The 54,116-nt window shown below is 63.3% G+C and carries 58 protein-coding genes and 1 pseudogene (1 of these 59 running past the window's edge); 33 read left to right on the top strand and 26 right to left on the bottom strand.

The annotated features are described in order from the left end of the window. Window positions 1–161, top strand: partial view of a LysR substrate-binding domain-containing protein gene (locus NKI21_RS06230; protein WP_352865120.1) — the 3' portion only. Its footprint begins 709 nt before the window's first position; only the last 161 of its 870 coding nucleotides appear in the window; its start codon lies beyond the left edge, outside the window; the stop codon is at window positions 159–161. A gap of 71 nt (window positions 162–232) precedes the next feature. Here NKI21_RS06230 and NKI21_RS06225 read toward each other — a convergent pair whose 3' ends face one another. The 3 genes from NKI21_RS06225 to NKI21_RS06215 all read right to left on the bottom strand — a co-directional run bounded on the left by NKI21_RS06225 (window position 233) and on the right by NKI21_RS06215 (window position 3,286). After that, window positions 233–883, bottom strand: a complete 651-nt coding sequence (locus tag NKI21_RS06225) for a dihydrofolate reductase family protein (RefSeq protein ID WP_352775848.1) — start codon at window positions 881–883, stop codon at window positions 233–235. 108 nt (window positions 884–991) lie between these two features. Next, window positions 992–1,834: a protein-L-isoaspartate O-methyltransferase family protein gene (locus tag NKI21_RS06220; RefSeq protein WP_352864957.1), complete on the bottom strand. Its 843-nt coding sequence runs from the start codon at window positions 1,832–1,834 to the stop codon at window positions 992–994. A gap of 87 nt (window positions 1,835–1,921) precedes the next feature. Then, window positions 1,922–3,286, bottom strand: coding sequence for an Nramp family divalent metal transporter (locus tag NKI21_RS06215; protein ID WP_352864954.1), 1,365 nt, complete (start codon window positions 3,284–3,286; stop codon window positions 1,922–1,924). Between the two features lie 234 nt (window positions 3,287–3,520). Between NKI21_RS06215 and mntR the strand changes: the two genes are divergently transcribed. Continuing rightward, window positions 3,521–3,973, top strand: a complete 453-nt coding sequence (gene mntR / locus NKI21_RS06210; RefSeq protein ID WP_023809693.1) for a manganese-binding transcriptional regulator MntR — start codon at window positions 3,521–3,523, stop codon at window positions 3,971–3,973. A gap of 97 nt (window positions 3,974–4,070) precedes the next feature. Further along, the gene (locus NKI21_RS06205; RefSeq protein ID WP_023809692.1) at window positions 4,071–4,259 is read left to right on the top strand and encodes a hypothetical protein; all 189 of its coding nucleotides are present in this window, start codon (window positions 4,071–4,073) and stop codon (window positions 4,257–4,259) included. Window positions 4,260–4,342: 83 nt separating this feature from the next. Here NKI21_RS06205 and NKI21_RS06200 read toward each other — a convergent pair whose 3' ends face one another. After that, window positions 4,343–6,442 (bottom strand): hypothetical protein, encoded by a 2,100-nt coding sequence (locus NKI21_RS06200; protein ID WP_031212682.1) that lies wholly within the window; start codon window positions 6,440–6,442, stop codon window positions 4,343–4,345. Between the two features lie 188 nt (window positions 6,443–6,630). Here NKI21_RS06200 and ypfJ point away from each other — a divergent pair, with 188 nt between their 5' ends. From ypfJ to NKI21_RS06185, 3 genes are all read left to right on the top strand, one after another. Beyond that, window positions 6,631–7,551 (top strand): KPN_02809 family neutral zinc metallopeptidase, encoded by a 921-nt coding sequence (gene ypfJ / locus NKI21_RS06195; RefSeq protein WP_023809690.1) that lies wholly within the window; start codon window positions 6,631–6,633, stop codon window positions 7,549–7,551. A 154-nt stretch (window positions 7,552–7,705) separates the two neighbouring features. Continuing rightward, complete coding sequence (locus NKI21_RS06190) at window positions 7,706–8,971, top strand: TCR/Tet family MFS transporter (protein ID WP_352793001.1); 1,266 nt, start codon at window positions 7,706–7,708, stop codon at window positions 8,969–8,971. After that, window positions 8,968–9,885 carry an aldo/keto reductase gene (locus NKI21_RS06185; protein WP_023809688.1) on the top strand — a complete coding sequence of 306 codons (918 nt, stop codon included), beginning with the start codon at window positions 8,968–8,970 and terminating at the stop codon, window positions 9,883–9,885. The genes NKI21_RS06190 and NKI21_RS06185 overlap by 4 nt, the downstream gene beginning before the upstream one ends. Window positions 9,886–9,958: 73 nt before the next feature. On the opposite strand, the gene NKI21_RS06180 is transcribed toward NKI21_RS06185, so the two are convergent. Beyond that, window positions 9,959–10,339, bottom strand: a complete 381-nt coding sequence (locus NKI21_RS06180; RefSeq protein WP_023809687.1) for a helix-turn-helix domain-containing protein — start codon at window positions 10,337–10,339, stop codon at window positions 9,959–9,961. Between NKI21_RS06180 and NKI21_RS06175 the strand changes: the two genes are divergently transcribed. After that, the gene (locus NKI21_RS06175) at window positions 10,338–10,586 is read left to right on the top strand and encodes a hypothetical protein (RefSeq protein ID WP_352793003.1); all 249 of its coding nucleotides are present in this window, start codon (window positions 10,338–10,340) and stop codon (window positions 10,584–10,586) included. The genes NKI21_RS06180 and NKI21_RS06175 overlap by 2 nt on opposite strands. Window positions 10,587–10,674: 88 nt before the next feature. Here NKI21_RS06175 and carA read toward each other — a convergent pair whose 3' ends face one another. Continuing rightward, window positions 10,675–11,892, bottom strand: coding sequence for a glutamine-hydrolyzing carbamoyl-phosphate synthase small subunit (gene carA, locus NKI21_RS06170; RefSeq protein WP_031212679.1), 1,218 nt, complete (start codon window positions 11,890–11,892; stop codon window positions 10,675–10,677). A gap of 278 nt (window positions 11,893–12,170) precedes the next feature. Between carA and NKI21_RS06165 the strand changes: the two genes are divergently transcribed. Next, window positions 12,171–12,620, top strand: a complete 450-nt coding sequence (locus NKI21_RS06165) for a GatB/YqeY domain-containing protein (RefSeq protein WP_013530126.1) — start codon at window positions 12,171–12,173, stop codon at window positions 12,618–12,620. Between the two features lie 132 nt (window positions 12,621–12,752). After that, window positions 12,753–13,067 (top strand): hypothetical protein, encoded by a 315-nt coding sequence (locus NKI21_RS06160; protein WP_352555724.1) that lies wholly within the window; start codon window positions 12,753–12,755, stop codon window positions 13,065–13,067. A 75-nt stretch (window positions 13,068–13,142) separates the two neighbouring features. Here NKI21_RS06160 and NKI21_RS06155 read toward each other — a convergent pair whose 3' ends face one another. Further along, window positions 13,143–14,048, bottom strand: a complete 906-nt coding sequence (locus NKI21_RS06155) for a LysR family transcriptional regulator (protein ID WP_352793004.1) — start codon at window positions 14,046–14,048, stop codon at window positions 13,143–13,145. A 103-nt stretch (window positions 14,049–14,151) separates the two neighbouring features. On the opposite strand from NKI21_RS06155, the gene pcaD reads away from it, so the two are divergent. The 3 genes from pcaD (at window position 14,152) to NKI21_RS06140 (ending at window position 15,712) form a co-directional block, all read left to right on the top strand. Next, a complete protein-coding gene (gene pcaD / locus NKI21_RS06150) occupies window positions 14,152–14,943 on the top strand; it encodes a 3-oxoadipate enol-lactonase (protein ID WP_128305498.1) in 792 nt (263 codons plus the stop codon). Between the two features lie 262 nt (window positions 14,944–15,205). Beyond that, window positions 15,206–15,451 (top strand): hypothetical protein, encoded by a 246-nt coding sequence (locus tag NKI21_RS06145; RefSeq protein ID WP_023809680.1) that lies wholly within the window; start codon window positions 15,206–15,208, stop codon window positions 15,449–15,451. Between the two features lie 45 nt (window positions 15,452–15,496). Further along, entirely contained in the window at window positions 15,497–15,712 is a 216-nt protein-coding gene (locus tag NKI21_RS06140; RefSeq protein WP_013530133.1) for a hypothetical protein, read from the top strand. A 60-nt stretch (window positions 15,713–15,772) separates the two neighbouring features. Here the strand turns inward: NKI21_RS06140 and NKI21_RS06135 are convergent, their stop codons facing one another. Further along, the gene (locus NKI21_RS06135) at window positions 15,773–16,213 is read right to left on the bottom strand and encodes a DUF2267 domain-containing protein (protein WP_128305497.1); all 441 of its coding nucleotides are present in this window, start codon (window positions 16,211–16,213) and stop codon (window positions 15,773–15,775) included. Window positions 16,214–16,402: 189 nt separating this feature from the next. On the opposite strand from NKI21_RS06135, the gene NKI21_RS06130 reads away from it, so the two are divergent. Continuing rightward, complete coding sequence (locus NKI21_RS06130) at window positions 16,403–17,080, top strand: hypothetical protein (RefSeq protein ID WP_352799403.1); 678 nt, start codon at window positions 16,403–16,405, stop codon at window positions 17,078–17,080. Here the strand turns inward: NKI21_RS06130 and NKI21_RS06125 are convergent. Together NKI21_RS06125 and NKI21_RS06120 are read right to left on the bottom strand one after the other, a co-directional pair. Continuing rightward, entirely contained in the window at window positions 17,006–18,085 is a 1,080-nt protein-coding gene (locus tag NKI21_RS06125) for an NADP-dependent oxidoreductase (protein ID WP_352864944.1), read from the bottom strand. The genes NKI21_RS06130 and NKI21_RS06125 overlap by 75 nt on opposite strands. Window positions 18,086–18,567: 482 nt before the next feature. Beyond that, window positions 18,568–19,551 (bottom strand): hypothetical protein, encoded by a 984-nt coding sequence (locus NKI21_RS06120; RefSeq protein WP_128305494.1) that lies wholly within the window; start codon window positions 19,549–19,551, stop codon window positions 18,568–18,570. A gap of 403 nt (window positions 19,552–19,954) precedes the next feature. On the opposite strand from NKI21_RS06120, the gene NKI21_RS06115 reads away from it, so the two are divergent. Continuing rightward, window positions 19,955–20,668, top strand: a complete 714-nt coding sequence (locus NKI21_RS06115; RefSeq protein ID WP_352864941.1) for a DNA helicase — start codon at window positions 19,955–19,957, stop codon at window positions 20,666–20,668. A 19-nt stretch (window positions 20,669–20,687) separates the two neighbouring features. Here NKI21_RS06115 and NKI21_RS06110 read toward each other — a convergent pair whose 3' ends face one another. Beyond that, window positions 20,688–21,641: a LysR substrate-binding domain-containing protein gene (locus NKI21_RS06110; protein WP_352440448.1), complete on the bottom strand. Its 954-nt coding sequence runs from the start codon at window positions 21,639–21,641 to the stop codon at window positions 20,688–20,690. A 263-nt stretch (window positions 21,642–21,904) separates the two neighbouring features. Here NKI21_RS06110 and katG point away from each other — a divergent pair, with 263 nt between their 5' ends. Both katG and NKI21_RS06100 read left to right on the top strand, forming a co-directional pair. After that, entirely contained in the window at window positions 21,905–24,112 is a 2,208-nt protein-coding gene (gene katG, locus NKI21_RS06105) for a catalase/peroxidase HPI (RefSeq protein ID WP_352440449.1), read from the top strand. Between the two features lie 181 nt (window positions 24,113–24,293). Then, entirely contained in the window at window positions 24,294–24,851 is a 558-nt protein-coding gene (locus NKI21_RS06100) for a GNAT family N-acetyltransferase (RefSeq protein WP_352440450.1), read from the top strand. 8 nt (window positions 24,852–24,859) lie between these two features. Here NKI21_RS06100 and NKI21_RS06095 read toward each other — a convergent pair whose 3' ends face one another. Next, window positions 24,860–25,276 (bottom strand): MerR family transcriptional regulator, encoded by a 417-nt coding sequence (locus NKI21_RS06095; protein ID WP_023809674.1) that lies wholly within the window; start codon window positions 25,274–25,276, stop codon window positions 24,860–24,862. 106 nt (window positions 25,277–25,382) lie between these two features. Between NKI21_RS06095 and NKI21_RS06090 the strand changes: the two genes are divergently transcribed. Continuing rightward, window positions 25,383–27,557: a heavy metal translocating P-type ATPase gene (locus NKI21_RS06090; RefSeq protein ID WP_352440451.1), complete on the top strand. Its 2,175-nt coding sequence runs from the start codon at window positions 25,383–25,385 to the stop codon at window positions 27,555–27,557. A gap of 61 nt (window positions 27,558–27,618) precedes the next feature. Here the strand turns inward: NKI21_RS06090 and NKI21_RS06085 are convergent, their stop codons facing one another. Both NKI21_RS06085 and NKI21_RS06080 read right to left on the bottom strand, forming a co-directional pair. Then, complete coding sequence (locus tag NKI21_RS06085) at window positions 27,619–28,803, bottom strand: MFS transporter (protein WP_352440452.1); 1,185 nt, start codon at window positions 28,801–28,803, stop codon at window positions 27,619–27,621. 144 nt (window positions 28,804–28,947) lie between these two features. Beyond that, complete coding sequence (locus tag NKI21_RS06080) at window positions 28,948–30,612, bottom strand: Na/Pi cotransporter family protein (RefSeq protein WP_352440453.1); 1,665 nt, start codon at window positions 30,610–30,612, stop codon at window positions 28,948–28,950. A 388-nt stretch (window positions 30,613–31,000) separates the two neighbouring features. On the opposite strand from NKI21_RS06080, the gene NKI21_RS06075 reads away from it, so the two are divergent. The 7 genes from NKI21_RS06075 to NKI21_RS06045 all read left to right on the top strand — a co-directional run bounded on the left by NKI21_RS06075 (window position 31,001) and on the right by NKI21_RS06045 (window position 38,204). Then, the gene (locus NKI21_RS06075; protein ID WP_127270906.1) at window positions 31,001–31,381 is read left to right on the top strand and encodes an RcnB family protein; all 381 of its coding nucleotides are present in this window, start codon (window positions 31,001–31,003) and stop codon (window positions 31,379–31,381) included. A 136-nt stretch (window positions 31,382–31,517) separates the two neighbouring features. Further along, window positions 31,518–33,452, top strand: coding sequence for a DNA primase (gene dnaG / locus NKI21_RS06070; RefSeq protein ID WP_352440454.1), 1,935 nt, complete (start codon window positions 31,518–31,520; stop codon window positions 33,450–33,452). Between the two features lie 419 nt (window positions 33,453–33,871). Beyond that, the gene (gene rpoD, locus NKI21_RS06065; RefSeq protein ID WP_023809668.1) at window positions 33,872–35,893 is read left to right on the top strand and encodes an RNA polymerase sigma factor RpoD; all 2,022 of its coding nucleotides are present in this window, start codon (window positions 33,872–33,874) and stop codon (window positions 35,891–35,893) included. Between the two features lie 181 nt (window positions 35,894–36,074). Next, window positions 36,075–36,368: a GYD domain-containing protein gene (locus NKI21_RS06060; protein ID WP_023809667.1), complete on the top strand. Its 294-nt coding sequence runs from the start codon at window positions 36,075–36,077 to the stop codon at window positions 36,366–36,368. Between the two features lie 106 nt (window positions 36,369–36,474). Beyond that, window positions 36,475–36,744: a putative hemolysin gene (locus NKI21_RS06055; RefSeq protein WP_352440455.1), complete on the top strand. Its 270-nt coding sequence runs from the start codon at window positions 36,475–36,477 to the stop codon at window positions 36,742–36,744. A 26-nt stretch (window positions 36,745–36,770) separates the two neighbouring features. Continuing rightward, complete coding sequence (locus tag NKI21_RS06050; RefSeq protein ID WP_352864931.1) at window positions 36,771–37,835, top strand: DMT family transporter; 1,065 nt, start codon at window positions 36,771–36,773, stop codon at window positions 37,833–37,835. Continuing rightward, a complete protein-coding gene (locus NKI21_RS06045) occupies window positions 37,836–38,204 on the top strand; it encodes a thiol-disulfide oxidoreductase DCC family protein (protein WP_352440457.1) in 369 nt (122 codons plus the stop codon). It abuts the gene before it with no gap. Window positions 38,205–38,271: 67 nt separating this feature from the next. Here NKI21_RS06045 and NKI21_RS06040 read toward each other — a convergent pair. Continuing rightward, window positions 38,272–38,528, bottom strand: a pseudogene (locus NKI21_RS06040) (DUF2798 domain-containing protein). A 271-nt stretch (window positions 38,529–38,799) separates the two neighbouring features. Between NKI21_RS06040 and NKI21_RS06035 the strand changes: the two are divergent. Further along, window positions 38,800–39,501 (top strand): PadR family transcriptional regulator, encoded by a 702-nt coding sequence (locus NKI21_RS06035; RefSeq protein WP_352440458.1) that lies wholly within the window; start codon window positions 38,800–38,802, stop codon window positions 39,499–39,501. Between the two features lie 112 nt (window positions 39,502–39,613). Continuing rightward, on the top strand, window positions 39,614–39,913 hold the full coding sequence (locus NKI21_RS06030) for an HlyU family transcriptional regulator (RefSeq protein WP_352440459.1): 300 nt from the start codon (window positions 39,614–39,616) through the stop codon (window positions 39,911–39,913). Between the two features lie 89 nt (window positions 39,914–40,002). On the opposite strand, the gene NKI21_RS06025 is transcribed toward NKI21_RS06030, so the two are convergent. The 6 genes from NKI21_RS06025 to NKI21_RS06000 all read right to left on the bottom strand — a co-directional run bounded on the left by NKI21_RS06025 (window position 40,003) and on the right by NKI21_RS06000 (window position 43,856). Further along, the gene (locus NKI21_RS06025; protein WP_127297412.1) at window positions 40,003–40,212 is read right to left on the bottom strand and encodes a hypothetical protein; all 210 of its coding nucleotides are present in this window, start codon (window positions 40,210–40,212) and stop codon (window positions 40,003–40,005) included. 93 nt (window positions 40,213–40,305) lie between these two features. Continuing rightward, window positions 40,306–40,929: an outer-membrane lipoprotein carrier protein LolA gene (locus tag NKI21_RS06020; protein WP_352440460.1), complete on the bottom strand. Its 624-nt coding sequence runs from the start codon at window positions 40,927–40,929 to the stop codon at window positions 40,306–40,308. Window positions 40,930–40,980: 51 nt separating this feature from the next. Next, window positions 40,981–41,244, bottom strand: a complete 264-nt coding sequence (locus tag NKI21_RS06015; RefSeq protein ID WP_127297410.1) for a YMGG-like glycine zipper-containing protein — start codon at window positions 41,242–41,244, stop codon at window positions 40,981–40,983. Between the two features lie 116 nt (window positions 41,245–41,360). Continuing rightward, window positions 41,361–42,047 carry a hypothetical protein gene (locus NKI21_RS06010; protein WP_352440461.1) on the bottom strand — a complete coding sequence of 229 codons (687 nt, stop codon included), beginning with the start codon at window positions 42,045–42,047 and terminating at the stop codon, window positions 41,361–41,363. Between the two features lie 21 nt (window positions 42,048–42,068). Continuing rightward, the gene (locus tag NKI21_RS06005; protein ID WP_352440462.1) at window positions 42,069–43,271 is read right to left on the bottom strand and encodes an MFS transporter; all 1,203 of its coding nucleotides are present in this window, start codon (window positions 43,269–43,271) and stop codon (window positions 42,069–42,071) included. A gap of 126 nt (window positions 43,272–43,397) precedes the next feature. Beyond that, a complete protein-coding gene (locus tag NKI21_RS06000; protein ID WP_013530158.1) occupies window positions 43,398–43,856 on the bottom strand; it encodes an Lrp/AsnC family transcriptional regulator in 459 nt (152 codons plus the stop codon). Window positions 43,857–44,029: 173 nt separating this feature from the next. Between NKI21_RS06000 and NKI21_RS05995 the strand changes: the two genes are divergently transcribed. Both NKI21_RS05995 and NKI21_RS05990 read left to right on the top strand, forming a co-directional pair. Next, window positions 44,030–44,764, top strand: coding sequence for an AzlC family ABC transporter permease (locus NKI21_RS05995; protein WP_352440463.1), 735 nt, complete (start codon window positions 44,030–44,032; stop codon window positions 44,762–44,764). Continuing rightward, the gene (locus tag NKI21_RS05990; protein WP_023809655.1) at window positions 44,761–45,060 is read left to right on the top strand and encodes an AzlD family protein; all 300 of its coding nucleotides are present in this window, start codon (window positions 44,761–44,763) and stop codon (window positions 45,058–45,060) included. Before NKI21_RS05995 ends, NKI21_RS05990 begins: the two co-directional genes overlap by 4 nt. Before the next feature lie 55 nt (window positions 45,061–45,115). On the opposite strand, the gene NKI21_RS05985 is transcribed toward NKI21_RS05990, so the two are convergent. After that, on the bottom strand, window positions 45,116–45,751 hold the full coding sequence (locus NKI21_RS05985) for an FMN-dependent NADH-azoreductase (protein WP_023809654.1): 636 nt from the start codon (window positions 45,749–45,751) through the stop codon (window positions 45,116–45,118). Between the two features lie 111 nt (window positions 45,752–45,862). Here NKI21_RS05985 and NKI21_RS05980 point away from each other — a divergent pair, with 111 nt between their 5' ends. Further along, window positions 45,863–46,813: a LysR family transcriptional regulator gene (locus NKI21_RS05980; protein ID WP_023809653.1), complete on the top strand. Its 951-nt coding sequence runs from the start codon at window positions 45,863–45,865 to the stop codon at window positions 46,811–46,813. Here NKI21_RS05980 and NKI21_RS05975 read toward each other — a convergent pair. After that, window positions 46,752–47,372, bottom strand: coding sequence for a TetR/AcrR family transcriptional regulator (locus NKI21_RS05975; protein ID WP_352440464.1), 621 nt, complete (start codon window positions 47,370–47,372; stop codon window positions 46,752–46,754). The two genes, NKI21_RS05980 and NKI21_RS05975, sit on opposite strands and share 62 nt — an antisense overlap. Window positions 47,373–47,438: 66 nt before the next feature. Between NKI21_RS05975 and NKI21_RS05970 the strand changes: the two genes are divergently transcribed. Continuing rightward, entirely contained in the window at window positions 47,439–47,864 is a 426-nt protein-coding gene (locus tag NKI21_RS05970; RefSeq protein ID WP_352440465.1) for a VOC family protein, read from the top strand. A 6-nt stretch (window positions 47,865–47,870) separates the two neighbouring features. Here NKI21_RS05970 and NKI21_RS05965 read toward each other — a convergent pair whose 3' ends face one another. Beyond that, window positions 47,871–48,821 (bottom strand): S1C family serine protease, encoded by a 951-nt coding sequence (locus NKI21_RS05965; protein ID WP_023809650.1) that lies wholly within the window; start codon window positions 48,819–48,821, stop codon window positions 47,871–47,873. Window positions 48,822–48,989: 168 nt separating this feature from the next. Here NKI21_RS05965 and NKI21_RS05960 point away from each other — a divergent pair, with 168 nt between their 5' ends. The 3 genes from NKI21_RS05960 to NKI21_RS05950 all read left to right on the top strand — a co-directional run bounded on the left by NKI21_RS05960 (window position 48,990) and on the right by NKI21_RS05950 (window position 51,483). Beyond that, window positions 48,990–49,862, top strand: a complete 873-nt coding sequence (locus NKI21_RS05960; RefSeq protein WP_352440466.1) for a S1C family serine protease — start codon at window positions 48,990–48,992, stop codon at window positions 49,860–49,862. Window positions 49,863–49,870: 8 nt separating this feature from the next. Next, window positions 49,871–50,506 (top strand): helix-turn-helix transcriptional regulator, encoded by a 636-nt coding sequence (locus NKI21_RS05955; protein WP_352440467.1) that lies wholly within the window; start codon window positions 49,871–49,873, stop codon window positions 50,504–50,506. Between the two features lie 110 nt (window positions 50,507–50,616). After that, the gene (locus NKI21_RS05950) at window positions 50,617–51,483 is read left to right on the top strand and encodes an SDR family oxidoreductase (RefSeq protein ID WP_352440468.1); all 867 of its coding nucleotides are present in this window, start codon (window positions 50,617–50,619) and stop codon (window positions 51,481–51,483) included. Window positions 51,484–51,607: 124 nt separating this feature from the next. On the opposite strand, the gene NKI21_RS05945 is transcribed toward NKI21_RS05950, so the two are convergent. Both NKI21_RS05945 and NKI21_RS05940 read right to left on the bottom strand, forming a co-directional pair. Beyond that, entirely contained in the window at window positions 51,608–52,123 is a 516-nt protein-coding gene (locus NKI21_RS05945) for a TIGR00645 family protein (RefSeq protein WP_023809644.1), read from the bottom strand. Window positions 52,124–52,428: 305 nt separating this feature from the next. Beyond that, a partial coding sequence (locus NKI21_RS05940) for an OmpA family protein (RefSeq protein ID WP_352440469.1) occupies window positions 52,429–54,116 on the bottom strand: 1,688 nt, incomplete at its 5' end.

The following is a 54,116-nucleotide window of genomic DNA, read 5'->3' as shown; positions in this document are numbered from 1 at the left end:
TGCCGGCGGATCTCGACATATTGCCAGCGGAGTCCGGCCTGCCGCCGCTGCCGAATTTTGCCATCACTCTGCATCTGCCCAGGCATGGGGTAGGGCCGGCGGCGCAGGAATTCGCACGCCATATCCGCGATGGGCTGGCACGACGGCCGGTGGCGGCTTGAGAGACTTCTCAGAACTTGGGTTCCTCTACCCCGTCGATCGGGGGAGAGGAAAGGGTGCAAAGGCCGTCCTGCTACTTCCAGTTCTTGCGCCGTTCGAGCTCGGCGTCGGACGGCTCCCCTGTGACAAACGACCCAACCTTGATCTCGCCTGATCGTTCGTAGGTCGCCATGATGACGCCGGTGCTGGTTGCCTGCGACTTGATGAGCTTGAAGGCGGCCGGCATCGCGCTGTCGCCGAACAGCCGCTTGCCCTTGCCCAGCAATAGCGGGAAGATCATCAGCCGAATTTCGTCGATCAGCCCGTTGGCGAGCAAAGTCTGGATCAGATCGCCAGATCCCTGGATGAGCAGGTCCGGCCCATCCTCCTGCTTGAGGCGGCGCAACGTCGCGATGATATCGGGTCCGAGCGCTTGCGTGTTCTGCCAGGTGAGGGTGTCAGGCCGATGCGTCGCCACATATTTGGTCGCGGGGTTGAAGGCATCCGCGATCGGATCTTTCTGATACGGCCAGTAGGCGGCGAAGATGTCGTAGGTTCTGCGGCCGAGCAGCAGGGCGAAAGGCTTGGAGAACAGTTCATCCATCGCCGCGGCCCCCGCCTCGTCAACGTAATGGAAGGTCCAGCCGCCGAACTTGAAGCCGCCGGCCGGATCCTCTTCCGGGCCGCCGGGTGCCTGCATGACGCCGTCAAGGCTGACGAATGTCGCAGAGATGATCTTTCTCATTCCAATGCTCCCGTTCTTCGGTCCACGCCGTCGTGGCCGGACTTCAGCCCAAGGACGGGCGACGAGCCACCGGTCCGACAGGACATATGAAATTTTGGCAAACCGCCGTCATTTGCGAGGTCCGGCTTCGAGATTTTCCGACGAGAACCAGACATCGCCCGATATGGCGGTGGCCGTGTCGTCCGGCGCCTTATCCTGCACCAGCCAGATCGAGCGGCTGCGCGCGGCCTGCTCGCGGGTGGGGGGCCTCGACGCTGAGTCTGCGAGCGAGGCGCCGACACAGGGAATGAACCACGATCGCATGAACGGATCGCAGGCGAAGCCTTTTTGCGTGCGGATCACCATCACCGCCAGTGGGACGCGCTCGGCCGGGCGCCAGGGGAAGATCATGCGGCCGCCAGGCCGCAGCGCCTTCAGCCACCCTGCTGGTGGCGCTGCGACCCCGGCATTGACGTAGATGATGTCGGATGGCGGCAGGGGCGTCGTCACCGCATCGCCATGGACGACCGTTGCATTGCCATATGCTTCGAGATTTTTGCGCGCCAGATCGGCTAGTTTTTCGTCGAGTTCGAAGCCGGTGACGGTGCCACCTGGTAAAACCAGCCTGGCCAGCACGGCGGAGTAGTAGCCGGTGCCGGCGCCGATATGAGTGACGGCCTCACCAGGTTTAGGCGCAAGCTTTCCGATCCACATGGCATGCAGGAAGGGCTCGCCATTGTTGATGCCCTTGTCGTCGTCGAGCGTCACCAGCACGTTCTGGTAGACATGGGCCGGGTCGGCGCTCGGCGTCGTGACCTTGCCGTTGCCGGCGACGACCGTCCACGGCCCGGGACCGAGAAACGCTTCGCGCGGCACCTCGGCGAAAGCCGCTTCCAGGCGTGGGTCGGGCGAGCCGGCATTGGCGGCCAGCAGCCGCGCGTAGAATTTCCTGATGTCTTCGATCCGGGCCATGCTGCGGGACAACATAGCGCGGATTGCCGATTTGTCGCGAAACTACCCTTTGCGCAGAGGGTAGTCGATTTCCCGGCGAGGCGGAGCTTAGCCGATCCCGAACATGGTGTCGTAGAGCAGCTTGAAGTTGAGCCCCAGGATGACTGCGGCGACTACCCAGGCAAGGGCGGCGACGCCGCGCGGAATGGCGAGATTGCCCATCTTCTTCTTGTCGGAGACGAACTGCACCAGCGGGACGACCGCGAAGGGCAACTGCATCGACAGGATCACCTGGCTGAATACCAGCAACTGGCCGGTGCCCTTTTCGCCATAGAGCGCGGTGACGACCACCACCGGGATGATGGCGAGGCCGCGCGTCAGCAGTCGGCGTGCCCAGTTGGGGATGCGCAGGCGCAGAAAGCCTTCCATGATGATCTGGCCAGCAAGCGTCGCCGTCACCGTGGAGTTGAGGCCGGAAGCCAGCAGCGCCACCGCGAACAGGATCGAGGCGATGCCGAGGCCGAGCAGCGGCGACAGCAGCTCGAAGGCTTGGCCGATCTCGGCAACGTCTTGATGGCCGGTGTTATGGAAGGCGACCGCCGACACGATGAGGATCGAGGCGTTGACGAACAGCGCCAGCATCAGGGCGATGGTCGAGTCCGTCGTTGCCCATTTGATGGCATCGCGCTTGCCCTTGTCGGTGCGCTCATAGGCACGGGTCTGCACGATCGAGGAGTGCAGATAGAGATTGTGCGGCATGACGGTGGCGCCGATGATGCCGATGGCGATGTAGAGCATCGCCGGATTGGTGACGATTTCCGACGACGGCACGAACATGGCATGCAGGATCGAGCCGGCCGGCGGGGCGGCGACGAAGATCTGGATGACGAAGCAGCTGAAGATGATGATCAAAAGCGCGATGACGAAGGCTTCGAGATAGCGGAAGCCCTTGTTCATCAACAGCAGCACGAGGAAGGCATCGAGCGCCGTCAGCATGGCGCCGCCGATCAGCGGAATGCCGAACAGAAGTTGCAGCGCGATCGCCGTGCCGATGACTTCGGCCAGATCGCAGGCGATGATGGCCAGTTCGCAGGCGATCCACAGCACGAAATTGACTGGACGGGGATAGTAGGCGCGGCAGGCCTGGGCGAGGTCGCGGCCGGTGGCGATGCCGAGCCGTGCCGCCAGCGCCTGCAAAAGGATCGCCATCAGGTTGGACAGCATGATGATGAACAGCAGCGTGTAGCCGAACTGCGCGCCGCCGGCGAGATCCGTCGCCCAGTTGCCCGGGTCCATATAGCCGACCGAGACCATGTAGCCGGGACCCATGAAGGCGAACAGGCGACGGAACCAGACGCCCGAGTTCGGCACGGCGATGGAGGAATTGACTTCGCGCAGGCTGGGCTGCTCGTCCTCGTCGGGCCTGGCGAACCGCCATGAGGAACGGGAGGCTGTGGCTTCGGCTTCAGACATGAAGGAGGGCTTTCCGCGAGACTGGACGATGTTGCCTCAAGCTATGCCATGGCTCAACATTATGCAATATGCTATATTTCATTGTCGTTGCTTTTAGGCGGCTGGCGGTCATCGGGTGAAACGGCAATCGGAAGCGCTGGTTGCACCTGTGGCGGAATGCAAATAAACGGCCTGAAGAATCAGAGCCCGTGCTATGAAAGCGTGGACGGGTGATAGCCTCGGGAGGAGCGCGTATTGGCGCCGAAGAACAGACCAGTCCCGCGTGAGCCGCTGCTCGACGCCGAAATTCATTCGGAGGGATTCCGGCAGCAGCGCGAAGCGCGCCGCAGCGCGCTGGTCGAGGATTATGTTGAGCTGATCGCCGATCTGATCGAGGACGGCAACGAGGCGCGCCAGGTCGACATCGCCGCACGCCTTGGCGTCGCCCAGCCGACGGTGGCCAAGATGCTGACCAGGCTGTGCGCCGACGGGCTGGTGTCGCGAAAGCCCTATCGCGGCGTTTTCCTGACCGATGCCGGCCGCAAGGTCGCCGAGGAGAGCCGCATCCGCCACCAGACGGTGGAAGCCTTTTTGCGCTCGCTCGGTGTCAGCGCCGAGACGGCGCGCATCGACGCCGAAGGCATCGAGCACCATGTCAGCGTCGAGACGCTGGAAGCGTTTCGCAAGGCGATGACGGCGACGCGTTGAGCCGAACCCGCCGCTGGATTTCCTGAGCCGCCGGAACCGCCGTACGCCACGCACGTTGCTGCTGACACCGCGCGATGTCGCGGCAAGGGAGGAAGCGATGGGCGTTGAACGGGCACCGACCGCAAAGGGCAAGCAGGCTGCCGAGGGACTGACACAGGCGGCGGCAAGCGATGAGCGCAAAACCGAGGCCGAAACCCACCATTCGCTGAAAAAGGGCGCGGCGCGTTTCGAGGAACGTTCGAAGAGCTCCGACGGCAAGAGCGCCGGCGCCAAGCAGGAAGATTAGACGTCTGTCAGGTTGACGTCAGCTGTTCTGGGCGAACGCCGTCTGCCGGAACGTGGTGGCGGCGCTTTCAACAAACCGTTCCCTCACTCGCGGACGTCCTGCACCCAGCTGCGCGGGTGGCCGTCGACGCGGAACTGGAAGATGAAATAGGGCGGAATGCAGGTGCCTTTGCCAGCTTTCGCTTCCGCCAGATCGTCATAGCCTGCGGTGCAGATGTAGTCCTCGCGGCAGGGATGCGCCTTGTCGCAGGCTCGTAGGCCGGCGGTCTTGGTAAATTCCTTCGTGCAGAATTTGTGGTCCTTGCCCGACGCGATGCAGTCGTTGAAGCCGGTCTTGGCCAGACGCCCGCACGTTGCTTCGTCGGGAAGCTTGTCGCAGCTTGCCTTGCGCAGCATGCCACCGGGAAAGCCGCCGGTCTTCTGCTGCGGATTGTCGTAGCGCTGGCGCGCGGCGCCATAGCCGGCGAGTTTGACCAGCGGCTTCTTGTCCTTCGCGGAGTCGATGGCGCAGGCCTTGGCGGTGGCCGGCGACAGGCGGCAATACTGGTCGCTGCCCCAGCTCGACATCTTGATCTCGCCGAACTCGACGGGGTCGCCGACCACCGTGCCTGCTTCGCTGACGCAGGTGCCGAAGCCTGGATGGAAGGCGCTTTCGTGGACACCGGCGCAGCGCAGGCCCGCACCGCAGCTCCAGTCCTTGAAACTTGCATCCTCGCCGCGATAGCAGATCGAGCCCCAGCCATTGTAGAGGTCGGTGTCTTTCAGCGCCTCGGCATATCTGGCGTCCGGACGGGCGGCGAAGCTGCGCGTAAAGTCTAGCTGACTGCCGGCGGCGAACTGCTCGACGATGGCGCGGCGGCGCGGCAGGTCGGCGAAGAACACGGCCGAGCCCGGCACGAAGACGGCGTTGCGGCGCGGCTCGCTCACCGGATCTGCGCCGGTGTAGTGGAAACCGGCAATGCCACGCGTCTGATGGCAGCCGGTGCAGCTCATCTCGTTGAGCCGCAAGTTGAAGCCGGCCACCGACTTGATGGTCGAGAGTGTGTTGCCCCTGGCGATATAGTTCTTCAGCGCCTTGTCGATGTCCGCGTCGTCGACCAGCCCGTAGACGATGTTGTTCTGCGACCGGCTGAGACCGCCGGGGGCGACGGAGACGGCGCTCCTGGCCAGGAACTTTTCGTCGATCACCAGCCGGCCATGGTCGAGGTCGTAGATGTTGCGGTCGGTGAGCAGCCATTTGGCGAAGGACGGCTTGTCGGCCAGCACAATGGCGCGGTCGATCTGGTTTTCCATCTTCGCTTCATAGAAGCTGGACGCAGCCGGATCCCATTTGAAGATCTTCAGGAGATATTCGGCATGGCCGCCGAAATCGCGCCGCGTCGAGGCCGACAGCCTGAGCACCTGCATGTTGAGTTCGAGCCGCATGATCTGCGACGAATTCAGCATGGTGCCTGACAGCGGCCCTTCGTCGGAGCGCAGCCAGGCGGCAAGCTGGTCGGGTGGCAGGTCTTTTTTTCCAGCTGCCAGCCAGCGCTGGGCAACATCGGCGCAGGACACGTCAGTGGCGCTTGGCAGGTCCTTCGAGGCGCGCGCTTGTGCCTGCCTGGGTTTGGCGTTGAACACCAGGCTCATGGTCAGCGGCAGGCGCGAGGAAATGCGCTGGCCCGCCTTTCCCTTCACAGGCTTTTCCGCGACCGAATAGTGGAAACGGTAGATCAGCCGGATTTCGCCGCATTCGGTGTGGCCGAGATAGCCGCGGTCCATGCGGTTGACGACGCCGGTCAGGTCCAGCGTCGAGCCGTCGTCATCGATGTATTTCGGATTGAATTTCTGGCTGGTGTCCTTCGACTTCGCCATGGCAGCAACATAGGGATCGGGGCTGGTCTTCGGCTCGTCGGCTATCTGCCGCTTGACTGTGTCGCGCACCGTGGCCAGCGCCGGCACCGAAAACAGGCCGCGATTGTCGACCTCGCGGGTGAGGCCGAGTGCCGGGCCCAGCAGGCGGCTGATCGACAGGCCACCACGCTCCAGCGCCTGCAAGGTGGCGGGATCGGTGACGGCAACGCTGGAATCGAGCGTGGCGGCACGGGCGGACCCGATGCCGAAACAAGTCAATGCCGTCAGCAACAGCAGGAATTGGCCGATCGTCCGCAAGCGCCCCTCGCTTCCCAGAGAAACGGACATTAACGGTCTTCGATAGTCTCGGCCATGGGGACGATTGCAACGCCGAGCCGCTCGCCGCAACGAGCTTGGCCGCAAGGCGACCCGTATGGCCAAAAAGGCCATCGAAAAATGCTGTGACTTGGCGCAACCATTGGGATAATTGTTTGTTGCCCCGGAACAACGGGGAAGTTGCTGCACGAGGAGTTGCCATGCTCTGGAAGGGCCGTCGTCAGAGTGACAATATCGAGGACGACCGCAGCGACAGCGGCGGTGGCGGACTCGGCGGCGGCGGTGGCCAGTTCCGCATTCCGATCGGCGGCCGCACCGGTGGCGGCGGCAGCATCTTCCTCGTCATCCTGGTGGTGCTGGCCGGATGGTATTTCGGCTTCGATCCGTCGACGATCCTAGGTGGCGGCGACGGCGGCCTGCTGCCGGGCGGCGGCGGCCAGATCACCGACAACAGCGGACAGGACAACGGTGCCACACCGGCCAATGACGAGATGAAGCAGTTCGTGGCCACCGTGCTGGCCGAGACCGAGGACACCTGGTCCGGCATCTTCAAATCTCAGGGCCTAACCTACGAGGATCCGAAACTGGTGCTGTTTTCCGGCCAGGTCCGCTCGGCCTGCGGCTTCGCTTCCGCGGCGGCCGGACCGTTCTATTGTCCCGGCGACCACAAGGTCTATCTCGACATGACCTTCTTCCAGCAGCTCGACCAGCAGTTCGGCGCCTCGGGCGAATTCGCCCGCGCCTATGTGATTGCGCATGAGGTCGGCCACCACGTGCAGAACCTGACCGGCATCATGTCCAAGTTCAACCAGATGCGGCAAAGCATGGGCGAGGTCGAAGCCAACCAGATGTCGGTGCGAATCGAGCTTCAGGCCGACTGCTTTGCCGGCGTGTGGGCGCATTACACCGGGCAGAAAGGCATATTGGAGCAGGGCGACATCGAGAGCGCACTGAACGCCGCCAAGCAGATCGGCGACGACACGCTGCAGAAGAAGACGCAAGGCTATGTTGTGCCGGAAAGCTTCAACCACGGCACCTCGCAGCAGCGGCAGACCTGGCTGGCGCGTGGTTACAAGAGCGGCAAGCTGTCGGAGTGCAACACGCTGAGTGGGCCGATCTGACAGACCGTTTTCGAGCTTCACCTGCCGGCGATGCTGCCGTCAGGGGGTATCAGGATGAATAGAATCAGCCTGTTCTCACATTGTTCCTTGCGGCGGGCTCGCCTATAAGTGCGTCCGCCTGCGCCTGAGGGCGAGCAGAGGAGCTTGATCCTGCATGATCGACCCTAAAACCGCCAGACGGGGCCTTGCGCTCGTCTTCACCACGCTGCTGCTCGACATTATCGGCTTCGGCATGATCATGCCGGTGCTGCCGGCCTATCTCAGGGAATTGACCGGGGTCAGCATCAGCGGCGCGGCGATCGAAGGCGGCTGGCTGTTCTTCGTCTATGCGGCGATGCAGTTCGTCTTCGCGCCGATCATGGGCGGCTTGAGCGACCGGTTCGGGCGGCGGCCGATCCTGCTCGCATCGGTGCTGACCTTCTCCATCGACAATCTGATCTGCGCGGTCGCCTGGTCCTACCCGATGCTGTTCATCGGGCGTGTGCTGGCCGGCATTTCAGGCGCCAGCTATTCGACGACTTCAGCCTTCATCGCCGATATTTCGAATAATGAGAACCGGGCAAAGAATTTCGGCCTGCTCGGTATCGCGTTTGGCGTCGGCTTCGTCATCGGGCCGGTTCTCGGCGGGCTGCTCGGTACGTTCGGGCCGCGCGTGCCGTTCTATTTCGCCGCCGGGCTCGCCTTCGTGAATTTCCTCATTGCGTTGTTTTTCCTCCCGGAAACGCTCGATGACAAGCATCGCCGCCGCTTCGAGTGGAAACGCGCCAACCCGGTCGGCACGCTGCTCCAGATGCGCCAATATCAAGGCATCGGCTGGATCGGGCTTGTCTTCTTCCTGATGACGCTCGGGCACATGATGTATCCGGCGGTCTGGTCGTTCGTCTCCAGCTATCGCTATGGCTGGAGCGAGCAGCAGATCGGCTTCTCGCTCGGCGCCTTCGGCCTGTGCGGTGCGATCGTCATGGCGACGGTGCTGCCGCGCGTGATCCCGAGGCTTGGCGAGTGGAAGACGGCGGTCATCGGCCTGACATTCACGGCAGCCAGCGCCTTCGGCTATGCCTTCGCGTCGCAAGGCTGGATGATCTATGCGGTGATCGTCGTCGGCTGTCTGGAAGCGCTGGCCGATCCACCGCTGAGGAGCCTCGCCGCCGCCAAAGTGCCGCCATCGGCGCAAGGCGAATTGCAGGGGGCGATGACCTCGATCTTCTCGATCACCTCGATCATCACGCCGCTGCTCTATACGGCGATCTTTTCCTGGTTCACCGGGCCAAGCGCGCCGGTGACCTTCGGCGGTGCGCCCTATCTGGTGGGCGCATGTTTTCTGACGCTGGCGGTCATCGTCTTCGTCACCAAGGTGGCGAGGCCCGCGGCGCGCGCAAATGTCACCGCCGGCGTCGCCGAAGATCGAGCGCAGGTGTGAGTCACAGCCGCATTGCGCTGACTCGGGACGGACTGTCGCTGTCGCGGTTGGTCTTCGGCGCCTCGCGTCTGCTCGACAGCGCCGCCCGCCCGGATGCCGATCAGGTCGCACGGCTGATCGGCACCGCCGTCGATCTCGGCCTGACCAGCTTCGATCATGCCGACATCTATGGGAACTACGAGGTGGAAGCGGCCTTCGGTGCGGGATTGGCGCGCTGGGAAGGCAAGCGCGACAGCATCGAGCTGATCTCGAAATGCGATATCATGCTGAAGTCGCCAAACCGGCCGGACAACCGGCTGAAGCACTACGATACCGGTGGCGGCCATATTGTTGCGTCGGTGGAGCGGTCGCTTGCCAATCTCGGCACCGACTATATCGACCTGTTGCTGCTGCACCGGCCCGACCCGCTGACGGATGCCGACGAGACGGCGGCAGCTCTTGCCAAGCTGGTCACATCTGGCAAGGTGAGGGCGGTCGGCGTCTCCAACTTCACGCCGTCGCAGTTCGATCTGCTGGCCTCACGGTTGCCGTTCGCCCTCGCCACCAACCAGATCGAAATGTCGGTGCTGAAAACGGCCGCATTGACCGACGGCAGCCTGGACCACGCGCAGCGCCTTGCCTATGCGCCGATGATCTGGTCGCCGCTCGGGGGCGGCTCGCTGTTCACCGGCAAGGAGGGGCGCGAGGCGCGGGTGCGGGCAGCGCTTGCTGCGGTGGCCGCCGAGATCGGAGCCGGCGATCTGGCTGCCGTCGCGATCGCCTGGCTATTGCGCCATCCGGCCCGATTGGTGCCGGTGCTGGGTTCGATGAAGCCGGAACGGCTGGCCGCCATGGTCAAGGCGTTGGAGATCAGCCTCGACCGCCAGCAATGGTTCGCCATCCTGGAAGCCAGCGAAGGCCGGCCGGTGGCGTAGGACGAGATACTAGAGTCTTTGTTTGACGCAATTCCCGGACGGAAAACCGTTTCACACTTTTCCCGGGATTGCTCTAGGTTTCGATCCATTCGCCGGGGATATCCAGCGTCTTTGCCAGCATGGCACTGGTCTGCGGCGATGGTTTGCGACGATTGGATTCGAGGTCGGACAGGAAACCCTGGCTGACACCAATAGCAGTCGCCAAATCGGCTTGGGTCAGGTTGCGCCAATTGCGCAGCGCCTTGAGCCGGCTCGAGCCCCGCAGGATATCCATGGTCACGGCAGCGGGCAGGGGCTTTTCCGTTTTGAGCTCGGCCTTCCGTTCATCGTAGATCGCCACATCCGCAGCATCCATGGCTTCTTCAGCGGCATGCAGCAATGCCTCGTAGTCGGCCCTCGGGATGACGACCAGTTCTTCGCCGGTTGAGGTCTTGATGATTTGCGGGGCGTTCATGATGATGTCCTGTCCTATGGCCTGCTATAGGTCGTCGTTTCACGCTTGCGATGTAGATCGCGAGAATCGTGGTGCGGTCTTCGTCGAATATGACGCGGTAGCGGCCGATACGCAGTCTATAACCGTTCCGGCCGGCAAGACGCTTTACATCTCCACGACCGCTGACGGCGTAAGTGATCAAACCTTCGGAAACCTGCTCGCGGACATCCGCCTGCAGGTTATCGAGATCGCGAGCCGCCGATACTGAAAGGATGATCGTCTTCACAACAAATAATATCGCACATTTATCGCTTTGCGTTAAGCGATATTATAGCTAACAGCCGATCCTCAAAGGATCAGGCCCGTTCGGCCAGCAATTCCTCGCCGCGCTTTTCGCGGATCAAATTGACGAAGCGGCGGAACAGGTAGTGCGAATCCTGCGGGCCGGGGGAGGCTTCGGGGTGATGCTGGACCGAGAACACCGGCCGGCCGGTCAGCGTGATGCCGCAGTTCGAACCATCGAACAGCGAGACGTGGGTTTCCTCGACGCCCGATGGCAGCGAGTCGGCATCGACGGCAAAGCCGTGGTTCATCGAGACGATCTCGACCTTGCCGGTGGTGTGGTCCTTGACCGGATGGTTGGCGCCGTGATGGCCCTGGTGCATCTTGGCGGTCTTGCCGCCCAGCGCCAGTGCCAGCATCTGGTGGCCGAGGCAGATGCCGAACACCGGGATGTCGGTCTTCAACAGATCCCGGATGACCGGCACGGCATAGTCACCGGTGGCTTCCGGGTCGCCGGGGCCATTGGAGAGAAAAATGCCGTCCGGCTGCATGGCAAGGATTTGTTCGGCGCCGGTCTTGGCCGGCACCACCGTGACCTTGGCGCCGAGGCCGGCGAGCAGGCGCAAGATGTTGCGTTTGACGCCATAATCGATGGCGACGACGTGCATTGTCGGTTCGGTCTGCTCGCCAAAGCCTTCGTTCCACACCCAGGGCGTCTCGCGCCAGACCGAGGACTGGCCCGACGTGACTTCCTTGGCGAGGTCAAGCCCGATCAGCCCCGACCATGCGGCGGCGCGGCGCTTCAGATCGTCGAGGTCGAACACGCCATCGGGCGCATGCGCGATGACGGCGTTGGGCATGCCCCTTTCACGGATCAGCGCGGTCAGCGCGCGGGTGTCGATGCCCGACAGGGCGACGATGCCGCGCTTCTTCAGCCATTGGTCGAGACCAGCGCCGGCGCGGTAGTTGGACGGGTCGGTGACATCGGCCTTGAACACGGCGCCAACGGCGCCGGCGCGGGCGGCCGGATTGAGATCCTCGATGTCCTCGTCATTGGTGCCGATGTTGCCGATATGCGGGAAGGTGAAGGTGACGATCTGGCCGGCATAGGAAGGGTCAGTGAGGATTTCCTGGTAGCCGGTCAGCGCCGTGTTGAAGCAGACTTCGGCGACGGCGGAGCCGGTGGCGCCGAGGCCGCGACCTTCGATGACGGTGCCGTCGGCCAGCACCAGAAGGGCGGTCGGCTTTTCAGTGGTCCAGGCGGGCGTCGAGGCGGCGGTCATCTCGGCCATGGCGGCACTCCTATCGGGCTGCCCGCTGCAACCGGCCCGGCGGGCCATCTGCGCGGCAAACGGCGCGAAGCGGCGATTTTCGCGGCCTCCACGCAGTCAAATTTCCGTTCATGCAAGGCCCAGTACATAGGGGAAGGGGGCAGAGCGGTCAATGATCATGCGAAATGCCGCCATGTTTTATTTCGCCTAGCAAAATCAGTGGCTTGCCCCGGCATATCAGGGTTTGCCTTGGCTCGCCCCCGGCGCTATTGTCCGCGCCGATCGAAGGAGAATGCATCATGCGCGGCAAAATCGCCGAATCCCTGAAGAGCGCGATGAAGGCGCAGGACAAGCACCGGCTGCCGACATTGCGGCTGATCCAAGCCGCCATTCACGATCGCGACATCGCCAATCGCGGTTCGGGGAAGGAGCCGGCCAGCGACGAGGAGATCCTGCAGATCCTGGCCAAGATGGTGAAGCAGCGCGAGGAATCCGCCAAAGCGTTCGACGACGGCAAACGGCCGGAGCTCGCCGCGCAGGAGCGCGGCGAGATGGAGATCATCCGCACCTTCCTGCCGACACAATTGGACGATGCGGCGGTAACAGCGGCGGCGCGTGAGGCGATCGCGGCGACGGGTGCGGCCAGCCAGAAGGACATGGGCAAGGTGATTGCCGCACTGAAGCAGAAATATGCCGGCCAGATGGATTTCGGCAAGGCGAGCGGCATCGTCAAGGGTCTGCTGCAGTAGGGTGCTGCTCATCTCGTCGCTTGGGTGGCCGACCGCCCGCTCCCGGAACCCAGATTCGTCCGGAATCGAAGTCCAGGAGTGGAACTCGGATACCGCCGAGATGTTTATCCGTCATGCAACTGGAGAGATGTCATGACTGAGAACGAAACCCGCTATGAAACCGGTGCGACGAAATATCCGGCAAAGACCGATGCCGACGCTTCCGATGAATTCTCCCAGGATGCGGCCGCCAACAAGAAGCCCGCCGGCGGCATCGGGCTCACCCGCCGGGTGGGCGAAGTGGAAGACCGAACCCGCCAGTCGGACGGACAAAACCCGCCAAGGCAAGGCACGCCGAGCGCCGCAACCGAAAAGACGTCCGGGGCCGGCCCCGCTATCGCGGAGCGTTCAAAGGACGCCAAGGCTCCGAAGAGCGGCCGCCAGCCTGGAGCGTATGTCAAGAAGTGATCGCTGGACGGGACCCGAGAGGTCCACTTGCGCCTTTCGCGACTGGTTGGTCGGTATCTGTCCGGGCCTCCTCGGCTACAATGCACGGCGCAATGCCGGCGCTTCCTGCTGGATATGATCCCACAGCCGGTTGGCGATCGGCCCATGCGGCCGGTCGCGGCGCCGCGCCACCACCAGTTCGTCGGTGCGGCCCGGCAGATGGCGGCCGGCAATGGATTGCAGGCGCCCGTCATGCAGTTCTTCCTCGATCAGGAAGCGGGGCAGGTGGCCCCAGCCAAGGCCCTGCAGGATTATCTCCTTCTTCATGCCCTGGTCGGCGACGAGGCATTGCGGCGCGCCTTCGATCAGCGAATAGTTTTGTTGTGGCGAATGGCGGGCGCTGTCGCGCATGACGCATTGGGTGAGTGCCTGCATCTGGTCCAGGGTGATCGGCTGCTCGATACGCTCGGGCAGAAAGCCCGGCGCCACCACGGGAATGAAGGACACCTTGCACAGATCGACCCATTCCACCCGCGCATCGCCCTTGTCGACCCAGTGCAGGATCAGATCGGCTTCGTCGTCGAAGAGACGCTCCCATGGGCCGCCGACCGCTTCGAAATGCAGATGCAGGCGCGTGCCGGGGCACTGTGCGAAGAACCGCCCGAGCATGCCCAGCACATGCGGGCGCGGGCACAGGTCGCCTATCACCACGTGGATCTCACTTTCTTCACCCATCGCCAACTGGGCGGCATGGACGCGCAAACCGTCCAGCTCGCGCAGCAGCGATAGCGCTCGGCGGTGGAACGACAGCCCTGCCTCGGTTGCACGCACGCGATAGCCGCTGCGGTCCAGGAGGCAAAGGTCGAGCTGTCGCTCCAGCTTGGCGACGGCAGCGAACACCGCCGGATGCGAGCGATGCAGCACGGCCGCCGCAGGCTGAAAGCCTCCGGTGCGAATCACCGCATCGAAGCATTGAAGGTCGTGGAGGGTAAATTCGGCCATGTCGGTTTTTATTACAGAGATTGTCCTGTCTTTGTAATATCAACAAAATTGTCCCTCGGCTACGTTTGGCCTCATTCAAAACGTTCCAGAAGGAATCTTCATCATGAATGAGCTGAATTTCGTCATAACGGGAGACGGCACGCGCATCGCCTACCGCTTCGACGGCGAGGCAAGCAAGCCGGTGCTGGTGCTATCGAATTCCATCGGCACCACGCTGCACATGTGGGACAGGCAGGTTGGCGAGTTGTCGAAGCATTTCCGTATCCTGCGCTACGATTTTCGCGGCCATGGCGGATCGAGCGTTCCTGTCGGCGCCTACTCGCTCGACCGGCTTGGCCGCGACGTCATCGAACTGCTCGACGCGCTCGACCTGCAACGCGTACATTTCCTTGGCCTGTCGCTTGGCGGGTTCGTCGCGCAGTGGCTCGGCATCCACGCGCCCGAGCGGATCGACCGGCTGATCCTGAGCAACACCTCGTCTCATCTCTCGCCGGCAAGCTATTTCGACGAGCGGATTGCCGCGGTGCGGCAGGCACCGGACATGTCGGAAACCGCCGAGACGTTCCTGAGCAACTGGTTCCCCGCGTCGATGGTTGCCGCCAACGAGCCCGTGGTCGAAGAGTTTCGCACCATGCTGCTGGCTATCGACCGGCAAGGCCTGGCGGGCCTGTTCGCGGCGGTTCGCGACGCCGATCTTCGCCGTACCGTAGCACTGATACCGCGACCGACGCTGGTGATCGCCGGTCGGCACGACACGGTGACAGCAGCCAGCCACGGCGAGATGATTGCCGCGGCGGTGCCCGGCGCGAAGCTGGTCGTGCTGCCCGCGGTCCATCTGTCGAACATTGAGTATCCGGCAGAGTTCATCCAGGCTGTGGTCGATTTCCTGCGCTGAGCTGGAGCGCGACGGAAAGGCGTCCGGCGCCAGTCCGGTGGTCGCCGAACGTTCGAAGGAGGCCATGGTTCAGAAGAGGGGCGGCGGCCTCGGTCAACGTGAGCGCCTAAGCCGAACCGAGCCCATCTGGCGAAAAGCGTCTTCAACGCTTTTCGGAACGATCCCGTCACCTTGCCATTATCAGCACGAGGGCAGGCTCGGACCCGACCTTAGAGGTGGCCGGTGACTTTCGAGCGCCAACACGAACACGCCGGAGGAAGCGATGACTGGACGCAAAACCCACGATCAACAAATTCGCATCATTGAAGAGCGGGAAAACACAAAGAACGCCGGCAAGGATTTCGATTCAGAGGCGGATCTGAAACGATCAGCGGCGGAACGCGAAGCGCTGCGCAAGGGATCGGACATGAGAACCGACACACCGGACCTCGTCGATCCGGACGACCGCAACATCCTTCGCGGCAAAAATCAGGAAAGCGTCCATCACAAAAACCGTCCTGACGACTAGATGAGCACCGATCCTGGAACATTTGTCATAGATTGGAGGCAGCCCATGGCACGCGGGAGCAAGAAACACATCGGAGCAGGTTCGCAGGGAAAGGGTTCTGGCACAGGCGCCATGACCGTAACGCCAAAGGACAAGCTCGAAGAAAACAAGGTTCTGTCCAATCGCGACAAGGCACAGCATTCCAAAGAACGCGGTTTGGACTCCAGGCAGGTCGCGACAGAGCAGCATCAGGATCATGCCGCCAACCGTTTACGGGACTGACGCCCTGCTGGACGCCAGCCTCGGCGCGCCGCTCGGAGGCCGTCAGAGTCGTTGCCGTCGCTATTTGACGCCGAGGCTCTCGGGCCAGAGCGCCTGGATTTCCTTCGGCAGCGCATCGCGCACCTTGGCCGACTGGCCCAGATCAATATGCCGTGCAAGAACTCGGAACACCGAGCGTGCCGCCTCCTCGGGATCGACGGGGCGGATCGATTTCAATTCCTCGCCGATGTGCTGCGAGAAGTTTTCAAGGGAGCGCGTTTTGTCCGGCTCGGCTGCGGGCCGGTAGTGGTCGTAATAGGCGCCGCGCACCAGGATCGGCAGTTCCGCCCCAAGTTTGGCCGCAAGCCCGATCTGCAGCCTGTCCCTTACGGTCCGTAAGACCGCGCCCAATATGTGCCATGCAATCCGCCGATCCGGACCATGATCGTCCATGATCTCGTCGAGCCAAATGTTGGTCGTCTGCAGCGTCCTGTCAAAAACATCCAAACCGGTAGCGCTCATCATCGCCTCCTCATCAAATTCATGTCTGGTTTCGAAACGATGCTTGGGGACAATCGTTTCGCTATCTGTCTACAAAATTGGCTCGGTCTGTGATCCGGCTCTGCTCCGGGATCACGGAACCGCTCTTTGTTGCGCTGGAACCCCTTCCGAAGCAGTTCGTTCCTTGGGTGGGCGGCTTTGAGGAGTTGATTGGGTGGGGGGAGCGCGTCCCGCAACAGGTTTTTTGCGATGCCTGCAAGGAAGACAAAAACCGATGAAGGCGAGAACCGGCAGCAACTCCTGCAGATGATGACCACGGAGCATTTGGTGCTGGGGACCGCCAGGGCGGCGACGACTCAGGAGGCGAATCAGCGCGCAAATTTGTTCCTGACTTCGGTATCCAGCGCCACGATCGCCCTTGCCTTCGTCGCCCAGGTGACAAGGATGGGGCTTCCTTTCATGCTGTTCAGCCTGATCCTGTTGCCATGCCTCTACTTCATCGGGCTGGTGACATTCGTCAGGGCTGTGCAGGTGGCCATCGAAGACATGGTCCACGCCCGCGGCATGGCACGCATCAGGCACTACTACACCGAGCTTACTCCCTCGATGGCGCGCTATCTGGTTCACTCCACTCATGACAACCAAACGGCTCTGCTGGCCGATGTCGGCCTCAAGCCAAGGCCCTGGCAAGCGTTCGCCGGAACCGCAGGAATGGTGAATGTCGTCAACGGTGCCATCGCCGGTGTCTTTGCCGGCGTGATGCTCAAGGTTGTCATTGGCTCGACAGTCAGTCTTGCCGTGACTGTTGGCATTCTAGCCTTTGCGGTGAGCAATTGGTGCCTCTGCAACATCACACGCGCAGTTGGGCAAGCGCGGAGCACAAGCTGAAGGTGCTGTTTCCGAACCTGCCGGACAGCGACGGCGAGGCGCGGATCGGATAACCCGTTCGAGAGGGACTGCAGAAGCACCAACTCGCCAGGCGGAAACCTCAAGCACGATCTTGCCACGCACATGCTCATTTTCCAGCCGTTCTTCCGCTTTGGCGACCTCTCCAAGAGGGTAGGTGGCTAGCACGAAGGGGGTGACCTTGCCGGCGTCGATGAGGCGGCCGATCTCGGCAAGGTGCGCCGCATTCGGCTCGGCCAGATAGGAGACGCCACGCGCCCGACGCAAGTTTGCCTTTTCCTGCGACGGTTGGGAAAGAGTGGAAACGAGCGTCCCGCCTGGCTTGAGCACATCCCAGGAACGGTCCTGCGTGTCGCCCGCGATAAGGTCGAACACCAGGTCGACCGCATTGACGACCTCTTCGAAACGCTGATTCTTGTAGTCGACCGTCTGATCGGCGCCAAGCTCACGCACGAAAACGACGTCCTCGGCGGAAACGGTTGTCGCGACGAACGCGCCCGCGGCCTTGGCCAATTGGATCGCCAGATGACCGACGCCGCCGGCGCCGCCATGGATGAGAACCCGTTGCCCGGATTTGAGGCCGCCATGGTCGAAAAGGCCCTGCCATGCAGTGATGCCGGCAAGCGGCACCGCCGCGGCTTCGACATGGCTTAGACGATCCGGTTTCGCAGCCGCCTCCGTCGCCTTGACCACGACATATTCGGCATTGCCGCCCCGGTCATGACCAAGCATCGCAAATAACGGGTCGCCCTTCTTCAACGTATGCGCCCGCGTACCGCATATTTCCACCGTGCCGGACACGTCGCGCCCGAGCGTGATCGGCAGGGTTTCGCTCACCGACCCTTCGCGGGTCTTGTAGTCGATCGGATTGACGCTTGCGGCGCGGACCCTGAGCACAACCTCGTCGTCAAGCGGCTGAGGCGAGGGGACTTGATCGATCGAAAGGACCTCAGGTCCGCCAAAAGCGTGGATGCGGACTGCTTTCATGTCGGCATACCTCCTATTGTTTGGCTGTCGGCGACGGTGTCTGCATGTCGTCAGCGGCTGTGCAGCCCAGGTTGCGGAGGCAGCCACACCGGCTTCCCAGCCGGGCAACGCCGCCGCAAGGACGGCATCCTGCTAGGCCGTAGACTGCGTCGGCGGGTTCTGATTCATATAGCGGCAAGGCTGTAACCAGACTTGCTGGCCTTCTAACTGGGTAGCAGGCCGTTGGTTCCAACCACCACAATCGGCTGAACGTGGTGCCGGAAATTCTTTCCTCGGCCAGAGCATTCAGCCAGTCTTGATCCATCCGGCCTTATGCACACAGCTGTTTCGAGTTGCGACATCGAGGAGGAGAGGCGGGGCACCGGAGCTACCGGCGCGCTGGCCTGGAGATCGGATTGAATCATTGATGGTGGGTCGCAGGGCTGCCGATCAATGCGGTTCGCACGCCGAACATAAAGCGGCGCGGCGGTGCGATGCGAACTTCAAGACGCTTCGCAGATCGGCAGCGGCTGCGGCGGCGGTGCCGGGTGATCCTTCCTGTATTGGGCGATGATCGGCTCGAGGGTCTTTCGCGGCCAGAATTTAGGTGTGCCGATTTCCTTCAGGCAGGACGCGTTCCAGTAGGCGCCCGGCTGTGAATGGTTGGCTGCGACCGCGGCGATGTCGCGCGATTCCGGGTAGATATAGAGCGTCGTCGGATTGTCCTTGACCATCGGGATAATCTGCTGCGCATCCGCCGGCGACCAGCTGGTGCAGCCATTGCTGCGGCCGCCGGCATAGTCGACCAGTTTGCCGAACGGCACGAAGCCGTCATGGTCGGCATGCGAACTTTTCGGGTTTTTGCGCAGGCATAGGCCGTGCAGCACCTGGGCGGCATGGCCGCCGATCACCCGCTGCCTGGCGTTCGCGGCCTCGCCTTCGCCGTCGAACTGGATGAAGGTGCGCTGGAAAACCGCGTCCTGTTTCGCAGCGGTGCGGTAATAGCCCTTGAACGAGGTTTTTGCCTCGCGGGTGATATAGCCGCCGCCGGCCGTCAACGACGAATCCATCGCATTGCCGAAATTCTTCGCGCACCGCTTGCTGTTCGAAAAATCGACAACGCCTTTCAAATTCCGGCCGCTGCCATGACCCGACGAAATCGCGCGAAACGACTGGCTGGCTTCGCAGATGACGTAATAGCGGCGCCCCAGAACGCCATCGCCCAGATCGCTGGGGCGCGTCGCATCCATGGCGAAGTAGCAGGGGTTCTTGACTGCACCTTGCGCGACCTTCTTCCGGTAAAGCGCGCGGGCTCGTTCGAGGACAATTTGTGAGATCTGGCCGTCGCTGTTGCCGATGTGAGCCTGCAGCCAGGCCGGAACGTCAGATGGTGCGGCAAAGGATCGAGCCGACATCGTCAAGGCAATGGCGGCGACGAGGAGGCTGAGGATCGGGACGATACCCAGAGGGACGAATCTCAACCGCACCGGATCAACTCCTGCCAAAGCCGTTTCCTTGCGGTGTTGCCGCCGGAAATCGATCATAAAGGGTCTCGCATTATCAGGCGAAACACATCTTGTTTAGCGCACCCTTTGTTAACGCGTGCCCTCCGCAAGTCCGCACGAAGAGCCATGAAGGAGATCGACGCGCGCAAATGCTCCTACGCCGGGATGCTGGCTCGAGGCTTGCAGCGGGCTCCCCGCATCTTTGAATGTCTGCGATTTTCGATACGCAGGGATTGAGCTATCATCTGATTCTGGCGCAGCCCACGCCTCCTCCCTCCGCCGGGAAAGCATCGTTCATGCAGGGCACTCTCATCACCGAACCGACTGTTCGAGCGCCAGGCATAAGGAGGGATTGCGGAAACTGCTCGCACCAGGAGGTTTTGCAATGAAGCTGTCCGCGCCCGTTTACCATCTGAAGCGTCAAGCCAGGCTGTTGTCCCGCGAGGCCAAAATTCCGCTCCACGAAGCGCTTGATCGTGTTGCAGCACAGGAAGGCTTCGCCAGCTGGAGTCTGCTTGCAGCCAAGGCAGCCGAGGCGGCGCCTGCCGGCATACTGTTTGCGCAACTTGCGCCCGGCGATCTTGTTCTGGTGGGTGCACGACCCGGCCACGGCAAGACGCTGATGTGCCTCGAACTCGCGGTCGAAGCCATGAAATCAGGCCATCGCGGTGTGTTCTTCACGCTGGAGTATACGCAGCGGGATGTGCTGGGCCGGTTTCGCGCCATCGGGGCGGACCCTGCACGGTTCAACGACCGGTTCGTGTTCGACAATTCCGACGCCATCAGCGCCGACTACATCGTCAGAACGCTGGCGGCGGCGGCGCGCGGTACGCTGGTGGTCATAGACTATCTGCAACTGCTCGATCAGAAGCGGGAAAACCCGGACCTGATGGCGCAAGTCCGCACGCTGAAGGCCTTTGCCCGCGACAGGGGATTGATCCTCGTTTTCATCTCGCAGATCGATCGCTCATACGATCCGGCGAGGAAGCCGGTTCCCGATATCAGCGACGTGCGGTTACCAAACCCTCTGGACCTGTCGCTGTTCGACAAGACCTGCTTCCTGAACAAGGGCGAAATCCGGTTCCACGCGGCAGGCTGACGATCCGGTCAGCCAGCCTTCATTGGGCCGCTGCCGGTAGATTCAGAGGCTGTGCAACCGATGCCGAACTGTGCTGCGCGCGCAATGCTTCGGCCGCCTGGCGAACCACTTCGGATATAAGCAGCAGCTGTTTGGCGATCGGGCTTGTCTTGCGCCAGATCATGCCGATCGTCCGCGATGGTTGGGGATTGGCGAAGTGGGCGATAGAGACTGCCGCGGAGCGCGTCTCCACCGGCACGGCCATTTCGGGGATCAAGGTGACGCCGACGCCGGCGCCGACCATCTGCACCAGGGTCGACAGCGAGCTGCCGTCCAGCAACTCGCGCGGCCGTGCCGAATGCATGTTGCAGAACGACAGCGCCTGATCGCGAAAACAATGGCCCTCCTCGAGCAGGAGCAGCCGCATCTCGCGCAGCATTTCGCGGTTGGGCACCGGCTTTCCCTCATCCTCGCCGGGTCGGACCAGCACGAAGTTCTCGGCAAACAGCACGATTTCCGTCAGCGACGCTTCCGATACCGGCAAGGCGACGATGGCGGCATCGAGCCGGCCGTCGGCCAGTTCCTGGATCAGCTTCTGCGTCTGCGTTTCGCGCACGTGGATATCGAGCCCGTCATGCATGCGGGCGAGGTTGCCGATGATGGCAGGCAGAAGGTAGGGTGCGATCGTCGGGATCACCCCGATGCGCAACCGTCCCACCAGCCGGTCGCGCGAGGCGCGGGCCAGATCCGTCAGCTCGTCCACCGAGCGCAGGATGTCGCGGACGCGCAAGGCGAATTCCTCGCCGAAATTGGTCAGCCGGACCTGGCGTGGGCCTCTTTGGAAAAGCGCCGTGCCAAGCGTTTCCTCCAACTCCCGGATCTGCACCGAGATGGCGGGCTGCGAGATCGCGCAGGCATCGGCGGCGCGGCCGAAATGATTGTGCCGCGCCAGCGCCTCGAAATAACGCAACTGCTTCAGCGTCAGGTTTGTCATAATGTCATCTTATCGCTGTAATCAGGAAATCCAACTTAAATTAATCAGGCGGCTTTGCTATACGAGTCGCAACGAAGATGAGGAGCAGCCGGGACCGCCTGGTGAGGCGCATGCCGGCAGCAACAGGACATCCAACATATTCGGTCGCGTATCGGGCATATGGTCATCGCGCCAGCCATGAAACGGACCGCCTCCAGGGACATTTCTATGTCCCTGTCACGCAGCAGTTGAACAGCTCAACACAGCCACGATCGGAGAAGAACATGGACGCACAGACCGATGATCCCAGCGCCGGCAAATGCCCCGTTGCACACGGATCCTCCAGCAGGAGCAACCGTGACTGGTGGCCCAACCAACTCGATCTTGGCGTTCTCCATCAGCAATCGAACCTTTCGGATCCGATGGGCGAAGAGTTCGACTATGCCGAGGAATTCAAGTCGCTCGATCTCGATGCGGTGATCAAGGACCTGCACCAGGTGATGACGGATTCGCAGGATTGGTGGCCGGCCGACTTCGGCCATTACGGGCCACTGTTCATCCGCATGGCCTGGCACAGTGCCGGCACTTACCGCATCGGCGATGGCCGTGGCGGCGCCGGGGCAGGCCAGCAGCGTTTTGCTCCGCTCAACAGCTGGCCGGACAATGCCAATCTCGACAAGGCGCGCCGGCTGCTGTGGCCGGTCAAGCAGAAATATGGGCGCAAGATCTCCTGGGCCGACCTGCTGATCCTCACCGGCAACGTCGCGCTGGAATCGATGGGTTTCAAGACCTTCGGCTTCGCCGGCGGCCGCGCTGACGTCTGGGAGCCCGAGCAGGACGTCGACTGGGGTTCGGAAACCAAGTGGCTCGACGACAAGCGCTATTCCGGCGACCGTGAACTTCGCGGCCATCTCGGCGCCGTGCAGATGGGGTTGATCTACGTCAATCCGGAAGGGCCGAACGGCACGCCGGATCCGCTGGCCTCGGCCCGCGACATTCGCGAGACCTTCGCCCGCATGGCCATGAATGACGAGGAGACCGTGGCGCTGATCGCCGGTGGTCACACCTTCGGCAAGACGCACGGTGCCGGCGATGCGTCGTTGGTTGGCGCGGAGCCAGAGGGCTCGAGCATCGAGGCGCAAGGCCTCGGCTGGTCGAGCAAGCATGCTTCCGGCATTGCCGGCGACGCCATCACCTCGGGCCTCGAAGTGACCTGGACCACGACGCCGACCAAGTGGAGCAACAATTTCTTCGACAATCTGTTCGGCTTCGACTGGGAACTGACCAAGAGCCCGGCCGGCGCCCATCAGTGGACGCCAAGGGGTGGCGCCGGGGCCGGCACCGTTCCGGATGCGCACGATCCGTCAAAGCGCCGCGCGCCGGCGATGCTGACCACCGATCTCGCGCTGCGGGTAGATCCTGCCTACGAAAAGGTGTCGCGGCGCTTCCACGAGCATCCGGAGCAGTTCGCCGACGCCTTCGCCCGCGCCTGGTACAAGCTGACCCATCGCGACATGGGTCCGGTCGCCCGCTATCTCGGCCCGCTCGTGCCGAAGGAAGAGCTGATCTGGCAGGACCCGATCCCGGCGGTCGACCATGAACTGGTCGGCGAGCAGGACATCGCCTCGCTGAAGGCGAAGATCCTGGCATCGGGCCTGTCGGTTTCCGAGCTGGTTTCGACCGCCTGGGCTTCGGCCTCGACGTTCCGCAATTCCGACAAGCGCGGTGGCGCCAACGGTGCACGTATCCGACTGGCGCCGCAGAAGGATTGGGAAGTCAACCAGCCGGCGGAACTGTCGAAGGTGCTGGCGAAGCTGGAAGCCATCCAGAAGGAGTTCAACGCGGCACAGACCGGCGCGAAAAAGATCTCGCTGGCCGACCTCATCGTTCTCGGCGGCGTTGCCGCGGTCGAGAAAGCCGCGAAGGACGGAGGCCATGAGGTGAAGGTGCCGTTCACGCCAGGCCGCATGGACGCCTCGCAGGAGCAAACGGACGTGCATTCCTTTGCCGCGCTCGAGCCAAAGGTCGACGGCTTCCGCAATTACGTCAGGGGCAAGCAGCCGATGTCGGTCGAGGCCATGCTGGTCGACCGGGCGCAGTTGCTGGCGTTGACCGCGCCGGAATTGACGGTGCTGGTCGGCGGTCTGCGCGTGCTCGGCGCCAATACCGGCGGATCGAAGCACGGCGTGTTCACCGACAGGCCGGGCACTTTGACCAACGACTTCTTCGTCAATCTGCTCAGCATGAACACGGTCTGGGATCCGGCCGCCGGCTCTGTTCCGGGTTCGGAAGAGGTGTACGAGGCGCGCGACCGCAAGACCAAGGCGGTCAGGTGGACCGGCACCCGTGCCGATCTGATCTTCGGCTCGCACGCCCAGTTGCGCGCGCTTGCCGAGGTCTATGGCTCCGCGGATGCAAGCCAGAAATTCGCCAGGGATTTCGTGGCGGCATGGACCAAGGTGATGAACGCCGACCGCTTTGACATCGCCTGACTTCGCATAAGGGTACTCCCGCGCGCCTGCGCCGGAGCTCCAGTCCTCCCAAGGACATAAGATCGGGGCCGCGTTTCCAGCGATGGAAACGCGGCCTTGTCGTAAGAGGCTGCTCCTTGGTGGACCGTGCCTTGCCGGGCAATGCTGCTATTTATCGGCGTAGCGTCTCCGCCGGTGCACCATGATCGAAATCGTCAAACCCGCGCTTGAACATCTGCCATCCTACAAGGTGGCGCTCGAGCGCGGCTGGTCACCGGACAATGTGCGGCTGATGGAAGCGACGCGCGAGCAGCTCGCGGCCATCGAAAAGGATCCCGTGGCCTTTCTTGCCGACCTCGACAATCCCCAGGCCAAGGGCGGCCCGATCAGCTTGCCCGACGGCAAAAAAGTGCCGCGCCTGCCGGGCTTCCGCCGCTGGATATGGGATGGCGAGGCGTCGGGCTCGATCGGCTTTCGCTGGCAGAAGGGCACGGCGGAACTGCCGCCGCATGTGCTCGGCCATATCGGCTATTCGGTGGTGCCGTGGAAGCGGCGGCGCGGCTACGCCACCGAGGCGCTGCGGCTGATGCTGGACGAGGCGAGGGCGGTCGGCCTGGCTCACGTCGAGATCACCGCCAAGCCGGGCAATCCGGCCTCGCACAAGGTGATCCTGGCCAATGGCGGCAAGCTCGTCGAACGCTTCTTCGAGGACGCCGCCTATGGCGGGGCGGAAAGCTTGCGGTTCCGGATCGAGCTGTAGGATGTGTCTCAACCATGCTCATCGGCGCACAGCGCATGATCCGACAGCGCGCGGATGACGTAGCAGTCGCCGACCGTCTGGCCATTGCAGCACGTGGCGATGCGTTCGAGCTCGGCCTCGAGTCGCTTCAACTGGGCAATCTTTTCCCGCACCGAGATCAGTTGCTCCTCGGCGATCTTGTCGGCGTGGCCGCAGGGCTGCTCGGGGTGGCCGCTCAAGTCGATCAGGGAGCGGATGTCGTCGACGGCGAAGCCGAGGTCGCGGGCGTGGCGGATGAAGGCCAACCGCTCCAGCTCCTGCCTGGAATAGCGGCGCTGGTTGCCTTCCGAACGCTCGGGCGCGGCGACAAGGCCCATCTGCTCATAATAGCGGATTGTCGGCACCTTGACCCCGGTGCGACGCGAGAGATCACCGATCGAAAACATGAAATTTTCCCTTGAAGCTCTAGTGACTAGAGCAATTATAGTGCCTGACATCAGCATTCAAGACCCATGCGGCGACGCCGCGCGGGCAAGACAGGCAGGTAATGTGATGACGACGCCGCTCAAGCAGGAAACGATCGGGCAGACACGGTTCAAGATCGGCGGCATGGACTGCGCCTCCTGCGCGGCCAAGATCGATACGGCGGTGCGTCGTCTCGACGGCGTCGCCGATGTCTCGGTTTCGGTGACCGGCGCCAGCATGACGGTCAGCCACAGCGGTTGGCTCAACGACGACAAGGTGCTGCGGCAGGTGGCGCGGCTGGGCTACGGCATCGTCAAGGCGGAAGGCGGGGCCGATGGGCGTGCTTCAGTGGCCAAGGATCATGATCATGCTGATCATGATCACAGCGATGCGGCGCCGGGGCAGGCGTGGTGGCGCTCCCGCCGTGCCGTGCTGACGCTGGCCTGCGCGGCAGCGCTTCTCGCCGCCTACGGCATCGGCCATCTTCTTCCTGCGGCCGAGCGCTGGGTCTTCCTTGCCGCCCTGCTGGTCGGCCTGGTGCCGATCGCACGGCGAGCGCTGATGGCGGCATTGGCCGGCACGCCGTTCTCGATCGAGATGCTGATGACCATCGCGGCGATAGGCGCCGTGATGATCGGGGCTACGGAAGAAGCCGCCGCCGTGGTGGTGCTGTTCCTGATCGGTGAACTTCTGGAAGGTGTCGCAGCCGGCCGGGCGCGGGCGAGCATCCAGGGACTTGCCGATCTGGTGCCGAAGACGGCCTTGGTCGAACGCGCGAGCGGCACATCGGAAGTTCCTGCCGAACGGCTCGGCGTCGGCGACATCATCCTGGTGCGGCCGGGCGACCGCATTCCGGCCGATGGCGAGATCATCGAGGGGTCGAGCGAAATCGACGAGGCGCCGGTGACCGGCGAGAGCACGCCAAAGCGCAAGGGCGTTGCGGACGTCGTCTTTGCCGGCACGATCAGCACCGACGGCGTGCTCAAGGTGCGGGTGACGGCTGCCGCGTCTGACAACACCATCGCCCGGGTCGTGCGGCTTGTGGAGGAGGCGCAGGAAGCCAAGGCGCCGACTGAACGCTTCATCGACCGCTTCTCAAGATACTACACCCCGGCGGTGCTGGCGGTCGGCGCGCTGGTTGCCCTGTTGCCGCCGCTGCTCATTGGCGGCGACTGGAACGAATGGATCTACAAGGGCCTGGCGATCCTGCTGATCGGTTGCCCCTGCGCGCTCGTCATCTCGACGCCGGCAGCAATCGCCGCTGGCCTTGCGACCGGCGCGCGGCGTGGCCTGTTGATGAAAGGTGGTGCGGTGCTGGAAGGGTTTCGCCGGATCACGGCGGTGGCCTTCGACAAGACCGGCACGCTGACCGCGGGCAGGCCCGTGGTGACCGACATCATGGCCTATGGCCGCGATGAACGCACCGTGCTGGCGCTGGCGGCAGCGCTCGAGCAGGGTTCCAGCCATCCGCTGGCCATGGCGATCCTCGACAGGGCCAAGGCTGATGGTGCGCCGGTGCCGCCGGCTCTGGCGGCGAAGGCGATCTCGGGCAAAGGTGTCGAGGGCAGCGTCGGTGGCGTCGCCGTCTTCCTCGGCTCCGGTCCGGCGGCGGGCGAACGCGCCGACATGACGCAAGTGCAGCGCCTTGCCGTCGACAGCCTCAACGGGCAGGGCAAGACCGTCTCGGTGCTTGTCGCCGATGGCATGGTGGCCGGGCTGATCGCCATGCGCGACGAGCCGCGGCCGGATGCGGCGGCCGGGATCGCGGCGCTCAAGGCTGAGGGCATCCGCGCGGTGATGCTGACCGGCGACAACCGCCGCACCGCCGAAGCCATCGCCGCTTCCCTCGGCATGGAGGCACGGGCGGAGCTGTTGCCGCAGGACAAGCAGCGCATCGTCGGTGAATTGCAGCGCGAGGGGCTGAAGGTCGCCAAGGTTGGCGACGGCATCAACGACGCGCCGGCGCTGGCTGCCGCCGACATCGGCATCGCGATGGGCGGCGGCACCGATGTGGCGCTGGAAACGGCGGATGCGGCGATCCTGCATGGCCGCGTCACGGACGTCGCTCGCATGATAAAACTGTCGCGGGCGGTGATGGCCAACATCGGTCAGAACATCAGCGTGGCGCTCGGGCTGAAGGCGGTGTTCCTGGTCACCACCATCGCCGGCATCACCGGCCTGTGGCCGGCGATCCTGGCCGACACCGGCGCCACCGTGCTGGTCACCGCCAACGCCATGCGCCTGCTGCGCTGGCGCGGGTGAAGTGTTTTTGGTTGATCACGATCTTTTCGGAAAACCGGCGTCCCCTTTTCCGGATCGTGACCTACTCCGCTGGGGCCGTCAGCGGCGGCGTGGCGTTGCTGCGCCCTTCCCAGACATAGGAGGCGAGCGCCACCGCGATAGCGACCAGCATGGCGATGGCGCCAAGCAGCGGCAGGCTACGGTAGCCATAGCCGGCGTTGAGCATGGCGGCGCCCAGCGACGCGGCCAGCGCGATGCCGACATTGAAGCCGGACGGAATGAGCGACGAGGCGAGGTTCGAGGCGTCGGCGGTCCAGGCCAGGATGCGGGTCTGGATCGGCGTGCCGATGGCGAAATTGAGACCGCCCCAGACGACGATCGCGACAACCATCGGCAGGGGGTAGGGGCTGACGGCATAGATGACGGCCAGCGTCACCGCCTGCAAACCCAGCATGGTGATCAATGACGGCATCAGCTTCCAGTCGGAGAGCTTGCCGCCGAGGAAGACTCCCAGGGTGGCGCCGACGCCGTTGAGCAGCAGCACCCACGGCACCAGGTTCTCGTCGAGCCCTGTGACCTCAAGCAGTGTCGGGGTGATGTAGGTGAACAGACCGAACTGGCCGATCATCAGCATCAGCATCAGGATCAGCGAGGTCCAGACCTGCTGGCGGGCCAGCACACGGACCTCGCGGGCGAAACCGGCGGGCCTGACCGACGATCCGGTGGTGCGCGGCAACAGGGCTGCCATGGCAAGCGTTGCCGCCACGCCCAGCGCGCACATCACCCAGAAGGTCGCACGCCAGCCCCAGATGTTGCCGATCGCGGTGCCCGCCGGCACGCCGATGACGTTGGAGACGGTGAGGCCGGACAGGATGACGGCGACAGCCATGCCGCGCTGGTCCTCGCGCACGAGACCGACGGCGACGACCATGGCGACGCCGAAATAGGCGCCATGCGCGACCGCCACGGCAATGCGCAACAGAAGCATCGAGGTGAAGTCGGGCGCCAGCGCGCAAGCCGCCTGGCCGATGGTGAAGGCGATGGCGAGGCCGAGCAGCAGGCTCTTGCGTGACAGCGCCTTGGTGGCGAGCGCCAGCAGCGGGCCGCCGATGGCGATGCCGCCTGCATAGCCGGAGACGAGGTAGCCGGCCGAGGGGACCGAAACGCCAAGACCTTGCGCCACCTGCGGCAGCACGCCGGCAATGACGAATTCGGTGGTGCCGAAGGCAAAAGCGGCAATGAACAGGGCTATGAGCGGAAGCGACATGGCAAGGCCTTAGCTGGAACGGCCTCAAACCACGGATGGGCTTTGCGGGCAATGAAGAAATTTTTGTCGCGAGTTTAGGTTTTCTTCAGTGAGCGAGGCGGTGAAGCGCCAATCTCCCTCCTTGTGGGGGAGATCGGCTGCTTCTCAGCTCGCCTTCAACCGCGACCCAGTGAGCAGACCGCGCTCTTCGAGCACCGGATAGGCCATCGAGGCCAGCAGCGAATTGATCTGCTTCAGGTCGCGGATGGTATCGAGATGAATCGAACTGGTCTCGATGCTTTTGGCGGTGCCGTCGCGCAGCCGCACGAAATGGCTGGCGCTGGTTTCCTTCTCGCGGTCACGCAGCTGGTCCTTTTCCAGCACCAACTGGCGGGCAGTCTCGGGATCGCGCGACACCAGCACATTGAAGGCAAGCCGCGCATTGGCCAGCACCGAGCCATGGAAGGCGCACAGCTCGGCCCAGCCCTCGTCGGTGAATTCCAACCCGCGCTCGAATTTCTTCTTCACATGCACCAGCATGTTGCGCACGATGATGTCGCCGACCTGCTCGAGCTTGACGCAGGCGCCGATCAGTTCCTGGCAGCGCAGCGCTTCGTCCTCGGTCAGCGGGTTCCTGGTCAACTTGGCGAGGTAGAGCTTGATCGCGGCGTGCTTGCGGTCGACGCGGTCGTCGAGTGCGGCCAGCGCCTTGATCTTGTCGGCATCGGCACTTTCATAGAGTTCGATGATGCGCTTGAGCATGATCTCGATCGTCTCGCAGACCCGCACCACCTCGCGGGTGGCATTGGCCAGCGCCTGGCTCGGCACGTCGAGCGCGCTTTCGTTGAGCGCGGACAGTTCGACGACGTCAAGCGAGGCGGCCGGCACCGGCTTGGTGCCAAGTGCGACGATCTTCTCCGAAGCGCGGTAGACGAACCCTGCCAGCGGCAGGCCGGCGAGCAGGATCAGCACGTTGAACAGGATGTGGGCATTGACGATCTGGTCCGCCGCCGTCGAACCGAGAAAGGCGAAGTGCGGCCTGAAGATCATGACCAGGATCAGCATGACCAGCGAGCCAAGCCCGCGCATCAGGAGGTTGCCGATCGGCACGACGCGCACTTCGGGGCTCGACGAGCGGGTCAGCATCGGCGCGATGATCGAGGAGCCGAGGTTGACGCCAAGGATGAGAACGACGCCGAGTTCGGGCGTGATCAGGCCGCGGCCTGCCAGCGTCGCCATCAACAGCACCGCCGCGATGCTCGATTGGAACAGCCAGGTGATCAGCGCCGCCAGCAGATAGGCGGTGATGGAATCGGTCGAGAAGTAGTTGATGATGACCGGCATGAGCTGGCTGTTGCGCAGCGGCTCAGACGCCTGGCCGATCATCTCCAGCGACAGGATCAAAAGGCCGATGCCGACCAGAATGCGGCCGGTCTGGCGCCAGTCGCGCCGCTCGGTGGCCATGAACATGACCGTGCCGGTGATCAGGCACAGCGGCACCAGCAAGGTGAGGTCGAAGGTCAGCAGCTTGACCACCAGCGCAGAGCCGATCTCGGCGCCGCGCACTGCCAATTGGCCCGCGGCGCCCGAGACGATGCCAGAGCCGGCGAAGGAGCCGACCAGCAGCGTGACGGCTGTGGAACTCTGCAGGGCGATGGCAAGGCCGGTGCCGGCCAGCACCGCCATGATCGGATTGCGCATGGTGGCGCGCAGGCGGTGGCGCAGCACGTCGCCATAGGCGCGTTCAACGCCGGTCTTCACCATGCGGGTGGCAAACAGCATCAGCGCCACGGCGCCGGCCAGATGCAGAAGGACGACGGACCCGCTCATTTCGCCCCCCGCATGCAAACAGGATGCGCGTCCTGTTTGGCGTGGCGATCAGAAGGGAAAACGAGGGTACGAATCATGTTCATGGCGGTGACTTATAATAACTCGAATATTTTAGCCGGATAATAAAATTTTGTCGATTTCCAGGGGCCGTTGCAGCGCGACGGGCGGTGTCGGAAAATGGACGGACGCGCAAATGGTTGCATTGCGGGGCGGGCTCGAAGCAACGGATAGGCAGAGTTAGCAGCGCGACCGGCTCCTGCCTTTGCGATTATGTTCAGCTCTATTGGGTAAATAAAGGAAATCATTACACAATTGTAATGCAGGCGTTCAGCTTCGGTTCATCGGTGGCCCGCTATTCCTCTGGCATCGACAACCAAGGAGACTTCTTTTGAAACGCATTGTCCTTTCCGCACTCGCTTTCTCGATGCTGGCCGCTACGTCGCTCACCGGCCAAGCCGCACCGCTGAATGCACCGAACGCTCCGCAGTCGAATTACAGCCAGGTCGACTGGCAAAAGCCCACCAACAGGGATGTCAAGAAGCGCTTCATCCAGAAGCGCGTCATCCATAAGAAGGTCATCGTGAAGCGCAACAACTGGCGCAACGGCCATAAATATTCAGGCTGGAGACAGCACCAGCCGATCCGCGACTACGGCCGCTACGGCCTGCATCGTCCCGGCCGCGGCCAGGAATGGATCCGCGTCGGCAACGACTATGTGTTGGTCGGTGTGCTCTCCGGCGTCATTTTCGGCGCGCTTGCCGCGCATTAAGCGGTCCCCAGGCGGATATTGGAAAGAGGCGGCCCGCAACGGCCGCCTCTTTTGCCTGTGGAAACCGGGTATGGCCCGCATTAAGGGTCGTCGGATTTCGCGGGTATGATTATATAATCGGGAAACGAGTTCCCCGATGCGCTTTCCACCCGCCTTCCTCGACGAGATACGCGACCGCGTGCCGATTTCATCGGTTATCGGCCAGCGCGTTGCGTGGGACAGGAAGAAAACCAACGCGCCGCGCGGCGACTATTGGGCCTGTTGTCCGTTCCACGGCGAGAAGAGCCCCTCCTTCCACTGCGAGGACAAAAAGGGCCGCTACCATTGTTTCGGTTGCTCGGTCTCGGGCGATCATTTCAAGTTCCTCACCGAACTCGACGGGATGAGCTTTCCCGAAGCGGTCGAAAAGATCGCCGATATGGCCGGCGTGCCGATGCCGGTTCGCGATGCGCAGGAGGAGCGGCGCGAAAAGGAACGCGCCAGCCTGACCGACGTCATGGAGATGGCGACCGCCTTCTTCCAGGAACGGCTGCAGGGGCCGGAAGGCGCCAAAGCCCGCGCCTATCTCAGAGACCGCGGGCTGACGCCGGCGACGCAGCAATCGTTCCGGCTCGGTTTTGCGCCCGACAGCCGCAATGCGCTGAAGGAGCATCTCGCCGCCAAGGGCGTGCCCAAGGCCGACATCGAGGCTTGTGGACTGGTGCGCCACGGCGACGACATCCCGGTTTCCTATGACTGGTTCCGCGACCGCATCATGTTCCCGATTCCGGATTCCAGGGGGAAGATCATCGCGTTCGGCGGCCGTGCGCTGCAGCCGGACGCGCTGGCCAAATACATGAACTCGCCTGACACCGAACTCTTCCACAAGGGCAATGTGCTCTATAATTTCGCCCGCGCCCGCAAGGCCTTGGCCAAGGGCGGCACGGTCATCGCCGTCGAAGGCTATATGGACGTCATCGCACTGGCGCAGGCCGGCTTCGAGAACGTCGTGGCGCCGCTCGGCACCGCGCTTACCGAGAACCAGCTCGAACTGCTCTGGCGCATGGCGCCGGAGCCGATGCTGTGCTTCGACGGCGACAAGGCCGGGCTGAAGGCAGCGTGGCGGGCCGCCGACATGGCGCTGCCGTCTGTGCAGGCCGGGCGCTCGGCGCGCTTCGCGCTGCTGCCGGAAGGCAAGGATCCCGATGATCTGGTCAAGGCCGAAGGACCGGATGCGTTTCGTCGCGTTCTGGCCGAGGCGCGGCCGCTGGTCGACCTTTTATGGATGCGTGAGACGGCGGGCGGCGTCTTCGATACGCCGGAGCGGCGGGCCGAGCTCGAGAAGACGCTGCGCGAACTGACCAGCCGCATCCGCGACGAAAGCCTGCGCTACCACTACCAGCAGGAGATGCGCGAGCGTGTGCTGAGCTTCTTCGGCTCGCAGCGCGGCACCAGGCAAAGTCGGCAAGACTGGAAACAGGGCCAAGGCAAGACGGCCGCGCCCGGCGGGCAGTTCGCCAAGGCCGGCAGCGGCCGCATGGCGATCACCGAAAGCCTCGGCCAGTCGGCTTTGGTCAAACGCGGCGGCGAAGGGATGTCGGTGCGCGAGGCGACGATCATCGTCGCATTGGTCAACCATCCGGCGCTGATCGACGAGAATTTCGCTCATATCGAGTTCCTCGATCTCGCCAACTCCGATCTGAGGCGGCTGCATGGAGCGATTCTCGACGCGATGGCGCACGACATGGCCAATGACCGGCAGGCGGTGATTGCGACGATCGAACGCGCCGGCTGCGCCGAGATCTGGGAGCGGGCCGTCGGGCTGATCCGGCGGATGCGGCAATGGCCGGCGCTGGAGACCGCCGCCCTTGAAGATGCCCGCGATGCTTTCAGCCAGGCGCTGCACTTGCAGCGCAGCGCGCGCACCTTACATAAGGAACTGAAACAGGCGGAAGCGGCGCTCGCCACCGATCCCACAGATGAAAACTACCAGCACCTGATCGAAATTCAGGCGCAATTCCAGGATGTGCAGGCCACGGAAGCGCTGATCGAAGGGTTTGGCGTCTCCTCGGGCAGGGCTGGGCGAGCTTAGTTGGAAGCGAGTGAATTGAGAAAGCGTCGTTGCGCGTCCAAATGGCGCGTAACGGGCTAAGTCGGGTAATTGATTCGCTTTTTTCATGCGAATCATGCGAGAGGCGCTTGACCTTCTGGCAGATTGGCGGAATCAGGACGATTCGAAACGTTAACCCGAACCCGCGTCGACGGGAAATAAGCGATGTGAGGTACTGGTCACTGGACAGGCAGCCCGCCTGCCACAGATATCAGGGTTAATCTGGACTTAATGCATGTCGCCCAAAAGGGGAAACCCGATTTGGGCAACGACATACACCAAACGAAACGAGTTGATGCAGTTACTGGCCCGGTGAAGCGCGTTTCATAAGCGAGCGCATCCGATTTGACTGGTCCGCTTACGCGGCTTTGAAGTTCGGCCGCTAGGAGAAGATAAAGACTATGGCGACAAAGGAAAAGGAAGAGGTCGAAACCGAACGCGAAGGCGCCACCGATGGCCCTCTGCTCGACCTTTCCGATGATGCTGTCAAGAAGATGATCAAGGCCGCCAAGAAGCGCGGCTATGTCACCATGGACGAGCTGAATTCGGTGCTGCCCTCGGAGGAAGTGACCTCCGAGCAGATCGAGGACACGATGGCGATGCTGTCCGACATGGGCATCAACGTGGTCGAGGACGACGAGCAGGGCGAGGAGCCCGAGGCCACCGACACCGCGGCCGATGCCGAGGAAGACGCCAACGAGCTGGCCGAGCAGACCGGCACCGCGGTCGCCGCCACCACCACCAAGAAAGAACCGACCGATCGCACCGACGATCCGGTGCGCATGTATCTGCGCGAGATGGGCTCGGTGGAGCTCTTGTCGCGCGAGGGCGAAATTGCCATCGCCAAGCGCATCGAGGCCGGCCGCGAGACGATGATCGCCGGCCTGTGCGAAAGCCCGCTGACTTTCCAGGCCATCATCATCTGGCGCGATGAACTCAACGAATCCAAGATCCTGCTGCGCGAGATCATCGATCTCGAAGCCACCTATGCTGGCCCCGAGGCCAAGCAGGCGCCGGTGGTCGAGCGCGTCGAGGAAGCCAAGGTCGAGGACAAGCCGCGCCGTTCGCGCGACGACGAAGACGACATCACCAATGTCGGCGCCGATACGCGTGGGCTGACGGATGACGACGACGAAGACGAGGACGAAGCGAGCCTGTCGCTGGCCGCGATGGAAGCCGAACTCCGCCCGCAGGTGATGGAGACGCTCGACGTTATCGCCGACACCTACAAAAAGCTGCGCAAGCTGCAGGACCAGCAGGTCGAGAACAGGCTCGCCGCCGCGGGCACGCTGTCGCCCAGCCAGGACCGCCGGCTGAAGGAGCTCAAGGACCAGCTGATCAAGGCGGTGAAGTCGCTGTCGCTCAACACGGCGCGCATCGAGGCGCTGGTCGAGCAGCTCTACGACATCAACAAGCGCTTGGTGCAGAACGAAGGCAAGCTGCTCAGGCTGGCCGAAAGCTACGGCGTGCGCCGCGAAGAGTTCCTGAAGGAATATCAGGGTTCCGAGCTCGACCCGAACTGGACGCGCTCGATCGGCAATCTGACATCGCGCGGCTGGAAGGAATTCACCAAGAACGAGAAGGATGCGATCAAGGACCTGCGCGCCGAGATCCAGAACCTCGCCACCGAAACGGCGATCTCGATCCTGGAATTCCGCAAGATCGTCAATCAGGTGCAGAAGGGCGAGCGCGAAGCGGCGATCGCCAAGAAGGAAATGGTCGAGGCCAACCTGCGCCTCGTCATCTCCATCGCCAAGAAGTACACCAATCGCGGCCTGCAGTTCCTCGACCTGATCCAGGAAGGCAATATCGGCCTGATGAAGGCGGTCGATAAGTTCGAATACCGCCGCGGCTACAAGTTCTCGACCTACGCGACATGGTGGATCCGACAGGCGATCACGCGTTCGATCGCCGATCAGGCGCGTACCATCCGCATTCCGGTGCACATGATCGAGACGATCAACAAGATCGTGCGCACCTCGCGCCAGATGCTGCACGAGATCGGCCGCGAGCCGACGCCGGAGGAACTGGCCGAAAAGCTTGCCATGCCGCTCGAAAAGGTGCGCAAGGTCTTGAAGATCGCCAAGGAGCCGATCTCGCTCGAAACGCCGGTCGGCGACGAGGAGGATTCGCATCTGGGCGATTTCATCGAGGACAAGATGGCGATCCTGCCGATCGACGCGGCGATCCAGGCCAATCTGCGCGAGACCACCACGCGCGTGCTGGCCTCGCTGACGCCGCGCGAGGAGCGTGTGCTCAGAATGCGCTTCGGTATCGGCATGAACACCGACCACACGCTGGAAGAAGTCGGCCAGCAGTTCTCGGTCACCCGCGAGCGTATCCGCCAGATCGAAGCCAAGGCGCTGCGCAAGCTCAAGCACCCGAGCAGGTCGCGCAAGCTGCGCAGCTTCCTGGATAGCTGAGACTTACCGATGCAAAGAATTCAAGGGCGCCGATGGCGCCCTTTTTTGTTATGGGACGCACTCTTGCGGGCCAGGCCCTTCGGGAGGATAATTTCCGTGTCGGATGCATTTTCTGGGCGACAACCCGGATGCCCGCCCCGGCGAAGCCGCCGTGCTCCGTGGCCCCGGAGGGAGGTGTGCCATGACAAGCTACATCGTGCTGATGAACTGGACGGAGCAGGGTGCCAGGAACGTACGCGAGTCACCGAAGCGGCTCGACGCCGCCAGGAAGCAACTGGGAGACATGGGCGGATCGTTCAAGGCGTTCTACCTGACCATGGGCGAATACGATATGGTGGCTGTGGTCGAAGCCCCCGACGACGCGGTGCTGGCGCGCTTCTCGCTGATGCTGGCGGCAGCGGGCAATGTCAGGACGCGGACGCTGAAGGCCTTTCCCGAATTAGCCTACCGCGAGATCATCACCTCGCTCGGGTGAAGGAATCGGCAGGGTTTCTCGAAGTCGCTGGTTGGTGCCGGCCTGGTGGCGCTTTGCCGCAAGACGGGGCGCTTCGCCGTGATAGAATGCGGCCGGGGAGATCGCGATGAAGAAGGTTTCGATATTGGTCGCCAGCTTTGCCGCTTTGTCGTCGCTGCCGTTTTCCGTCGGCGCCAGTGCGCAAAAACCGGTCGGCATGGCCAATCCGGCATCCGGCCATTGTGGCGAGATCGGCGGGCGCCTGGTGATCAGGAAGGACAAGGCCGGTAATGAATATGGATTCTGCGGCTTGCCCAATGGGCGCCTTTGCGAGGAGTGGGCGCTGTTTCGCGACAACAAGTGCGTCGGGCCGAAGGCTGCCATGCGCCGCAAGTGACACACCTGCCATCATAGGGTGAGATCATGTCCGAACCGCATTCCCATTCGCATCTGTGGCCCGGCGTGCCACTCGCGCTTGGCTCGGCCGCCCTGTTCGGGGCGACGCCGCCGCTCAGCAAACTGCTGCTCAATGGCGTCAATCCCTTCATGCTGGCCGGGCTGCTCTATCTCGGTGCCGGTCTCGGGCTGGCTCTGTACCGCCTGCTTCGGGGCAGGCAGGCCGCGGCCGGGGAGGCGCAACTGACCGCTGGGGATATTCCCTGGCTGGCGCTGGCGATCGGCATGGGCGGCATCATCGCGCCGGTGCTGCTGATGTTCGGCTTGACCCTCAACACGGCGTCCAGTTCGGCGCTGCTGCTCAACCTGGAAGGGCTGGCGACGATGGCGATCGCCTGGCTCGTCTATCGCGAGAATGTCGACCGGCGCCTGCTTTTCGGCGCGTTCGCCATTCTGGCGGGCGCCGTTCTTCTGTCGTGGCAAGGTGAGGGCGTAGCCTTCAACCGTGGCGCCCTGCTGGTGGCAGGAGCTTGTCTGGCCTGGGGGATCGACAACAATTTCACGCGCAGGATCTCCGCCACCGACCCGGTGGTGATCGCCATGCTCAAGGGGCTGGTGGCGGGTGTCGTCAATGTCGGGTTGGCGCTTGCCGGCGGTGCTTTGTTTCCCCCGGGGTCGGTCATTGCAGCGACCGCGGCAGTCGGTTTCTTCGGCATCGGGGTCAGCCTGGTGATGTTCATCGTGGCGCTGCGTCACCTGGGTACCGCCCGGACGGGGGCCTATTGCTCGCTCGCTCCCTTCATCGGCGCGCTGCTGGCAATCGCCATCCTGGGTGACGCCGTCACGCTCAAGCTTGCGGCCGCCGGACTTCTGATGGGTGTTGGCCTGTGGCTGCATCTGTCGGAGCGCCATGAGCATGAGCACGACCATGAGGAACTGGAGCATGAGCACAGCCATGTGCATGACGAGCACCACCAGCACCATCATGACGGGCCGGTGAGCGAGCCGCATTCGCATTGGCACCGGCATGCCCCAATGCGACACCGGCATCCGCATTATCCCGACCTGCACCACAGGCATGGCCACGGATAAATGCTGACCGTCTGGTACAACACGCGCTGCCCGGTCTGCGATGCCGGTATCAGCAGGCAGAAGCGGCGGCTGATCGAAGCGGTCAAGGCCGGGCGGATCGAGTTCCGAGACATCAATTTTGAACCGGCAGCGCTTGCCGGACATGGCGCGTCGCTTGAGGATATCCGCCGCCGGCTGCACGCCACCGACGCGGCGGGCAGGCTGCTGGTCGGCGCCGACGTTGCCATCGCCGTGTGGAAGGTCACGCCGGGCGAGGGCTGGCTGGCGATGGTGTTCGGCAATCCGGTTGTCTTGCCGCTGACACGCTTTGCCTATGATCGTTTCGCCGACCTTCTCTATGCCTGGAACCGGCGCAAGGGTCGCTGGTAGCGCTTCGTGATTAATGACCAGAAGCGCAAAAGTCCGGAGGACATCTCCGGACCTTTTTTCGTGCGAGTTATCGGCTGGCCGGCTCGCAGAGCGCGCCGACGATGCGGCGTACCACCGGCAGCACCAGCAGCAGCGTCGGAAACGCCACCAGCCAGGACAGCCCCCAGGCGGTCAGCCAGATGGACGGCAGCTCGGGTGGAAGCCAAGGCTTTTCAACGTCGAGATGAACGAGACGATGAAGGTCATCAACAGCGACAGCACCAGCGGGCTAAGAACAGCGGCATAGCGCGCAGGCAGCTTCCTGCGCTGTTGTCTTGCAGTCATTTTGAGAGTTCCCTGAAGTATCCGGTCCGTCGCTTTTGGCATCCATTCGCCGGTGACCGGCAAAATTGCCCGGAAAGACCGGGGTTGGATGCGTTGCTTGACGTCAGACGCTTACGGAGCAGCCGAGGCGCTCGCGGGCCTTCTAGCGGTGCGTTCCGGTGAAAGCAAGCCTCTGGCGCCGCATTCAGATACATCGTAAGATATATCTTGACTCTCTCGATTGGCTCGCATAATTAAGATATATCGTAAGATACAACTCAAGGAGCAATCAATGCACAAACATTTTGGGAGCAATCATTTCGGCGAGCGCATGTTCATGCACATGGCCGGCAAATTCGGCGGCAAATTTGGTGGCAGAGGGGGCGGCGGTTTCGGCCCGTTCGGGCACGGCGGTCGCGGCGGTGGACGCGGCGGCCCGGGCGACATGTTCCGCGCCGGGCGCATGCTGGCCGACGGCGACCTCAAGCTGATCACGCTGTCGCTGCTGGCCGAGGCCCCGCGCCACGGCTACGACATCATCAAGGCCTTGGAAGAGCGCACCAGCGGCATCTACAGCCCGAGCCCGGGCGTGGTCTACCCGACGCTGACCTTCCTGGAAGAGGCCGGCTATGCCGCCTCCGCCGCCGACGGCAACAAGAAGGTGTTTTCGATCACCGAAGCTGGCCAGGCGCATCTCGCCGATAACCGCGAGATGATCGATGGCGTGCTCGACCATCTCGAGCGCTTCGGCCGCAAAATGGCCAAGGCGCGCGACTGGTTCGGCTGGAACGACGAGAGCGATGAGGGCGGGCGTCGTGGCGGCCGGGGTAGCCGCGGGGATCGTTCGGAAGCGCGCGACGAATTCCGCGCAGTCCGCCACCGGCTGCGCGCGGCTCTGGGCGACTTCGTCGACGCCCCGGCCGACAAGCAGGCCGAGGCGATCGCCATCCTCGAAGCCGCCGCCGAGGCCCTGGAAGCGCTGTCGCACAAGTAAGCTCGTCCAGCCGACCGGACGCAGCCCTTGCCCGCTGGGCCAAGGACCGATAGTGAAATTCATCCCGCGTCACTCTACATGGTGCGGGATGAATGCTGTTGGAGGAAGCCCGATGTCTTTTCTGAAGCGTCTTTTCGGCGGTGGCGCCAGCGGAGCCGAAACGGCTGGGCCAACGAGCGCAGCGCCGGCCAAGCAGGTCGAGCACAAGGGCTTCCTGATCAGCGCCATGCCCTACAAGACGGATGGCCAATACCAGACGTGCGGCGTCGTCTCCAAGGAGATCGACGGTGTGGTGAAGGAACACAAATTCATCCGTGCCGACCGTTTCGCCGGGCTCGACGACGCCGTCGACATCTCGATCAAGAAGGGCATCCAACTGGTCGACGAGCAGGGCGACCGTATTTTTGGGTAGATCACCGCTAGCAGGTCACTGCCTAACCATGCGGGCCTTTGCGCCACGATGGACCTCTCGGTCCGGGTTGACGTACGACCGCCGGCGGATCAACTCGTCCTGGCGGGATCGATCGTCATCAGGCGGGTCCTGGCCTCGATCAGATGCCTTCTCGCGGCCCTTATCCGGCCGCACAATGCCAAGTTAAGAGCGACGCCGCCTTCCTCGTCCAGCAAGTCATTCGCGCGCTTCAGAGAGCGCTCAGCTCTCCTTATGCGCAGTCTGGCGTTGGCCGCTTCGATGCTGTGAATTTCAATCATTGTGCCGCGTCCTTTGCGGTTCCGGTCCCTTCATGGACTAAACCGCCGCTGATCCTATTGGTTCCGGCGCTGAGACTATGGCTGCGGTTTCGGCTATTTCGTTGTGGTGTTGAATTCACGGTTTGCTGCATAATCGATAACGAAGGTGCCCTCGGGAGCGCGAACGCCCTGCCTCACATTTGAGATGGTCACCGTCGTGGTAAGTCCCTTCTCGTCGGTGAGGCTCCATCTGCGCAGATCGAGCGATTTTCTGTCGAACACCATGGAGATGTTCGAATTGCCGAAAGCCGATCTGTCGGCCAGCTTGACGGTAACTTGAGCGCCGTCTTCTCTGATGCTTTTGACGCGACTGCCGGAGAAGTCGACCTTGTTGTCGAGCAGCAGCTTAAGCGGCGTCTTCGAGAGAGCATAAAGCCGCGATGTCTTCAGTCTCCTGTTATAAACCACCAGGGATTTGCCATCCGCGATCACGCTGACCCCAGATTGGCCTGCATAGTTGAACCGGATCTTGCCTGGGCGTTGGAGAAAAAACCTGCCGTGTTTTCTTTCCGCTTTCGGGCCCGACTGCACGAAATCCCCTGACATGGATTTCACCGATGAGAGGTGATCGGCAATCGTCTTCGCTTCAACCGGCGCGGCCGAAGCCCCGGCATTCACCGCGGCAACGCCGATAACGGCACACAAGAAACCCAGCAGCTTTTTGATCCGATAGGCCATTCGATTAACCCCCAGCAGACGCGTGATCGAAGGAGATCACGCGCCTTGAGATCAGTAGCCGTTCGGGCACCGCGCGACGTAAACCCGGCCGTACCGATCGCGATATCTGCACTGGCCGGCTTCGCTGGCGTGGCCGATGACGGCCCCTGCTATAGCACCAACCGCACCGCCAACAACCGCCCCTTCCACAGGGTCTCCGGCCACCGCGGCGCCTACGGCCGCGCCACCCAAGCCGCCGACGGCGGCGCCTTGTTCGGTACGGGAGCACGCCGAGAGCGGAATGAGCAGGCTCAAAATGAGCAGCGTCTTTTTCATTGGTTCTCTCCTGGGGTTACTATTAGCCAAAGCTTAAATGCTCAAGAGAGCTTTTCGATCCATCGACCGTTGCCTGCCATTCAAGCCTGGCCGTGGCGGAGCCACGCGCCTTCGGCTCAAATGCCTGCGATCGCCAAAAGCCAGGCCAGGATGTCGAGCAGCAGAAACAGCAGCGCAATCTGCAGCGCCACCCGCAGCCGCTGGATAATTCGCCAGTTGCCGGCCACGTCCGCCTTGATGCGAAGGGCAAGCGCGCGGCGCATGGCCGACATCGTCGTCGGCCTGTCGCCGTCGACATATTGATCAAGCAGCTCTTCCGGATCGAAGCGGAATGTATATTGGTGGTAGGGCCAAAGCTTGAAGACGATCAACCCGCCGATGCCGAACAGCAGGGCCACCGCGGTCCAGTCCCAGAGCCCAAGCCCATTGGAAAGGGCCGCACCGCCGAGCAACGAGTTTGCGAATGCGGTGGCAAAGACAAGGCTGCCGGCGCGGGTGCTCATGTTCTCCACAAGGGTCTGCTGTTGCGTGAGACCTCTCACTGCTTCCTGATAAATGAATGCAAGACGCGGATCGTCGTCGGCAACAGCGCTTGCGGCAATTCTGTTGCTTTCGCTTCCACTCGGATGTTCCGCCATCAGGGTGTCCTCTCTGGCGTGGACTGGATGCGCGAGCTCAGTCGAGATCCCACGGTGCAAATGTTGTCCGTGGACTGCCCCGCGCAAGGGGGGGAACGGATGAAACAGGGGACAGGATCCGTGGCGAACCGAACGGGCCAGGCTGATTGCGCGCCTGGCCAGCAAGGTTTGGGAAATCGACCCGGGCTAAGCCGGCTGCAACTCCCTGCGCGGCAGTGGCGGGAACGCGATGGCGATGCCGACCGCGCCGAGCCCGATAAGAGCCGAGCCGATGAACAGCCAGGAATAGTTGGCGTAGGCGTCGAACACCATGCCGCCGGCAAGCGGTCCCAGCGCCATGCCGAGGCTGGACAGCATGGTGGCGGCGCCGAACACGGTGCCGAGGATGCGCTGGCCGAAATATTCGCGCGCCAGCACCGCATAGAGCGGCATGACACCGCCATAGGTGGCACCGAAGATAACGGCCAGCATGTAGAACTGCTCAAGCTGGCTGATCGACAGATAGGCGGCAATCACGATCGCCTGGATCGCCAGGCCCGCGATCAGCACCGGCTTGACGCCCAGCCTGTCGGCCAGCACGCCGTAGAAGAGTCGGCCGCCGAGGCCTGCCAGGCCTTCGACACTGTAGATCGAGACCGCTGCCATGGGGGCGACGCCACACAGCATGGCATAGCTGACCATGTGGAAGATCGGCCCGGAATGCGCCGCGCAGCAGGCAAAGAAGGTCAGCCCGAGCACGATGAATTGCGGCGAGCGCAGCGCCTGGCCGACCGTCAGGCCGGCGCCTTCGGCAACCGGCGCGGAGCCGGTATCGGCCACGACGGGCTTCGGCGGCTGGCGCACCAGCAGCACCGCCGGCAACAGCAGCACCCAGGCGGTAATGCCGATGTCGAACATGGCGGTGCGCCAGTCATAGGCGGAGATCAACCAGCGGGCGAAGGGCGAGATCGTCATCGGCGCCACGCCCATGCCGGCCGAGACCAGTGAGACGGCAAGGCTGCGGTTGGTGTCGAACCAGCCTGTGGTCAGCGCGATCATCGGCGCGAAAAAGGCGCTTGCCGCGAGACCGACCAGCACGCCATAGGTGACCTGGAAGCTCAGCAGCGAACCGGCGCGGCTGGCCAGCACCAGCGCCAGCCCGAGCAGCACCGCGCCGATCATCACGACGATGCGGGCGCCAAAACGGTCCGATATCGCGCCCCAGGCGAAGCCACCAAGGCCCATCACCAGGAAGTTGAGCGTCATGGCGCTCGAAATGCCGGCGCGCGACCAGTTGGTGTCGATCGCCATCGGCTCGAGAAAGATCGCCAGCGAAAACATCGTCCCGATGGCGACGCAGGACATCAGCGCGCCAGCGGCGACGATGACCCAACGATAGGAAAGGCTCATTCAAATCTCCCATGCCTAAGGGCAGCGCTGCGCGCTGCTTGCACCCGAAGGACGCCGGCACCGGGTTCGATCCTACAATCCGGTTGCATTTTTTATCCAGTTTGACGTGACGCCGTTTTCAGTAGCTCAGATCGGCAGTTCCGACGTGTATTTGATCGTCTGGCTGGGGACGTCGGTCTTGACGTTCTGCACGCCCTTGATGCGGCTCAGATGCTCCGACTGGAAGCGGCGGTAATCGTCGATGCCGGCCGCCACCACACGCACCATGGCGTCGCAATCGCCGAGCATCAGGTAGCACTCCATCACCTGCGGCAGCTTGGCGACTTCGGTGGCGAAATGCTCGATCGTGTCCTCGTCCTGCGTTTTCAACCAGATGCGGGTGAAGAAGGTCAGGCCCTTGCCGATGCTGGCGGGGTTGAGCACGGCGACGTAGCGGTCGATGACACCGGCCTCCTCCAGCAGCTTCACGCGACGCAGGCAAGGCGATGGCGACAGCCCGACCTCATTGGCCAGATCGTTGTTGGCCATGCGGCCGTCGCGCTGCAGCGCCCGCAGGATCCGCTTGTCGATCTCATCAAGTTTCATGGCTCTGGATTCCATCTATTTATGGCTTTGTAGCGCCAAATGCCAAATTCTGATGAAACACAACAATCTTCGCAACCAAATTGTGAGCCGGTGCCGCTATGTTTGCGGCCGACATCACAAGAGTCCAGAAGCAACCCGGGAGCGGCGGCCGCGAGGCGCGCCAGGGGAGACGCATGAGCATTTCACAGGCAGTCGAGGCGGCGGGCAATGGTTCGGGATCCGAGTTCCGCCGTGGCGTGGCGTCCTGCGCGCCGGTGCTGTTCGGCACCATCCCCTATGCGCTGGTGCTTGGCGCCCAGGCCACGCAGAAAGGCTTAAGCACGGTCGAACTGTCTGCCATGACAGGGCTGAACTTCGCCGGCGGCTCGGAATTCGCGGCGATCCAGTTGTGGACGTCGCCGCCGCACGTCGTGCTCATCGTCGCCATCACCTTCCTGGTCAACAGCCGTCACCTGCTGATGGGTGCGGCACTGGCGCCGTTCCTGCGCCACCTGCCACGACGCAAGGTGTTTCCGGCGCTTTTCTTTATGTGCGATGAAAGCTGGGCGCTGGGCCTGGCCGATGCCAGGCAGCGCACCGCTGCCGGCATCACGCCGGCCTTCAGCCCGCGCTACTATATGGGCGCAGCGCTGGCGATGTATCTCACCTGGGTGGTCTTCACCACGTTGGGCGCTTTGCTCGGTCCGATGCTCGGCGACGTCGGGGCCTATGGTTTCGACATGGCGTTCCCGGCTGTCTTCCTGGTGCTGATGCGCGGCATGTGGACGGGTATGGCGGCGGCGCGACCCTGGCTGGTCAGCCTGGTCGTGGCAGCACTGGTCTATCTCTTCGTTCCCGGCGCCTGGTATGTCGCCGCCGGCGCGGTATCGGGGCTGGTCGCGGCTTGGCTGATGGCGGGTGATGCATGATCGACGCAATGACCTTTCTCACCATCGTGCTGATGGCCGGCGTCACTTACCTGACGCGCATCGGCGGCTATGTCGTGCTGCGCAACCGCACACTCAGCGCGCGTGCCACGGCGGTCATGGGAGCCGCGCCTGGTTGCGTGCTGATCTCTGTCATCGCACCGGCCTTCGTGTCGAAGTCCCCGGCGGATATTCTGGCGCTGGCTGTTACTCTGGTAGCCGCCACGCGGCTTTCCATGCTGCCGACCGTGCTGATCGGAGTCAGCGCCGCTGGTCTGCTGAGGCACCTCATCGGCTAGAACGAAAAAGGCAGGCGCGCACGCCTGCCTTTCGAAGCGGACAAATTTTGGCTCTTTACGCGGCAGCCGCAACACCCTGGCTGGCGGCCACTACGGCATCGACCTTGGCGGTCGCCTTGGCGAGAGCTGCGGTCACCGCGTCAGGACCCATGCCGACGCCTTCGATGCGGATGACATCGACATCGGTCATGCCGAGGAAGCCGAGCACGCCGCGCAGGTAGGGGATGGCGTGATCGAACTGCACGGCCGCACCTTCGGAGTAGATGCCGCCCGAAGCCAGCACGATATAGACCTTCTTGCCGGTGACGAGACCCTTGGGGCCGTTCTCGCCATAGGCAAAGCTCTTGCCGGAACGAGAGATGTGATCGACCCAGGACTTCAGTGTCGAGGAGATGTTAAAGTTGATGAAGCCTGTGGCCAGGATCACCGTGTCGGCGGCAAACAGCTCGTCGAGCACGACATCGGAGACGCCGACGACTTCAGCCTGGCGCGCAGTGCGGGCTTCCGCCGGCACGTAGATGCCGCTGGCGTAGTCGGCGTCGATATGGGGGAGCGGATTGGCGACGAGGTCGCGCACGACGAGCGTGTTCGACGGATCGGCGGCGACGAGCTTTTCAGCGAATTCGGTAGCGATGCGGGTCGAATGCGAGGCGGCGCCCCGCGGGCTTGAGGTGACAAGAAGAATGGACATTTTGGGCTCTCCAGCGGTTGGAATGATTTGTCCCGCCAGATATGGGGCTTTCGATCCATTCAATAAACTGGTATATTTTCTATACGATCCATCTATAAGTTAGATATAGCGATGCAGCCCAACCCGACGCTCGATCAACTTCAGATCTTTGTGACAGTCGCCGAAGCCGGCAGCTTCTCGGCCGCCGGCCGCAAGCTCAACCGGGCACAGTCCGTGATCAGCTACGGCATCGCCAATCTCGAGGCGCAGCTGGGGCTGAAACTGTTCGAGCGCGAGGGCACGCGCGAGCCGCAATTGACCGAGATCGGCCGGGCGATGCTGGAGGATGCGCGGCGCATGATCGGCGTGCTGCAGCGCATCCGCTCGCGCGTCGACGGCCACCACCAGGGGCTCGAGGCCGAAGTCGCGCTGTCGGTCGATGCGGCGCTGCCGTCGCCGGTGCTGGTGCGGGTGTTGAAGGCATTCGAGGTGCAGTTTCCGACCGTGATGCTGCGCCTGCATATCGGCACGCTCGGCCTGATCCCCGATCATGTCGTCAGCGGGCAGGCCGACCTTGGCATTGGCGGCCTGCTGGGCGATGTCGATGTGCATCTCGCGCGCATCGGCTTCATGTCGATCGTGCTGGCCGCCGCGCCCAGCCATCCGCTGGCCCTGCTGCCGAAGCCGGTGGCGATCGAGGATGCGCGCGAACACACGCAGCTTGTCGTCACCGACCAGTCGGAGCGTACCAAGGGGCGCGACTTCGGCGTCTTCGCCTACCGTACCTGGCGGCTGACGGATGTGCGCACCAAGCATATGCTGATGCGCGAGGGGCTGGGCTGGGGCGGGCTGCCGCGCTGGCTGATAGCAGACGACCTGGCGAGTGGCCGGCTGGTCGAAATCGACCTCGAATCCTTCAGGGAGGTGAGTTCGCCGCTGTTTGCCATGCACCGCAACGATCGCAGCCCGAAGCCAGCGGCCGCCTGGCTGATCGACCAGTTCAAGCGCCAGCTCGGCTGCTTCAACGAGTTCGAACCGGGCGAGGTGCCTGAGGAAGAGACAGGCCATCGATCAGTGCTATGAGCACCGCGCGGTAGTCCTGAACTGACGCACCGGCCTCGATGGCCAGGGCGGCACGATCGAAGGCGGAGCCGAGCAGTGCGGTCAGCGCGTCGGCCGGCAATCTCGTCATCGTTTGCGCCCGCATCGCCGCGACCAGCCCTTCGCGCAGCGAGCGGTTGCCATGGCGGTTGTCGATCGCGTCCATGGCGGCGCGGCCAAGCACGGCCGGGCCGTCGAGCAGCAGCAGGCGCGTGCGGCCTGGCGTGCGCATGGCGGTGAGATAGGCGTCGGAACCGGCAATCAGTGCGTCGCGGGCATTGAGTGATGGCGCCGAGGCGCGCTCGATCTCCTCGGCGACCGCTGCCGCCTCCTGGTCGACCACGGCGGCAAACAGCGCCTGCTTGTCGGCGAAGTGATGGTAAAGCGCGCCGCGCGTGACGCCGGCGGCAGCGGCGATCTCCGGCGTGCCGGTCTCGGCATAGGATTTTTCCGTAAACAGCTTTCGCGCCGCGGCAATCAGGTCGGCGCGCGTCGCCTCGGTACGGTCACGGTTGGAACGACGCGCGGAATCGCGTTGCATACATGCAGCCTGTATGTTAATTCAATTTACATGCAGACTGTATGTTAATTGACGGGAGAAGGAAAGATGAAGACGACGAGCTATTACCCGGTGCTGATGACCGGCGACGTCGCCGGCACGACGGCGTTCTATGTCGAGCATTTCGGCTTCCAGCCGCTGTTTGAAAGCGATTGGTATGTGCATCTGCAATCGGTGGACAACAAACGCGTCAATCTCGGCATCGTCCAGGGCGACCACGAGACCATCCCGAAGGAGGGGCGGGGCCGCACATCGGGCCTGCTGATCAATTTCGAGGTTCGCGACCCGGACGCGGTCTATGAGCGGATCCTTGCCGCCGGCCTGCCGATCCTCCGATCCTTGCGCGACGAGCCCTTCGGCCAGCGCCATTTCATCACCAAAGACCCCAATGGCGTGCTGATCGACGTCATCAAGCCGATTCCGCCGAGCGAGGCGTTTCTGGCGCAGTACGCGGAGGGGGCTGCGGAACGGTGACGGTCCTCAGCCCGCCCTTGCCACCGGCGTCACCGTCACCTGGCTGACGCCGGTGCGGCGCACCACGGTGCATTGTGTCTCGCGGCCGATGCGCTCGGCGTCGAGCACGCGCACCAGATCGTCGACGCCGGTGACCGGGCGGCCGTCTATTGCGGCGATGATGTCGCCCTCCTTCAAGCCGGCCTTGGCCGCCGGGCCGTCCTTCTCGACGCTGCGCAGGCGAACCGCCGTGCTGGTCGAGACTTGCGACAACAGGGCAGCGCGTCGCGGCAGATTGACGGTGTCGGCCGAGACGCCGATGAAGGCGCGGCGCACGCGGCCGAAGCGGATGATCTCCGAAATGACGAAATTGGCGGTGTTGGAGGCAACCGCGAAGGCGATGCCTTGCGCGCCATGGATCATGGCGGTGTTGACGCCGATGACCTCGCCGGCCGACGACACCAGCGGTCCGCCGGAATTGCCGGGATTGAGCGCTGCGTCGGTCTGGATAACGTCGTCGATCAGTCGGCCGGTGGAGGCGCGCATCGAGCGGCCGAGCGCAGAGACGACGCCCGAGGTGACGGTCCATTCGAAGCCCAGAGGATTGCCGATTGCAATGGCGATCTGGCCGCGCCGCAGCCGCTTGGAATCGCCCAACGGTGCGATATCGGCAAAGCTGCCGTCGGCGCGCACCAGCGCGATGTCGGTGTCGGGATCGCGGCCAAGCACGCGGCCTTCGCGAGAAGCACCGTCCGGCATCGACACGCGCACCGTCCTGGCGTCGCCGACGACGTGGAAATTGGTGACGACCAGCCCGTCCGGCGCGATGACGAAGCCGGAGCCATGGCCGCCCTGACCGCCAACGCGCTCGATGCGGCAGACGGCCGGACCGATGCGGTCGACGGCGTCGGCAACCGTCGTCGAATAGGCGTCGAGCAGCGTATCATCGGTTTGGAATTTGGCGACGGCGAGGGCCATGGGAGGGCTCCGTGTGTTCAGGCTTGATCGTGACTATATGTGCGGAGCGGCTGGAACCGCAGCGACCTGACCAGATGGCCAGTCAAACCGGCAACTAGCCGTCAGGCGAGTACCCGCGGACGCGCTGTCGAGCGATATCTGGGGCATGGATGAACCCAGGAGACCATTATGAGCGATTTCAATCTGAGCGCGTTTTCGCAAGCCGTCGCCGATCTCGCCGCCAAGGCCGCGCCGGCAACGGCTGGCTTCGCCACGCATCATCACCGCACGGCAAGCGCCTTCCACTGGCGCGACGGCTATTTCGTCACCGCTGAAGAGGCTGTCGAGGCCGGCGAGGAGATCGAACTGGTGTTGGCTTCGGGGGAAACGGTGAAGGCCGAGCTGGTTGGCCGCGACCCTTCTACCGGTGTTGCCCTGCTGAAGCCGGCGGAGGCCGTCAGCGCCGCGCCGTTGGCCAAGGCCGATGCGGTGCGGCCGGGCAACATCGCCATTGCCATCGGCAGCAGTGACGGTTCCGCTTTGGCTGTTTCAGGCTCGGTGGGCGAAGTCGGCCCGGCCTGGCGCTCGATGCGCGGCGGCACCATCGACCGGCGCATCAATCTTGCCGTCGGCGCCGGCGGCCGTTTCGAGGGCGGCCCGGTTCTCGACGCCAAGGGTGCGCTGATCGGCATGCTGTTGTTCGGACCGCGCCACCGGGCGCTGGTCATGCCTTACGAGACGATCGAGCGGGCGGTCGCGACCTTGCGCGAAAAGGGCCATGTCGCGCGCGGCTATCTCGGCGCCGGCCTGCATCCGGTACGCGACCGCGACGCGCACGGCGCGATGGTGATGAGTCTCGATGACGATGGTCCCGCGAAGGCCGCCGGTCTCTCTCTTGGCGATATCATCGTGGCGTGGAACGGTGAGGCGGTGCACGGCCCGCGGGACCTGATCCGCAGGCTCGGACCCGACAGTGCCGGCGCTTCGGTGACGCTCGGTGTCGTGCGCGGCGGCGAACAGCGCGATGTCGCGCTGACAATCGGCGAAAAGCCGCTGAGCTGAGAGGATCCATGGACACGCTCACCGGCGACCGGATCATGCATGACGGTGCCGTCTCGCGGCGGCTGGTGGTGCTGATTGCGCTTGGCGATGCGTCACGCGCCGAGCGCCTGGCGGCATCGCTGGCCGCGAGCGATGACCTGCTGCCGGTCGTGGCTGGCGGTGGAAGAGCCGACGTCGCCATCGTTGACGACAGCATTGGTGATGGCGTGCCGGCCCTCATTCCACGGGTGCTGCTGACCGGACGCGCTGGCGGCGAGTGGCCCGCCGGTGAGGTGCTGGCCGTGATGTCCGCTGGCGCGGACGATTTGTTGATCGCCGCGGCGGCGCGGCTGGCCGCGGCCGGCTATCGCGTCTCGGGCGAGCGCGGAAGCGGACGCCATGAGGATTTCCGTGCCGGCGATGGCGAGCCGTTCGAGGAGGAAGCCTCCGACGAGCATGCCGCCCGGCCTTCGCTGTCGCCGCGTGAGGCGGAAGTGTTGGCGCTGCTGGCCGAGGGCGCTCCAAACAAGGTGATCGCGCGGCGGCTCAACATTTCGGTGCACACCGCGAAGTTTCATGTCGCCGCAATCCTGATCAAGCTCGGTGCCGCCAACCGCACCGATGCGATTGCCATTGCGATGCGGCAGGGGCTGGTGCTGGTTTAGTCATAAACCCTACGCTGCGTAACGCGGTGTCCAGCGTGTCGGGTCTTGCGCTGTGGTCGCCCGCCGCGCAAAGGTTTGCGCCTGTTGTGTTGCAAGGGAGGCGCAAGGAAATGTCGCTCAAGGGAAAGACGCTGTTCATCTCCGGCGGGTCGCGCGGCATCGGGCTGGCGATCGCGCTGCGCGCCGCGCGTGACGGCGCCAATGTGACGATCGCCGCCAAGACCGCCGAACCGCATCCGAAGCTGCCGGGCACGATCTATACGGCGGCTGAAGAGATCGAACAGGCCGGCGGCAATGCGCTGCCTGTGCTGTGCGACATCCGTGAGGAGGCACAAGTGGCCGAGGCGGTCGCCAGGACCGTGGAGAAATTCGGCGGTATCGACATCTGCGTCAACAATGCCAGCGCCATCCAACTCACCGGCACGCTCGAGACCGACATGAAGCGCTACGATCTGATGCATCAGATCAACACGCGCGGTACCTTCCTGGTCTCGAAAATGTGCATTCCTCACCTGAAGTTGGCGCAAAATGCTCACATCTTGAATCTGGCGCCGCCGCTCGACATGAAGGCCAAGTGGTTCAGGAATCACGTCGCCTACACGATGGCCAAGTTCGGCATGTCGATGTGCACGCTGGGCATGAGTGCGGAGTTCGCCAAGGACAGCATCGCCGTCAATTCACTGTGGCCGATTTCGACCATCGACACGGCGGCGGTGCGCAATCTGCTCGGGGGCGCGACGGTGGCGGCGATGAGCCGTTTGCCCGACATCATGGCCGACGCCGCGCATGCCATCTTCATGCGCCCCGCGCGCGAGACAACAGGTAATTTCTACATCGACGAGGAGGTGCTGCGCGCCGAGGGCGTCAGCGATTTTTCAGCCTATGCGCCAGGTGCGACCGGGCCTCTGGCCGGCGATTTCTTTGTCCCTGATGAGGTGTTTGCCCGCACGGACAGCAAGATCAAGAGCATCTACTAGATCCGCGTTATTGTGAGCGTCGAGCTAAGCCATCCGCCGTGGCTGAGCCACGGCAAAGCCTCGCGCAAACAAAGCATAGGGCGCCAACCCTGCCGGGATGATTCAAGGTCCGGCAGGCGCTTGCTTACGCCTCATCCTTCTTGCCTTTGCTGAGGCCCATCAGCCGGTCGATATAGGCGAGCATGAGGGCCGAGACGACGAAGGCGAGGTGGATGATGGTCAGCCACATCAACTGGTCGGTCGTGTAGGTCGACGAGTTCAAAAACACCTGCAAAAGGTGGATGGACGAGATGGCGACGATGGTCGAGGCAACCTTGACCTTCAGCGAACCGACATCGATGGTGCCCAGCCAGTGCACGCCACCCTCCTGGTCGTCGAAGCGGCTGACGAAGTTCTCGTAGCCCGAGATGATGACCATCACCACCAGCGAGGCAACCAGCGCGGCATCGATCAGGCCGAGCATCTTGAGGATAGTGTCGGTGTCACCGAGCGTGAACGCCAGGGTAATGAACTCATAAAGCTTCTTGCCGAAGGACAGCGCATAGACGGCCAATGCAAGGGCCAGGCCTATATAGAAAACGACGAGCAGCCAGCGCGACGCGAGGATGATCGATTCGATGGCGAGTTCGAGACGCTTCATAGAATGATTCCGGCTGGTTATCTCTCGGACAATGGCCGTATTCGGCCAGGTCGCCACCGTTTGCAACACAAAAAACCCCGCCAAACAACGTCCGGCGGGGCTTAATGCGTCCCGCTGGAGTCGGGACGGGGCAGGGAACGCCCAGCGCCGAATCTGGGGTGGCTGCGCCCGCGATTCAATGAGCCGTGTCTAATCCCCGAACAATTCTTGTTGAACCCGGCGCGTTGATCCACCCCCGGCAGTGCCGGGGATGGATGCTTCTCGTGCCGATTCCGCAAACCAGGTCATGGTTTTGAAATCATGACCTAATTGTTGCTGGCGACCGGTGCCACCAGCGACGTGATGCGGCGAATGCCAACGCGCCGGTTCTCGCGGTTCGGCGCCGACGTATTGACCTTCAGATACTCCTCGCCATAGCCCTGTGTCGTCAGGTTCTCCGGCGGGATGCCGAAGGCGTTGGTCAGCGCCTCCGCCACCGATTCCGCGCGGCGATCTGACAGGGCGAGGTTGGCTTCAGGCGAGCCGACGGCGTCGGTGTGACCTTCGATCAGGAAGGTCTCGGCCGGGTTCTTCTTCAACAACTTCTCCATTGCGGTGGCGACGCCCTCGAGCTTCTGCACCTCGGTGTCGGAGATCGAGGCCGAGCCGAATTCGAAGTTGAGCGTGTCGAGATCGACGCGCCGTGCGATGTCGCGCACGCGGGCCGAACGTTTGACCTCGTCGATCGAGTAGAGGCGCTGGACCTTCTCCACCGGTGGCTGTTCGAGGAAGGTGTAGTAGTCGTCCGGATCTTCGACATCCTCGGAGTCCAGAATGTATTCCTCGCGCGGGATTGTCAGCCGCATCGGCGGCAGATCATCGCCGGGATCGCGCCAGTCGCTGTCGTCCTCATAGTGCCGCTCATCGACATAGCTCAGCACATATTCGCGTCCATCCGGCGCAATGCGCGAACGCTGGATCACGTCGCCATAGCGGTTGCGGATGGTGACGATCTGGACACCGTTGTCACGCTCGACGATTTCCCGGGTGCGATTGCCCGAGAGATCCTCATAATAGACGTTCCTGGCGCCGCGGGTCATGCGCGGGGCGTCATTGCTCTCGACGAACGTCTGGTTGTTGAACTGCAGGATGACGCGGTCGCCGAGTTCCCTGACGACGTCGACGCCTTTCGGACGCCGGCGGTCGCGGGCGTTCTCATCGGGTGCACGCTCTACGCGTGTGCCCTTTTCCTCGGTCACCGGCGCGATCTTCTCGGGCTTGATCTCCTGCTGTGCGGCCCTGTCGTCGGTGGGGGGCGGGCCTTGGTCGATGGGAGCAGCCACCGGCTTGCGGCCCTGATCGCCACCTTGCTGGGCATTTTGCCCGCCATTCTGCTGCTCGCCATCCTGGGGGACGATCTTGTCGCCCTGCTTGCGGCCGCCTCTGCGCTCGGCGTCCTTCTGGCTGTCCAGGATGGGAGCGGCGTTTGGATCGGCCGGTGCTTCGCCTTGCACCGGGTTTTCGCCCTGTACCGGTGCTGCCGTCTGACCATTGGCCGGTTGTTCGCCGGTGGCTGGCTGCTCGGCTGTGGCCGGCTGCTCGCCAACAGGTTTCCTGACACGCTTCTTCGTCGTGTCCTGGGGCTGCTCGCCCTGGGCCGCGGGCTGTTCGCCGGCAGGGGCCGTCGCCTCTCCAGCGGGAGCCTCCTTCGGTGCCGGGGCGACTTCAGGTTGGGCCTGCTGGTCCTGCCTGTTCTTCTTGCGCGGCTTGGCCTGCTCGCCGGGCTGATTGTCGTTGGCCGGTTCCGCCTGGCCGGCCGGCGCCTGCTCGGTTTGCTGCTGGTCGCGTTTCTTCCTGCGCGGCTGCTGTTCCTCGGCTGGAGCGGCCTGTTCGGCCGGCGCCTGCTCGGTCTGCTGCTGCTGGTCGCGCTTCTTCCTGCGCGGCTGCTGTTCCTCGGCTGGAGCGGCCTGTTCGGCCGGCGCCTGCTCGGTCTGCTGCTGCTGGTCGCGCTTCT

Origin of the sequence: Mesorhizobium sp. M0715 (assembly GCF_040320355.1) — a bacterium.
In the GTDB taxonomy this organism is placed as follows: Bacteria; Pseudomonadota; Alphaproteobacteria; order Rhizobiales; family Rhizobiaceae; genus Mesorhizobium.
The sequence above is the reverse complement of the archived record's forward strand: the minus strand, read 5'-3'. Positions and strand labels throughout refer to the sequence as shown.

Bases quoted from the DNA above. Each gene is read 5' to 3' on its own strand.
- NKI21_RS06225 (WP_352775848.1), bottom strand. From the start codon at position 883: ATGAGAAAGATCATCTCTGCGACATTCGTCAGCCTTGACGGCGTCATG.
- NKI21_RS06220 (WP_352864957.1), bottom strand. From the start codon at position 1,834: ATGGCCCGGATCGAAGACATCAGGAAATTCTACGCGCGGCTGCTGGCC.
- NKI21_RS06215 (WP_352864954.1), bottom strand. From the start codon at position 3,286: ATGTCTGAAGCCGAAGCCACAGCCTCCCGTTCCTCATGGCGGTTCGCC.
- NKI21_RS06205 (WP_023809692.1), top strand. From the start codon at position 4,071: ATGGGCGTTGAACGGGCACCGACCGCAAAGGGCAAGCAGGCTGCCGAG.
- NKI21_RS06200 (WP_031212682.1), bottom strand. From the start codon at position 6,442: ATGTCCGTTTCTCTGGGAAGCGAGGGGCGCTTGCGGACGATCGGCCAA.
- ypfJ (WP_023809690.1), top strand. From the start codon at position 6,631: ATGCTCTGGAAGGGCCGTCGTCAGAGTGACAATATCGAGGACGACCGC.
- NKI21_RS06190 (WP_352793001.1), top strand. From the start codon at position 7,706: ATGATCGACCCTAAAACCGCCAGACGGGGCCTTGCGCTCGTCTTCACC.
- NKI21_RS06175 (WP_352793003.1), top strand. From the start codon at position 10,338: ATGATGATGTCCTGTCCTATGGCCTGCTATAGGTCGTCGTTTCACGCT.
- NKI21_RS06180 (WP_023809687.1), bottom strand. From the start codon at position 10,339: ATGAACGCCCCGCAAATCATCAAGACCTCAACCGGCGAAGAACTGGTC.
- carA (WP_031212679.1), bottom strand. From the start codon at position 11,892: ATGGCCGAGATGACCGCCGCCTCGACGCCCGCCTGGACCACTGAAAAG.
- NKI21_RS06165 (WP_013530126.1), top strand. From the start codon at position 12,171: ATGCGCGGCAAAATCGCCGAATCCCTGAAGAGCGCGATGAAGGCGCAG.
- NKI21_RS06160 (WP_352555724.1), top strand. From the start codon at position 12,753: ATGACTGAGAACGAAACCCGCTATGAAACCGGTGCGACGAAATATCCG.
- NKI21_RS06155 (WP_352793004.1), bottom strand. From the start codon at position 14,048: ATGGCCGAATTTACCCTCCACGACCTTCAATGCTTCGATGCGGTGATT.
- pcaD (WP_128305498.1), top strand. From the start codon at position 14,152: ATGAATGAGCTGAATTTCGTCATAACGGGAGACGGCACGCGCATCGCC.
- NKI21_RS06145 (WP_023809680.1), top strand. From the start codon at position 15,206: ATGACTGGACGCAAAACCCACGATCAACAAATTCGCATCATTGAAGAG.
- NKI21_RS06140 (WP_013530133.1), top strand. From the start codon at position 15,497: ATGGCACGCGGGAGCAAGAAACACATCGGAGCAGGTTCGCAGGGAAAG.
- NKI21_RS06135 (WP_128305497.1), bottom strand. From the start codon at position 16,213: ATGAGCGCTACCGGTTTGGATGTTTTTGACAGGACGCTGCAGACGACC.
- NKI21_RS06125 (WP_352864944.1), bottom strand. From the start codon at position 18,085: ATGAAAGCAGTCCGCATCCACGCTTTTGGCGGACCTGAGGTCCTTTCG.
- NKI21_RS06115 (WP_352864941.1), top strand. From the start codon at position 19,955: ATGAAGCTGTCCGCGCCCGTTTACCATCTGAAGCGTCAAGCCAGGCTG.
- NKI21_RS06110 (WP_352440448.1), bottom strand. From the start codon at position 21,641: ATGACAAACCTGACGCTGAAGCAGTTGCGTTATTTCGAGGCGCTGGCG.
- katG (WP_352440449.1), top strand. From the start codon at position 21,905: ATGGACGCACAGACCGATGATCCCAGCGCCGGCAAATGCCCCGTTGCA.
- NKI21_RS06100 (WP_352440450.1), top strand. From the start codon at position 24,294: ATGATCGAAATCGTCAAACCCGCGCTTGAACATCTGCCATCCTACAAG.
- NKI21_RS06095 (WP_023809674.1), bottom strand. From the start codon at position 25,276: ATGTTTTCGATCGGTGATCTCTCGCGTCGCACCGGGGTCAAGGTGCCG.
- NKI21_RS06090 (WP_352440451.1), top strand. From the start codon at position 25,383: ATGACGACGCCGCTCAAGCAGGAAACGATCGGGCAGACACGGTTCAAG.
- NKI21_RS06085 (WP_352440452.1), bottom strand. From the start codon at position 28,803: ATGTCGCTTCCGCTCATAGCCCTGTTCATTGCCGCTTTTGCCTTCGGC.
- NKI21_RS06080 (WP_352440453.1), bottom strand. From the start codon at position 30,612: ATGAGCGGGTCCGTCGTCCTTCTGCATCTGGCCGGCGCCGTGGCGCTG.
- dnaG (WP_352440454.1), top strand. From the start codon at position 31,518: ATGCGCTTTCCACCCGCCTTCCTCGACGAGATACGCGACCGCGTGCCG.
- rpoD (WP_023809668.1), top strand. From the start codon at position 33,872: ATGGCGACAAAGGAAAAGGAAGAGGTCGAAACCGAACGCGAAGGCGCC.
- NKI21_RS06060 (WP_023809667.1), top strand. From the start codon at position 36,075: ATGACAAGCTACATCGTGCTGATGAACTGGACGGAGCAGGGTGCCAGG.
- NKI21_RS06055 (WP_352440455.1), top strand. From the start codon at position 36,475: ATGAAGAAGGTTTCGATATTGGTCGCCAGCTTTGCCGCTTTGTCGTCG.
- NKI21_RS06050 (WP_352864931.1), top strand. From the start codon at position 36,771: ATGTCCGAACCGCATTCCCATTCGCATCTGTGGCCCGGCGTGCCACTC.
- NKI21_RS06045 (WP_352440457.1), top strand. From the start codon at position 37,836: ATGCTGACCGTCTGGTACAACACGCGCTGCCCGGTCTGCGATGCCGGT.
- NKI21_RS06035 (WP_352440458.1), top strand. From the start codon at position 38,800: ATGCACAAACATTTTGGGAGCAATCATTTCGGCGAGCGCATGTTCATG.
- NKI21_RS06030 (WP_352440459.1), top strand. From the start codon at position 39,614: ATGTCTTTTCTGAAGCGTCTTTTCGGCGGTGGCGCCAGCGGAGCCGAA.
- NKI21_RS06025 (WP_127297412.1), bottom strand. From the start codon at position 40,212: ATGATTGAAATTCACAGCATCGAAGCGGCCAACGCCAGACTGCGCATA.
- NKI21_RS06020 (WP_352440460.1), bottom strand. From the start codon at position 40,929: ATGGCCTATCGGATCAAAAAGCTGCTGGGTTTCTTGTGTGCCGTTATC.
- NKI21_RS06015 (WP_127297410.1), bottom strand. From the start codon at position 41,244: ATGAAAAAGACGCTGCTCATTTTGAGCCTGCTCATTCCGCTCTCGGCG.
- NKI21_RS06005 (WP_352440462.1), bottom strand. From the start codon at position 43,271: ATGAGCCTTTCCTATCGTTGGGTCATCGTCGCCGCTGGCGCGCTGATG.
- NKI21_RS06000 (WP_013530158.1), bottom strand. From the start codon at position 43,856: ATGAAACTTGATGAGATCGACAAGCGGATCCTGCGGGCGCTGCAGCGC.
- NKI21_RS05995 (WP_352440463.1), top strand. From the start codon at position 44,030: ATGAGCATTTCACAGGCAGTCGAGGCGGCGGGCAATGGTTCGGGATCC.
- NKI21_RS05990 (WP_023809655.1), top strand. From the start codon at position 44,761: ATGATCGACGCAATGACCTTTCTCACCATCGTGCTGATGGCCGGCGTC.
- NKI21_RS05985 (WP_023809654.1), bottom strand. From the start codon at position 45,751: ATGTCCATTCTTCTTGTCACCTCAAGCCCGCGGGGCGCCGCCTCGCAT.
- NKI21_RS05980 (WP_023809653.1), top strand. From the start codon at position 45,863: ATGCAGCCCAACCCGACGCTCGATCAACTTCAGATCTTTGTGACAGTC.
- NKI21_RS05975 (WP_352440464.1), bottom strand. From the start codon at position 47,372: ATGCAACGCGATTCCGCGCGTCGTTCCAACCGTGACCGTACCGAGGCG.
- NKI21_RS05970 (WP_352440465.1), top strand. From the start codon at position 47,439: ATGAAGACGACGAGCTATTACCCGGTGCTGATGACCGGCGACGTCGCC.
- NKI21_RS05965 (WP_023809650.1), bottom strand. From the start codon at position 48,821: ATGGCCCTCGCCGTCGCCAAATTCCAAACCGATGATACGCTGCTCGAC.
- NKI21_RS05960 (WP_352440466.1), top strand. From the start codon at position 48,990: ATGAGCGATTTCAATCTGAGCGCGTTTTCGCAAGCCGTCGCCGATCTC.
- NKI21_RS05955 (WP_352440467.1), top strand. From the start codon at position 49,871: ATGGACACGCTCACCGGCGACCGGATCATGCATGACGGTGCCGTCTCG.
- NKI21_RS05950 (WP_352440468.1), top strand. From the start codon at position 50,617: ATGTCGCTCAAGGGAAAGACGCTGTTCATCTCCGGCGGGTCGCGCGGC.
- NKI21_RS05945 (WP_023809644.1), bottom strand. From the start codon at position 52,123: ATGAAGCGTCTCGAACTCGCCATCGAATCGATCATCCTCGCGTCGCGC.